The sequence below is a fragment of the Blastococcus sp. TF02A-35 genome, from assembly GCF_004571075.1.
In the GTDB taxonomy this organism is placed as follows: domain Bacteria; phylum Actinomycetota; class Actinomycetes; order Mycobacteriales; family Geodermatophilaceae; genus Blastococcus.
In genome coordinates this window covers 1-47102 of record NZ_SPQP01000029.1, presented here as the reverse complement: position 1 = coordinate 47102, position 47102 = coordinate 1, and the positions used below count along the sequence as shown (strand labels likewise).

Sequence of the window (47102 nt, the reverse complement as noted above, 5' to 3'; positions counted from 1 at the left end):
CGGCGCGGTCGCCGCGGGCCCGGTGGAGGTCGGCGAGCTGGTCGCGGCACTGCGCGCGGCCCGGCGCCCGGTCTTCGTCGCCGGCCGCGGGGCGAGGGCGGCCCGCGCGGAGCTGGTGGCGCTCGCGGACCGCTGCGGCGCGCTGCTGGCCACCTCCGCGGTCGCCAAGGGGCTGTTCCGCGGCAGCCCGTGGGACCTCGACGTCTCCGGCGGGTTCGCCACCCCGCTGGCCGCCGAGCTGATCTCCGGCGCCGACCTGGTCGTGGGCTGGGGCTGCCAGCTCAACATGTGGACGATGAGGCACGGTCGGCTGATCGCCCCCGACGCCGTCGTGGTGCAGGTCGACGACGAGCCGGAGGCGCTGGGCGCCCAGCGCGAGATCGCGCTGGGCGTGGTCGGCGACGTGCGCGCGGTGGCCGGGGCGGCCGCGGCGCTGCTGCCGGGCACCGCGGAGGGCTACCGGGTCCCCGAGGTGCGGGAGGCGATCGCGGCCCGCGGGCGCTGGCGGGACGAGCCCTACGACGACGCGGGTGGCGACGGTGTCATCGACCCCCGCACCCTGACCGCGGCGCTGGACGACCTGCTGCCCGCCGAGCGGGTGGTCGCCGTGGACTCCGGCAACTTCATGGGCTACCCGAGCATGTTCCTCGACGTGCCCGACGAGCACGGGTTCTGCTTCACCCAGGCCTTCCAGTCCGTGGGCCTGGGCCTGTCGACCGCGATCGGCGCGGCCCTGGCGCGGCCCGACCGGCTGCCGGTCGCCGCTCTGGGCGACGGCGGCGCGCTGATGGGGGCCTCCGAGCTGGAGACCGTCGTGCGCCTGGGGCTGCCCATGGTGGTCGTCGTCTACGACGACGCGGCGTACGGCGCCGAGGTGCACCACTTCGGCCCGGACGGGCACGCGCTGGGCACCGTCCGGTTCCCCGAGACCGACTTCGCCGCCATCGGCCGCGGCCACGGGTACGAGGCGGTGACCGTGCGCGGGACCGCCGACCTCGCCGGCGTCGCGGCCTGGCTGGCCGGCCCCCGCTCGGCGCCGCTGCTGGTGGACGCCAAGGTCGCCCGGAACGCCCCCTCCTGGTGGCTGGAGGAGGCGTTCAGGGGGCACTGAGCCCACCTCAGCCGGTCTCCTCCAGCACCTCGTGGACGGCGGCGACAACCGCCTCCGGGTCCTCCGAGGGGATCTGGTGCCCGGCGTCCACCTCGACCGTCCGGGACCGTGCCGAGAGGGCAGCCAGGGCCGCCTGGCCGGCGTCCCACGCCGGCGAGCTGCCCTGCCCGCGGCGCAGCACCACCACCGGCGGGTCGCCCGGCAGCGCGTCGACCGAGGCCGCTGCGCGCTCCAGGTCGCCCAGGTCCAGCCGCTCCCCGGCCATGGGCACGCTGCCGAGGTCCTCCGCGCCCGTGCCCCGGACGACGCCGACGGAGGGGTCCAGCGCGTCGACGAGGACCAGCCCCGCAACCCGCTCGGGGTGGCGGTCGGCGTGGATCCGCGCGAGGTACCCGCCGAAGGAGTGCGCGACGAGGACGACGTCGTCCGCGCCGGCCGCGTGCCGCACCACCGCGTCCAGCTCTGCGTCGAGCTCCTCGGCGCCCCGCCCGGCTCTCCCCGGTGCGGCGCTGTCCCCGGTCCCCGGCCGGTCGTAGCGGCAGACCCGGGCCCGGTCGGCCAGCTCGCGGTGCACGTCAAGCCACTGGCGCGCGGACGCACCGTCCCCGATGCCGTTCACGAGGACGACGGCGGGACCGGAGCCGGCGCACCACACCTGCTGTCCCGGGGAGACGGTGGCGGCCTCCTCGCCGGGCACCGGCTCGGCCGGCGAGCCGCAGGCGGTGGCGGCCACCGCGGTCAGCAGTGCAGCGGCCCCCGTCCGCAGCCGCCCAGGGTTCACGACCGGGTCACCAGGCGGTGGTGGCCTGCAGCACCGCCTCCGACAGCGCGCGGGTGCGCAGCTCGGTGACCTGCTGGTACTCGGGGTCGGCGACCATCCGGCTGAACGCCTCCCGCGAGGGGTAGCGCACGAGCAGCACGGCGTCCCACGCCTGGCCGTCCTCGGCCACGAGCGAGGTCGAGCCGTCGCCGGCGTAGAGCACCTCACCGCCGTAGCGGGCCAGGAACGTGCTGCTCAGGGCGTCGGCGTACTGCGCGTACAGCTCGCGGCCCCCCTCGGCGAACCGCAGCAGGTTCAGCATCACCACCGGCCCTCCCGGGTCCTCCTGCAGGTACCGCTTCAGGTCCGCTCCGCGCGGGTCGACAGCCATGCCCGGCACGCTAGCCGGGTAGGGACCCCGCATGCAGCCGGGAGCGGGCCCGCGGGAGAGCACCATCGAGCTGGGCGACGGCCGGACGATGGCCTACGCCGAGTACGGGGACCCCGACGGGATGCCGGTCCTGGGCTGCCACGGCTCGCCGAGCTCGCGGCTGGAGCGGCACGTCGAGGACGCCGAGGACTACCGCCGGTGGGGTGTGCGCCTCGTCGTCCCCGACCGGCCCGGCTTCGGGCGGTCGGACCCGCAGCCCGGCCGCCGGGTCATGGACTGGCCCGACGACGTGCGGCAGCTGCTCGACCGCCTCGGGGTCGAGCGGTTCGCGACGCTCAGCCTCTCCGGCGGCGCGGCGTACGCGCTGGCCTGCGCGCACGTGTTCGGCGAGCGGATGCGGGCCGTGGGGATCCTCGGCGGGGCGCCGCCGCCCGACGTCCCCTGGCCGTGGCCGCGGTGGGTGCCCTCCCGGGTGCGGGTAGGCCTGCACCGGCCCGCCCAGCTGGCGACGGTGCTGCGGCCGGTCTTCGCGCCGCTGGGGCTGCGCCCCGAGCTGATCCCGCGCTACCTGCAGTTCCGGCTGAACGCGGCCGACCGGCGGGTGATCGGCCGGCCGGCGGTGCGGCGGGTCCTGGCCACCACCTTCGCCGAGGGGCTGCGCAACGGCACCGCCGCGCTCGCCGAGGACCGGGCCCTGCTGCTGCGCCCCTGGGGCTTCCCGCTCTCCGCGGTGCGGCAGCGGGTGCACATCTGGCACGGGACGCAGGACTGGCAGGTGCCGCTCGTCCTCGGCCAGGTGCTCAGCACGATGCTCCCGGACTGCTCGGCGCACTGGCTGGCCGGCGAGGGGCACTTCCTCGTCTTCGACCACGCCCGGGAGGTCTACCGGGCGCTGCTGGACTGAGCGGTCAGGCCAGCTGCGCGGCCACCAGCGGCTCGAGGGTGATCGTGGAGTGCCGCTGCTGCAGCATCCGCAGCGCCCACTTGTCGGTGAACAGCGCCAGCAGCTCGCCGCTGGACCGCTGGACCACCTCGGTGCCGCCGGAGGCGGCGATCAGCGGCACCGACGCCTCGTCGGTGCGCATAGCGATGCTGTAGGGCAGCCGGTCCAGGTGCACCGCCGCGTTGAACTCGTGCTCCATGCGGTGCGTCGCCACCTCGAACTGCATCGGCCCGACGACGGCGAGCACGGGGGAGCCGTCCCCCCGGCGGTCGGAGCGCAGCACCTGCACCACGCCCTCGGAGTCCAGCTGCTCGATGCCCTTGCGGAACTGCTTGTGCTTGGCGGTGTCCTTGCTGCGCACGACGGCGAAGTGCTCGGGCGCGAAGGTGGTCAGCGGCGGGTAGGTGACCGGCTTCTCGCTGTAGAGGCTGTCGCCGACCCCCAGCGCGGAGGCGTTGACCAGGCCCACGACGTCGCCGGGGTAGGCGAGGTCGACGACCTCGCGCTCGCGGCCGAACACCTGCTGGGCGTACTTGGTGGCGAACGGGCGCTTGGTGCGGCCGTGGGTGACCACCATGCCGCGCTCGAAGACGCCGGAGCAGATCCGGATGTAGGCGAGCCGGTCGCGGTGCGCGGCGTCCATGCCGGACTGGACCTTGAAGACGAACGCGCTGAACGGGGCGTCGAGGTCGCGCACCGCGCCCTCGGCGTCGGGCCGGCCCACCGGGGCCGGCGCCAGGTCGACCAGGGTGTCCAGCAGCGCGCCGACGCCGAAGTTCGACACGGCCGAGGCGAACAGGACCGGCGTGCTCACGCCGCCCAGGAAGGACTCCTGGTCGTGGTTCTGGCCGGACTCGGTGAGCAGCTCGGCCTCCTCCTGCGCCTGCAGCCAGACCTCGCCCTCCTGCGCGGTCGCCTCGTCGGCGGACAGCAGCTCCTCGGGGGCGATGGTGGCGCCGCCGGCGGTGCGGGTGAAGCGGCGGAAGTCGCCGGTGCGCCGGTCCAGCACGCCGCGGAAGTCGCCGGCGATACCCACCGGCCAGGTGAGCGGGGTGGGCGTGAGGCCGGTGCGGTCGGCGATCTCGTCCATCAGCTCGAGGGCGTCCTTGCCCGGGCGGTCCCACTTGTTGATGACGGTGACGATCGGGATGCCGCGGTGCTTGCAGACGGCGAACAGCTTCATCGTCTGCGCCTCGAGGCCCTTGGCGGCGTCCACCAGCATCACCGCGGCGTCGACCGCCGTCAGCACCCGGTAGGTGTCCTCGGAGAAGTCTGCGTGCCCGGGGGTGTCGAGCAGGTTGATGACGGCGTCGCGGTAGCCGAACTGCAGCGCCGCGGAGGTGATGGAGATGCCGCGGTCGCGCTCCATCTCCATCCAGTCCGACACGGTGCCCCGGCGGCCGGCCTTGCCGTGCACCGCGCCGGCCTGGCCGATGACGCGGGCGTGCAGCGCGAGCGCCTCGGTGAGCGTGGACTTGCCGGCGTCGGGGTGGCTGATGACGGCGAACGTGCGCCGCCGGGCGGCCTCCGCGACCGCGGTCCCGGTCGCTTCACGGGGCGGGGTCGCTGCGGCGGTCACCCCGGAAACGCTACTAGGCGTCAGCCGGAGTACCCGGCGCGCATGTCCTCGACGACCAGCGGCCGGTCGAGGGTCGAGGGGGTGAGCCGCTGCCGCGGCCGGTCGGCGGGGAAGACGGTCGAGGACTCCAGGACGGCGGCGTCGAGGAACCTCGTGGCCGGTGCCGACGGCGACATAGCCGCGGCCGGCGGCTCGCTCCCGGCCCGGGCCAGCGCGAAGCCCCAGTCGCCGAAGCTCGGCACGTGCACGTGGTACGGCGTCGTCGCCAGGCCCGCCGCGTCGAGCGTGGAGACGGTGCGCCAGAACGCGGCCGGGGTGGAGTACGGGCTGCCGGCCTGGACGGTGACCAGGCCGCCCGGGGCCAGCGCGGCGGAGACCAGGCCGTAGAACTCCTGGGAGTAGAGCCGCCCGAGCACCGGGGTGTCCGGGTCGGGCATGTCGACGACGACCGCGTCGAAGCCGGTGGCCGCGGGGGTCCGCAGCCAGCTGAAGGCGTCGGCGATGACCACCTCGACCCGCGGGTCGTCCAGCGCGCCGCCGTTGAGCGCGGCGAGCCGGGTGCGGGCGAGCTCGACCACGTCGGGGTCGAGCTCGACCTGCACGACCTCGCGCACCGAGGGGTGGCGCAGCACCTCGCGGGCGGCCAGCCCGTCGCCGCCGCCGAGGACCAGCACCCGCGCGGGGTCGCGGGCCAGCGCCGGGTGGACCAGCGACTCGGTGTAGCGGTGCTCGTCGCGGCTGGAGAACTGCAGGTCCCCGTCGAGGTAGAGCCGGACGTCGCCGGAGCGCTCGGTCAGCACGATCTCCTGGTACCGGGACCGCTCCACGGCGACCACCGGGTCGTCGTAGAGGCGCTGGCGGGCGGTGGTCTCGATGTCCTCGGCGCGCAGCAGCAGGACGCCCAGCACGGCGGCGGCCACCAGCAGCGCGCCGGTGGCCGCGCGCCGGGCGCGGATCCCCAGCTGCGACCGCAGCAGCAGCGAGGCGACCACCGCGGCGGCGACCAGGTTCACCACGCCGGTCAGCGCCGCGCCGCGGACCTGCCCGGCCAGCGGGAGCAGGACGAACGGCCAGACCAGCCCGCCGACCAGCGCCCCGGCGTAGTCGGCGGCGTTGAGGTCGGCGAGCAGCTTGCCCGAGCCCTCGGCGTCGATGCCCGCCCGGCCGGTCTGCAGCAGCGTCATGAGCAGCGGGACCTCGGCCCCGACCAGCACGCCGATGACGGCCGTCGCCACCAGCAGCACGGCGCTGCTGGTGCCGTAGAAGGAGAACGACACGTAGAGGGTGACCGCGCTCAGGCCCCCGACGACGCCGAGCAGGATCTCGACGGCGACGAAGGTGGCCGCCGGGCGGTGCAGGAACGGCTTGACCAGCAGCGCGCCGGCGCCGAGCGCGGCCACGAAGCCGGCCACGATCAGCGAGGTCTGGGTGATGCCGCCGCCGACGAGGCTCGCCGACAGCGTGAGCAGCACCAGCTCGTAGATCAGCCCGCAGGCCGCGCAGACCGCGACGGCGGCGAGCAGCAGGGGCCGGGCGCGGACCCCCACGGCCGGCACCTGCGCGGCGGTGGTCATGCCGGTCAGGACAGGGCGGCGGCGTTCACCGCGGCGATCGCCACCAGGCTGGCGGCGATCGCCCACGCGGTGCCGGTCATGTGCGGGGTGTTGACCACGTCGCGCAGGTGGCCGGGGACGAAGGCGTCCAGCAGCCGCAGCGCCACCGCCTGCAGGACCACGCCCAGCACGCCGTAGACCGCGGAGTCGACCAGCCCCTGGCCGAGGCTGTCGTCGCTGGTCATGATCGAGGTGACCACGATGATCGCCAGGGCGAGGTGGTTCGCGCCCAAGAGGACCGCCGCGTTCGGGTTGTGGTCGGTGTAGACCTGGGTCCGCAGGTTGCCCGGGGTGAGCAGGTCGAGGGCGAGGAAGCCCAGCGCCAGCACGGCGAAGCCGATGGCGAAGTAGAGCAGCGTCGCGAGGACGCCGTCGCCGAGCGCCCCGCCGTCCACGCTGCCGAACTCCAGCGCCTGCCATGTCGTGGTCACGTCGGGGTCTCTCCTGGCATCTGGGGGGAGGGGGTCGGGTGGGTCACTTGCCGTCGCCCGGGCCGCCGTCGCCGCCGGCACCGGCCGGCGAGCCGGGGCGGAAGCCCGGGCCGAGGAAGGCGAAGAAGCCGCCGCGGTACCGGCCGTCGAGGTCCTCCACCCGCACGGTGCTGCCGTCGGTGGCCGGGCTGACGATGACGATGTCGTCGTCGTAGCGGAGGTACTCGTTGCCGCCGTCGGCCTGCCGCTCGGCGGGGCGCACGGCGTCGGCGATGGCGGCCGTGGTGGTGCCGACCGGGTCGGGCGAGGAGTAGGTGGCGGTGTCGCCGTCCGAGGAGGTCTGCCGGTAGGTGTCCTCGAGGAAGTCCCGGACCTGGGTGCCGCTGCCGCACCCGGTGAGCAGGACGACGGCGGCCACGGCGAGGGCGGCGACGCGGCGGGCGGCGCTCACGGGGCCCACCTGCTGCTGGTCGTGACGACCTCGCCGGTGTCGCCGTCGGGGTAGAGGTGCCAGGTGTCCCACGTCCAGCCGCCCGCGGCCAGGGGCCGGGCGGTGAGCGCGGTCAGCGCGCCCACGCCGCCGGGGAAGGCGCCGAGCAGCCAGCCCGGCTCCGTCGCGGCCCGGGCCCGGAGCCGGTCGGCGGTGGCGTCCAGCTCGGCGCGGGTGGTGCGGGTGACGGCGGAGCTGAGCTCGTAGCCGGCGGACCGCCGGTGGCGGGGGAGCGGCTCGCCGCCGGCTCCCACGGCGTCGCAGGAGATCTCCTCGGTGAGCCGCCGCCCGCCGGCGACGGCGGTGACGACGTGGGAGGCGCCGAGGACGCCGAGGACGATCTCGCCGCCGGCGTCGTGGCTGAGCCGCAGCTCGGCCAGGGCCGCCGGCGCCGGCCGGTCGAGGAGCAGCCCGAGGGCGGCGGCGGCGACGTCGCGGGGTTCCACGGTCAGCAGGTGCAGGGTCACGGCGTCTCGGCGGTGCGGTGGTAGACGGTGAGCTCGCCGCGGCTGACGGCGCGGCCGGTGGAGACCTCCCACGACTGGGTCGGCGCCCAGCGCTCGAAGGCCAGCAGCCCGGTCTTGTCCGCCGTCGCGTAGTCGGCGTAGTCGACGGTGCCGGTGGGCGGCGTGCCGGTGGTGCCCTCGGCGGTGTAGCTCGCGCGGCCGCGCTCGATCTGCCGGTGCACGCGGTCGTCGAGGACCACGTCGCCGCCGGGCTCGAGGTTGGTGCCCTCGCGGCGCATCCAGAGGGTCATCTCCAGGTCGCCCTCGTCGTCCTCGACGGTGAGCCAGCGGCGGCCGGTGGACCCGTCGAGCAGGTGCTCCTTCCAGGTCATGCCGCCCTCCTCCAGGACGATCGTGCCGCGGACGACGTGGTCGATCCCGGCGTAGGTGATCACGTCGCCGACGCCGATCTTGTGCGGGTCGTAGACGTCCGGCTCGTCGGCGAGCGGGTCGACGCGGCGGCGGGGCCCGGCGGCCGCGGCGAGGTTGCGCCGGCGGAGGACGAGGATGACCGCGGCGAGGACAGCCAGGGCCACCAGGACCACGATCAGCAGGACGAGGAGCACGTCGGACATCGAGCGGCCTCCGGCGGTCGGGGACGGGCCGGGTCGAACCTATCGTGCGACCGGGCCGCTGCGGAGGCGGCCGGAAATGGTTCGCCGCACTCAGGATCCTGGGGCACCATGCCCGGCGGACGACCGCACCACCCGAGGAGCACGAGCACCGTGGAACCCCTGACCGAGCAGCAGCTGCGCCGGTCCTTCGTGAACTGCTCCCGCGGGGAGGCCTCCGGGCTCGCCCTGCCCCGCGACTTCGCCGACACGCCGTGGGCCGAGCTGGAGCTGCTGGGCTGGCGCGACCCCAAGGCGCCGCTGCGCGGCTACCTCGTCCTCGAGCGGGACGGCGGCCCCGTAGGGGTCGCGCTGCGCGCGGCCGAGTCGCGGATGTCCAGCCGGACACCGGCGATGTGCCTGCTGTGCCACACCGCGCAGTCCGGGGACGCGATCTCGCTGTTCACCGCCCGGCGCACCGGCGCCGCGGGGCGCAACGGCAACACCGTGGGCACCTACATGTGCGCCGACCTGGCCTGCGCGGTGCGGGCCGGGACGGAGATCCCGCCGTGGCTGCGCGAGCGGGACCCCGACGAGGTCGCGCAGGAGCGCCGGGCGGAGCTCCGCGAGCGCGTGCACGCGTTCGCGGACGCGGTGGAGCGGCCCTGAGCCGGGTCAGGCGGCGAGCGCGCCGGCGTCCTCCGGCTCGGCGACCGGGCGCGCGCGGCGGCGGAGGCGCACGCCGGCCACCGCGGTGAGGGCGAGCACGACCAGCACGGCCGCGTAGATCTCGGCGACGGTCTCCAGGCCGACCGCGCCCGTGACGGCGCCCGCGACGATCGCCGGGAGGCTGAAGCTCAGGTAGCCGACGACGAAGACGCTGGACATCAGGCCGGCCCGGTCCGCCGGGGCGACGCCCGCGCTGGCGGTCGCGACCGCGCCGAGGAAGGCCAGCCCGAAGCCGAGCCCGGAGACGACGGCGGAGCCGAACATGACCACGGTCTGCACGGTGAGCAGCGCGGCGATGGTGCCGGTGACGCCGACGGCGAAGACCGAGGCGCCGGCGACCATCGCCCGCTCGTGCGGGAGGTTGCGGCCGAGCACGGCGCCCACCGCGGCCGAGCCCTGCATGGCGAGCACGAGGAGGCTGCCGACGAGGTGGTCCTCGATGCCGAAGACCGACGCGGCCAGCGACGGGCCGAGGGAGAGGTAGAGCCCGCCGAGCGCCCAGGCGGCGACGATCACGGGCAGCACGGCGAGGAAGGCCGGGCGCTGGGAGCGGGGCACGCGGACGGTGGGGCGCAGCGAGGTCAGCGCGCCGGGTGCCCGCGGCGAGGTCTCCGGGAGCAGTCGCACCGTGGCGGCGGCGAGCACCAGGGCCACGGCGAGGACGGCGAAGACCCAGCGGGTGGGGGTGGCGACGAACTCGACGACCATGCCGGCGCCGACCACGCCGAGGGAGAGGCCGAACCCGGGGGCGGCGCTGTTGACCAGCGGGCCGAGCGGCTTGTCGGGGCGCTGGGTGTCGAGCAGGGCGGCACCGAGCGTGCCGGTGAGGGCGACCATCGCGACCGCCTGCAGGAGCAGCCCTCCGGCGAGCACGGGCCGGCGGCCTACGTGGTCGGACAGCCCGCCGACGACCAGGAGGGCGGCGAGCAGTGCCATGGCGTAGATGCCGAAGACCGTCGTGAGCATCCCGGGGCCGAAGCCGAACTGCTCCTGGTAGACGCGGTACAGCGGGGTCGGGACGCCGGAGGCGGCGAGGACGAGCAGCAGCAGGCCGGCCGCCGTCCAGAAGGCTGGGGTCCTGGAGAGGGTCGGCACGGGCACGACTCCTCGCAAGGGTCGCCGGCGACCGGGCATTCCCGGGTCGGGCGTGTCAGCCCGCGCGGGTGGTCACCTGTTCGTCGGTGGGGCGGGGGAGGACGAGGACTTCGGTGCCGTCGGGCCGGTAGGTGCGCCATCGGCCGTCGGGTTGTCGTGCCACCCGGAAGCCGTGGTGGACCTTGGTGTGGTGGCGTTCGCAGAGCAGTCCTGAGTTCTCCAGCGAGGTGTCTCCGCCGTCGGCCCAGTGGAGGAGGTGGTGGACGTCGCACCAGTGGCTGGGGGCGTCGCAGCCGGCGAAGACGCAGCCGCCGTCCCGGGCCTCGACGGCGCGGCGCAGGTGGTGGGGGACGACGCGGTGGGAGCGGCCGAGGTCGAGGGGCTGGCCCTCGGGGCCGATCACGATGCGGGTGACGGTGCTGTCGCAGGCCAGCCAGCGGGCGCGGGCGGCGGAGATGGTGGCCCCGAACCCGAGGGTCGCGGCGCCCTGCCCGGTGCCGGGGTCGACCAGGTCTCCGATGGGGATGGTGACCACGGCGTGCGGCTTGGAGGTGCGCAGGACCGGCAGATGGCCGGCGGCGAGGGCGTTGTCGCACAGCTGCACGAGCGCGTCGGCCTGCTGCTGGGCGCGGGTTCTCGTGTCCCCGGCGGGGCGGGAGGCCTGCAGGATCGACTCGATCGCGGCTTGGAGCTTCTCCCCACCCACGGCGTCGAGCTCGCCCCGGAAGGACAGGGTGCCGTCGGAGTGCTTCGACAGGGTCAGCGTCCGCTGGTCGGTGGGGTCGGGCTCGGCACCGTCGGGGTCCAGGCGGGCGAGGTAGTGCGCGACCGCCCGGCGTAGGTGCGGGTGGAACTGGGTGCGCGCGACGTCGGTGAGCAGCTCGTCGATGTCGGCCATGTCCACGCCCTGCTCGTGGGCGGCGGTCACGTTCCTCGCGTCGGCCACCGGTGCGATGGCGCCGACCGCCTCCGTGCTCACCTCCCCGGCGGCGGCCGCTCCGGCGAGGACCGGCAGCTGCTCCAGGGCCCGCCCGGTGCGGACCAGCGCGTTCGCAGCAGAGGCGGAGAACCGGGCGTGCCCACGCAGCCAGGACTGCATCGAGGCATTGCCGTCGACCTCCGCGGCATCGGCCAGCTCGCACTGCCGCACCGTGCGCGCCACCTCGGCGTCCAGCCGGTTCTTCAGCACCAGCAGACCACCGAGCCGCTCCAGCAGGGCCGGCCCGAACGCCCCGTCCAGCCGCTCGGCGGACAGCTCGTCGAGAGCCGCCCCCAGAGCCGCTGAACCAGTCGAACGCATGTACGAATCCTACCGGCCACGAGTGCCGGATGCATCATGAATCCCCAGCTCAGGACGCTGTCCACAGGTCGCGGCTTGTCTCGCTCCTGGTGGAGATCCGGTGCCAGCGGCCGCGCGGGCGGGCACGTGTGACTCGGGATGCCTCAACGTCGAACGAGGCCCCCGGATGGGGACCTCGTTCAGCGGCGTACGTGGTGGGTCAGTAGTCGTCAGGGTCCCTGATCTCGTCGCGGCGGAGGTCCTCCCAGGTGACGCGGCCGTCCGGCCACAGAAGAAGCGTGACCTTCTTATGGTCGCCGTCGGCCCCGTTGCGGACGGTGAAGTGGGCGGGCTCGTCCGGAGATGCGACCGGCGTCGCGTTCTCCGAGGAAGCGGTGCTGCTGTCGGCCATCGTCGAGTTCCGGCCGTCGACACCGGCCCCGTCAGGCGTGCGCGGCGGTCAGCCGCTCGAGCGCCGCACGGGGCAGGAAGGCCAGCTGGGCGCGCTTCTCCGGCAGGTCGATCTCCGGTCCCAGCTCGCAGCCGAGCCGCGCCAGCAGACCCAGCGCCCGCTCGTTGCCCGCGTCCGGCTCGACGACGATCCGCTGCACGTCCGGGTTGCCGAGCAGCACCGGCCCGAGAGCGCCGATCAGCCGCGGGGTGAACCCCGGCTCGTGGCTCGACGCGGGAGCCAGGAGCAGGTGGATGCCCAGGTCGCCGGGCTGCGCGGGGTAGGCCTCCGCGACCGGGTCCTCGGCCGGCTCGTAGGTCTGCAGCAGCGCCACCGGCACGCCGTCCAGCGAGAGCAGGTAGGCGTGGTGGGTGGAGAGGGAGTCGACGAACCCGTAGATCTCCCGCACCTGCTCCTCGGTGTGGTCGGTCATGCCCCAGAACCGCGCCCGCTCCTCGCGCACCCACGAATGCACCAGCGGGGCGTCGCGGTCAAGGTCCAGCAGGCGCACGCCGAGCGTGCGGCCGTCCCCGAACGGGCGGGTGCCCTCGACGAGGCGGGCATCGGTCACGGGAGCTCCTCCGGGGTTGCGGGGACGGGGACGAGGCCGCCACGGGCCCACAGCGGTGCCTGGTCCTCGGCGTGCGGGCCCGGCACCCCGTCGGCGCCCAGCGGCACCACCCAGCGGCTGGCGTCGCGGTCGGCGAGGTCCCAGACGTAGCGGGCGACCGGGCCGCGGAAGGACAGGTCGGTGAGGCCGGGCAGGCTCGCGGTCGCGAGCACGCAGTCGGTGTCACCGCTCAGCGGCGTCCCGTCGGCGGGCCGGGCGACGGTGCCCTCCCAGGGCGTGCCGTCGAGGGAGTGGACGGTCCGCAGCCGGTGCGTGGCGCCCCACTCCGGGGTCGGCGCCGACGCGGCGTCGGCGAGCGCCTCCCGGGCCACCTGCACCACGTCGACGCCGTGGCCCGGCAGCACGCGCAGCAGGCGCTCGAGCGCCGTCCCGATCCGCTCGACCGGCGACAACCACGGCGCCAGGACCTCCGGCGCCCGGGCGGGCAGGTGCAGCGGGGCGAGCAGCGGCAGGCCGGCCAGCCGGTGGACCAGCGCCGAGCGCCAGGCGGCGTAGGCCCCGGCTCCCGGGCTGTCGGCGGCCATCCGCCCGTCCCAGGCCTCGACCAGGTCGAACAGCCGGGCGGCGGGCGACCCGTCCTCGGGCCGGCCGCACGTGGCGAGCAGGTCGCGGGCGCCGGTCGGCGGCGCCGCCGTGTCGACCAGCACCGCCGCGAGGTCGTCGACGGTCAGCCCGGTGCGGTCGCCGAGCAGGGCGCGCAGCCGGGCCGCGCGGTGCGGCGGGGCGAAGACGGTGCCGAACGGCGCGACGTCGGGCCGCCGGTCGTTGGCGGTCACCGCCACGCCGTCCCAGGGGGCGTCGTCGGTGACCTGCTGCCCGGCCGGACCCGGGTGGGTGCCCCGCCACGCCGACTCCGCCTCCCAGGCCGGGACCGGGTGCCAGCCGTTCGCGGCCGCCCGGGAGGGGACGCGGCCGGCCACCAGCTGGCGGACGTCTCCGGCGGTGTCGGCGACCAGAACCGCGTTCACCGGCTCGACCCAGGAGGCCAGCGCCTCCTCGACGTCGCCGGCGGTGCGCGCCCGAAGGAGCCGCGGCAGCGCCTCGAACCCGAGGGCGGCGTCGACCCGGCTCGGTGCCCGCAGCGACAGCGCCTCGTCCGCCGACCACGTGGGCACGACGACCGGGCCCCGTGCGGTCTCGACCAGCTCCACCGTCACCGGCTCGCCGTCGCGCACCTCCAGCCGCACCGAGGAGACCGCCGCCGGCTCCCAGCCGTCGGGCCCCTGGGCCAGGACGGCGTCGCCGTCGCGGCGGAGCCGCTCCCGGTAGAGGTCCTGGTAGTCGGCCATGGCGTTGGTGACCGCCCAGGCGACCGTGCCGGTGTGCCCGAAGTGCGCGACGCCGGGGACCCCGGGGAAGGCGAGGCCGACGACGTCGACGCCGTCGGCGACCAGGTGCACCTGCTGGTAGACGCCCGGCCGCTCGATCACCCGGTGCGGGTCACCGGCGACCAGCGGGAGGCCCGACGCCGTCCGGGACCCGGTCACGGCGACGGCGTTGCTGCCCTCCGGCGGCCCGAGGCCGAGCGCGACGGCGAGCTCCGCCCCGAGGCCCGGCCCGAAGGAGCGCAGCAGGTGGCCGCGCCACACCTTGCTGCCCACCGTTCCGAAGAGCACGTGGTTGGCCAGGAAGACGCCCAGCGGGGTCCACGGCTGCCACTCGCCGGAGGTGCCGCCGAGCGCCTGCAGCTCCGGCGACCGCGCGACGCCCTCGGCCATGCCCTCCCGCACGCCCTCGACGTAGGAGCCGACCCACCGCCGCGTCGCCGGGTCCAGTGCCGCGTAGCAGCGGCGCGCGGTGTCGTCGAGGCGGGCGCGGGCGGCGAAGGTGTCCCACGCGAGGCCCGCGGCGCCGACGTGCGCCGCCAGCGTCGCCTCGCTGCGCCACCGCTCGGCCTCCAGCTGCCAGGCGCGGTCGACCGCGGTGACCCGGCCCTGGGCGCGGGCCAGCTCGTCGAGCGACCCGGCCCGGACCGTGGGCACCCCCCAGGCGTCGCGGTGCACGGTCACCGGCCGCTCGCCGGCCCGAACGGCGCCACCGGGTTGGCCAGCGTCCCGGCGTACTGCAGCGACGACGCCTGGTCGGTCAGGTCGACCATCTGCAGCGTGTTGCGCAGCTGCAGCCGGTTCAGGCACGAGTGCGCGAACTCCGGCGTGAAGAGGTCGAACCGCTCGTGCAGCTCCGGGTGCGCCTCGCGGTGCGCGAGCAGGCAGTCGGCCACGCAGCGCCAGAACTCGTCGGCGGGCAGCAGCCCGTCGGTGTCCAGCACGCCGGCCAGGTAGCGCAGGAACCCGTCGAAGACGTCGGTGAAGACCGACAGCAGCCGCACGTCGTCGGGCTCGTGGACCCGGATCCGCTCGATCTCCGGGGGCAGCGGGCGGTCCCCGAACACGGCCACCTCCTCGCCGACGTCCTTCATGAGCACCCGCGCCGGCGCCGAGCCCCGCAGCACGACGATCAGGTTCTCCCCGTGCGGCATGAAGGCGAGGTCGTGGGCGAGCAGGCAGTGGACCACGGGGCGGAGGTAGGCGTCGAGGTACCGGCGCAGCCACTCCCGCGGGGGCAGCCCCGCGTCGGCGACCAGCCCGCCGACCAGCGAGCGCCCCTCGGCGTCGCGGTGCACCAGCGCCGCCATCGTCATGGCCCGCTCGTCCGGTCCCAGCCGCGGCACCGGGCTCTCCCGCCAGAGGGCGGCGACCATCCGCTGGTACGGCGAGCGGATCCCGCGGGCGGCCATCCGGTGGTAGGCGTCGCCGGTGTAGCCGACCGACGCCAGCTCCCGCAGCACGTCGAAGCCGGCGGCGCCGAGCTCGGGGTCGGTGCGGACCACGGAGGCGACCCAGTCGTTGATCGCCGGGGTCGGCCGCATGTAGGCCGGTGAGAGCCCGCGCAGGAACCCCATGTTCTGGATCGCCAGCGCCGTCTTCACGTAGTACCGGTCGGGCCGGTCCAGGTCGAAGAAGGTCCGGATCGACTGCTGCGCCTGGTACCGGTCCTCGCTCAGGCCGACCGGGACCAGGTCGCGCCGGCCGACGTCGGCGGCGAAGGTGACCGCCAGCCGGTGCTCCCACTGCCACGGGTGGACGGGCAGGTAGAGGTAGTCGGCCGGGTCCAGGCCGAGCCAGCGCAGCCGGCCGGCGAACCGGTCGAGGAGGTCCTCGCCCAGCTGGCCGGCGTAGAGCCGCTGCTCGTCCACGCCCTCCCCGCAGGCGAGGTGGGTGTGCTCCCGCCGGGCCGCGACCCACACCAGCCGGACCGGGGCGCCGGCCTCGGGGGCGTAGGCGGCGGTGTCGCCCAGCCCGAAGCCGATCCGCCCGTTGTTGGCGACGAAGGCGGGGTGCCCCTCGGTCATCGAGCGCTCGACGGTCTGCAGGTCGGCGCGGGCCAGCTCCCGGGCGTCGGTGCGGCGGTGGTGCAGCTTCCACGCCACGCCGGCCAGCGTCGCGCTGACCTCCTCGAGGTAGGTGGCGAGCAGGGCGTCGGGGATGCCCAGCTCGGCCTGCAGCTCGTCCACGAGGGCCAGCGCGTCCAGCGGCGCGTCGGCGCCGTCGACGCTCCGGGTCACCGAGGCGGGGTCGACGTCCCAGTGCTCCAGCGGCAGCACCCGGGCGGCGAACCCGTAGCGCACGCCCCCCGCGGTGGACAGCCGCCACCGGGTGCGGCCGAGGGCGTCGGCCGGCCCGTCGGCCGGCTCCGGGGAGACCAGCCGCTCGTGGGCGAACTCCGCCAGCGCCTTGGTGACGACGTGCCGGTGCGCCCGGGCCATCGCCGCCGGCTCCAGGTGCGCCGCGGCGGGGAAGCCGTCCAGCTCGGGCAGGGTCGCGGTCATGCGAGCACCCCGCCCAGCTCGCTGGCGGCGAACGCCTCGGGCGTGCAGGTGCTGAGCACCGCCGTCTTGTGGCCGAGGTCCAGCGGCCCGTGCTCCACGAACCCCGCGGCCCGGTTCTTGGCCCGGATGGCGTCGTTGCGCGCGTCGGGCTCGACGACGACCCGCCGGGCGCCGGGGCGGTCCAGGCAGAAGCGGACGACCGCGGCCATCACCGCCGAGGTGAGGCCGGCGACCGGGGCGGCACCCTCCGCCGGCGGCGCGACCAGCAGGTGCATGCCGACGTCGCCGGGGGCCGCCTCCCACACGCCGGCGAGCTCCCGGTGCCGCGGGTCGTAGGTCTCGGCGAGGAAGGTCGGGACGCCGTCGACCCGGCCGAGCCAGGCGTCGTGGTGCGGGTCCGCGTCGATGGCTGCGTAGGCGTCGCGGACGCCGGCGGGCGAGGCGCCCTGCATGAGCCAGTAGGCCGAGCGGGGGTGGGTCACCCAGGCGTGCAGCAGGTCGAGGTCGCGGCCGACGTCGAGCGGCTCGAGGGTCAGCAGCCCGACCGGGGTGCGGGCCGCCCAGGGCGGGGCGACGGCGCTCACCGGGCGGCTCCGGTGGCCACGAGCGGGCCGGCCGCGAGGTCGGTGCCCTCGGCCACGCCGAACGACTGGTAGGCGATGCGCTCCTCGACCGGGTAGACCTCCCGGCCGGCCATCGAGTTGATGATGACCGAATTCCGGTAGGCCCCCATGCCGAGGTCCGGCGCGATGAGGCTGTGGGTGTGCTCCTCGGCGTTCTGCACGTAGACCTCCCGGCCGGCGACGTCGACGGAGTGGTCGAAGGCGACGTCGTACCGGCCGCGCGCGTCCCACCGGATGCGGTCGCGCACCGGGTCGAGGAACGCCGGCACCTCCGCGCGGTAGCCGGTGGCCAGCACCAGGCCCCGCGTGGTGCGCGCGACCGTGCGGCCCTGCTCCTCGTGGTGCAGCTCCAGGGCGTACTCGCGCCGCCCGGCGTCCCAGCGGGCACCGGTCACCTCGACGCCGGTGAGCAGCGACGTCGGGACCTCGCCTCGCCGTCCCTTCCGGTAGAGGGTGTCGTAGATGGCGTCGACGAGGTCGGCGCTGATGCCCTTGAACAGGTGCCGCTGCTCGCGGGCGAGGACGTCGCGGCGCTCCATGGGCAGGGCGTGGTGGTAGCGGGCGTACTCCGGCGAGGTCATCTCCAGGGTCAGCTTGGTGACCTCCATGGGGAAGAACCGGGGGGCCCGGGTCACCCAGTCGACCCGGTAGCCGAACCGGTCGGCGTCCTCCAGCAGGTCGAGGTAGACCTCCGCCGCGCTCTGGCCGCTGCCGACGACGGTGACGTGCCCGAGGGTCTGCAGCTCCTCCTTGTGCTGGAGGTACTGCGCGGTGTGCCACGCCGGGCCCGGCAGGTCGCGCAGCGGGGCGGGGACCGACGGCACCGTCCCGACGCCGAGCACCAGCCGCCGGCCGAGGTGGACCTCCTCCGCACCGGTCGCGACGACGCGGGCGGTCACCCGGTAGACGCCGTCGGCGTGCTCGACGCGCTCGACGTGGCGGCCCCACCGCAGCGCCGGCAGCTGCGCGGCCACCCACCGGCAGTAGGCGTCGTACTCCGCCCGCAGCGGGTGGAAGTCCTCGCGGATGTAGAAGGGGTACAGCCGGCCGGTCGCCTTGAGGTACGCGAGGTAGGAGTACGGCGACGTCGGGTCGGCCATGGTCACCAGGTCGGCGAGGAACGGGACCTGCAGCGTCGTCCCCTCGATGAGCATCCCGGGGTGCCAGGAGAACTCCTCGGCGCCGTCGAGGAAGACGCCGGACAGCCCGTCCACCGGGGCGCTGAGCGCGGCGAGCCCGAGGTTGAACGGCCCGATCCCGACGGCGACGAAGTCGTGCACCTCGCTCATGCCAGCACCTCCTCGCGGGCGCGGGCGCCGGCGAGCAGGTCGTCCCCGGCCTCGCGGACCAGGTCCAGCACCGCCCGGACGTGCTCGCGCGTGGTGGCCGGGTTCAGCAGGGTGAACTTCAGCCAGGGCCGGCCGTCGACGACGGTGCGGGCGACGACGGCCTCGCCCTCGTCGAACAGCCGCTCGCGGATGCCGGCCACGAGGCGGTCGGCGTCGGCCGGGCCGAGCGGGCCGGCGGGGCCTCCCGGCCGGTAGCGGAAGAGGACGGTGCTCAGCACCGGCGCGCTGTGCACCTCGAAGTCCGGGTCCGCGGCGAGCTCGGCGTGCACCTGGCCGGCGAGGTCGAGGCAGGCGTCGAAGGCCTCGCCGACGGCGTCGGCGCCCATCGCGCGCAGGGTCACCCACAGCTTGAGCGCGTCGAAGCGCCGGGTCGTCTGCAGGCTACGGTCGACCTGGTTGGGCGCGCGCTCGCCGCGCGGGTTCAGGTAGTCGGCGTGGTGGGTGCCGTGGCGCAGCGTGGCGCCGTCGCGGACCAGCAGCGCCGAGGAGGCGACGGGCTGGAAGAAGGTCTTGTGGAAGTCCACGGTCACCGAGTCGGCGCGCTCGATCCCGTCGAGCAGGTGGCGGTGCCGGCGGGAGACCAGCAGGCCGCCGCCGTACGCGGCGTCGACGTGCAGCCAGGTGCCGGTCGCGGCGCAGACGTCGGCGACGGCGGCGAGCGGGTCGATGCGGCCGAGGTCGGTCGTGCCCGCCGTCGTGGAGACCGCCATGACGACGTCGCCGGCCGCGCGGACCGCGGCCACCGTCCGGCGCAGCGCCGCCGGGTCCATCCGGTGCCGGCCGTCGGTCGGCACCGTCACGACCGCGTCGCCGCCCAGGCCGAGCAGGCGGGCGGCCTTCAGGACGCTGAAGTGCGCCTGGTCGGTGGCCAGGACGCGCAGCCGGGCACCCTCGGGCAGGGCGCCGCCGGGCAGCGCGGCGAGCGCCTCGTCGCGGGCGAGCAGCAGCGCGTGCAGGTTGGACTGGGTGCCGCCGCTGGTGAAGACCCCGTCCGCGCGGGGGCCGAGCCCGGCCCGGCCGGCGGCCCAGGCGACGAGCCGGCGCTCCATCAGCGTCGCCGTCGTCGACTGGTCGTAGGTGTCCACGGAGGTGTTGACGGCCGAGGCGAGCAGGTCGGCGGCCAGGGCCGGGATGGCCACCGGGCAGTTGAGGTGGGCGACGTAGCCGGGCTCGTGGAACCAGACCGCGTGCTCCAGGTAGAGCCGCGAGGTCTCCTTCAGCGCGGAGAACGTGTCGCCGAGCGGGGCGTCGAGGTCGACGCCGTCGACGAGGTCCGCCAGGTCCTCCTGCGGGGCGCCGGACCGCGGCCGGCGGACGACGCGGACGCGGTCGGTGAGTGCGCCCAGGGCGGCGGTGACGACCGCGGCGTAGTGGTCGACCGTCGCGCCCGAGAACAGGTGTGCGGTCGGCGGGTGCTCTGTCACGGATGGCCCTTCTCGTAGGTTAGCCTCACCTAACAGCGGCGGACACTACACAGCTCCTGCGACCGCCGCTCGGGGGTCCTGGCGGCGAGGTCGAGAGGGGCACGGCGGTGCAGCACGGCTGGGAGGGCGTGGTGCTGAGGGCGCTGCGCGGCAAGGACTTCGTCCTCACCGTGCGGGGCAGCGAGCGCGTCGGCGAGCAGTACCAGCGGGTGCGCGTCGAGGACGGCGGGCTGCTCGCGGCGTGCCCTCCGCACCCGGCGATGTGGGTCCGGCTGTGGTTCGAGCACGACGGCCGGCCGCACCAGCGGGCCTACACGCTCGTGGACCCCGACCCGGCCGGGGGGACCTTCGACCTGGAGTTCGCCCTGCACGACGGCCCGGCCGCGCACTGGTCGCTGGCCGCGCGGCCCGGGGCCACCATCGACGCGACCGTGCAGGGGACCCGGGCCGAGTCCGCGCCCCCCGGCACGCGGGTGGCGCACCTGGTCGGCGACACCGCCTCGCTGCCGGCGGTCAACTCGCTGCTGGACGCCCACCCGGCCGCCCCGGTGCGGGTGTGGCTGGAGGCCGGGCACCCGTCCGACCGCGACCTGCCCGTCCGCGCCCGGGACCGCCACGAGGTCGTGTGGGTGGACCGGGCCGGGCCACCGGGCGAGGCCCTCCGCGCGGCGGTCCTGGCTGCGTGGACGCCGCCGGGGGCGCTCGACCCGGAGCGGGACTGGTTCTGGGTGGCCTGCGAGGCCGCGACCACCCGCGCGCTGGTCCGGCACCTGCGCCGCGACCTCGGGGTGGGCAAGGCGCGCGTGTCCGGCGTCGGGTACTGGTCGGCCACCTGAGGCCGGCTACTCCAGCTCGACCACCACGTCGTCGCTCTCGCGCCCGGGCGCGGCGTCGAGCCAGGCGTGCACGACGCGCAGGGCCACCTCCGGGTCCTCGGCGACGCCCAGCCGACGGCCGCCGTCGGCCTCCGGGTCGTGGTCGTGCGGGTCGTGGTCGTGCGGGTGGTGGTCGTGCGGGTGGTGGTCGTGGTCGTCGACGACGCCGTCGGAGCAGGCCCGGCACAGCACCCCCACCCCGGTGGTCCAGTCCTCGACGGCCAGCCCCGCCCGGTCGAGCGCGTGCTGGAGCTCGTCGACGGCCTCCTCGCTGCCGCGGACGACGACGCTGGAGGTCGGGACCGGCGAGCGCTCCCACAGCTCGATCTCGTCGAAGACCGGGAACTCGACGCCGTCGGACCGCCGCGTGCCCTGCGGCTCGCCGTCGTGCAGGACGACGTCGCCGAACCGGTGCCCGGACCCCGGCGTGGGCACGCTGGCGATGCGGATGCGCGCCGGGTCGATGCGCAGCCCCCACACGACCTCGGGCTCGTGCACCCGGCCGTCGATCTCGAGGTCGCGCTGCCCGACGTAGCGCACCGGCGGGTTGAGCCGGACCGCGCCCGCGCCGAGGTCGTCGTCGACCGGCTCCTCGCCCGAGCCGCCGACCGGGATGCCGTAGGCGGCCCAGGCACGGCGGGCGGTGGCCCAGTCACGCCGCGCGGTGGCGGCGATGCCGAGGTTCCAGGCGGCCGGCTCCTCGCGCCGCTCGTCCTCGGGGACCAGCTCCAGCGAGCGGGCGTTGTGCGCGGAGGCTGCGGGCCAGTCCCGCCGCCACTTGGCGACCAGCCCGCGGTCGAACCACATGCCGCGGTCCGCGGGGTCCCGGCGCAGCACCTCGGCCGCGATCCGGTCGGCCTCCTCGGCGCGGGCGTCGTCGGCGGCCTCGTCGTCGCCCGCGGAGAGGTCCAGCTCGCGGTACCGGTCCAGCAGGTCGTCCAGGGAGAGCTCGGCGAGGGGGCGGTCGGGCAGGGAGGCGGCCACGGCGCAGATGATGCCGCTCACCGCCCGGCCGGGGGCATCGCCCGGACGGGTGCTCGCACCGGGTGGGTCAGCGGCGGCGGCCCTGGAGCACCCCGGCGACGAGCACCGCGACCGTGCCGGCGGCCACGACCGTGAGGAGGCCGGTGCGCAGCCCGGCGGCGTCGGCGATGACGCCGACCAGCGGCGGCGAGGCGAGCAGCCCCACGCGCAGCAGCCAGTTGATCAGCGCGAGGCCGGCGCCCGCGGGCAGGCCCGGCAGCGAGTCCGCGGCGGCGTAGGCCGCCGGCACCATCGTGGCCGCGCCCAGGCCCGCGACGGCGAAGCCGGCCAGTGTCGAGGGCACCGACGGGAACGCCAGCGCGGCGCCCATCCCGGCCGCGATGAGCACCCCGCCCGCGCGGGTGACCGCCCGCTGGCCGAAGCGGTCGACGACGCGGTCGCCGGTGAGCCGGCCCAGCGTCATCGTCGTCTGCAGCGCCACCAGGCCCAGCCCGGCCACCGCCGCGCCGGCCCCGAGGTCCTCGCGGAGGTAGATCGCGCTCCACGAGGCGCCGGCGTCCTCCACGAAGACCCCGGCCGCGGCGAGCAGGCCCAGCGCGCCGAGCAGCAGCGCGGTCCGGGACCACGGGATGCGCGTCCTCCCCGCCGAGGCGTGCTCCTCCGGCGTGCGGTCGTCGTCGTCCGCACCCGGCAGCATCGCCCGGGCCGACACCAGCGCGACCAGCGCGAAGAAGGCCCCGACGCCTGCGAGGTGCCAGCCCAGGGGCACGCCCAGGCCGGCGGCCGCCGAGCCGATCAGGGCGCCGGAGACCGCGCCGATGCTCCAGAGCCCGTGGAAGGCGTTGAAGATCGACCGGTCGTACCGGCGCTGCACCCGCAGGCCGTGCGCGTTCTGGGCGACGTCGACCACCGCGTCGACCCCGCCGGCGACGAACAGCACGCCGGCCAGGGCGAGCCAGGACGGCGCCGCGGCCACCCCCGCCATGCCCGCGGCCAGCGCCACCAGCCCGTAGGCGGCGACGCGCCCCGAGCCCAGCCGGCGGATCAGCGGCGCGGACCAGAGCGCGGCGACGAGGGCGCCCACCGGGCCGCCGGCCAGGGCCGTGCCCAGGGCGGCGTTGCTGAGGTCGAGGGCGTCCTTGATCTCCGGCAGGCGCGGGAGGACGTTGGTGTAGAGGACGGCGTTGACGAAGAACCAGGTGCCGACGGCGGCGCGGGCGGCCCGCGGCGGGGCCGGCACCGGGGGAGCGGACGGCACGCGCCGATCCTGTCAGGCGCACCGGGACCCGGGCGCGGGTGCCCTCCGAGCTGCGGGGGTGAACCGCGGCCGCGCGGGTAGCCGCCCGGCGTGGACGTGCGCCGACTCGTGCTGGGGGACTGGTCACCGATCGTCCGGGACGGCATCGACGTCCTGCGGCTGGTGCTCGTGGGCGGTGCGGTCTGGTACGCGTTCGCCGGTGACGGCGGCTCGGCAGCGGTGCTCGCCGTCATGGCGGCGGTGACGCTGGCCGCGCGGGCGGTGAACCTGCCGCGGGTCTACGACCTCTCGGTCACCCTGGCGATGGCCCTGCAGGGCTTCGGCGAGGTCTGGGGGCTGTACGACCAGTTCGTCCGCTTCGACGACCTGGTGCACCTCACCCTGCCGATGCTCACCGCGCCGGTCGTCTACATCGCCCTCGCCCGGCTCGACGTCGTCCCGGACCCGCGCCAGGAGACGCACCTGCGGCACTACGTGGGGATCGCCGTCGTCACCGCGGCGCTGGGCATCACGGTGGGCGCGATCTGGGAGATCTACGAGTGGCGGTCCGACGCGTGGCTGGGCACGGACCTCTCCGAGGGCAACGACGACACGAACGGGGACCTCGTGCGCGACAGCCTGGGCGCGGCCACGGGCGCCGCGCTGCTGGTGGTCTGGGCCCGCTTCGGCTGGGGCTCGGTGCGGCGCATCCCGGGCGTCAACACCCACGAGGCGGTCAGCGCCTGACCCACCGATGAGTTCCCCGCCCGGGGGCGGTCCCCATCCCCGGACGCCACCGACCGAAGGAGCCGACATGTCGTTCCAGGCCTACCTCGACGCGATCGAGACCACGACCGGCAGGACCCCGCTGGAGCTGCTCGACCTGGCCGCCGCCCGCGGCTTCGGGCCGACCAGCAAGGCCGGCGACGTCGCCGGCTGGCTGGCCGACGACTACGGCATCGGGCGGGGGCACGCGATGGCCTTCTTCCACGTCCTGAAGAACGGGCCGGCCATCAGCGACAAGCACGTGGGCAGCACCGGCTCGCACCGCGACGAGTCCACGGTGCTGCACCTGGACGGGAAGGCGAACCGCCCCGGCTGAGCCGGCTCAGTCCTCCGCGATCCAGACCGCGGTGTTCGGGGGCAGCGCCAGCGTCCGGCGGGCGGTGTGCGCCACCTGCGGGGCGCTGGAGAGCAGCAGCGTCCCGGCGGTCCGGACCAGCACCGTGTGCTCGCCCATGTTGACCACGCAGCGCACCGAGCGGCCCTCCGCCGTGCTGCGGACGGTCAGCAGCTCCCCGCGGCGGCTCACCGACGCCTCGCCGGCCCCCAGGGCCGGGTGCTCGGCCCGGACGGCGAGCGCGCGCCGGTACAGGTGCAGCATCGAGCTGTCGTCGCGGGCCTGGCGGGAGACGGCGTACCGGCGCCACTCCGCGGGGATCGGCAGCCAGGGCTGGGCCGACCCGCGGGGGGAGAAGCCGACGCCCGGCGTGGCGTTCCACGGCATCGGCACGCGGCAGCCGTCGCGGCCGCTGCGCTCGCCACCGCTGCGGAAGAAGATCGGGTCGCGCTTGGCCTCGTCGGGGACCACGGCCTGCGGGAGGCCGAGCTCGTCACCGGCGTAGACGTAGGCCGAGCCCGGCAGGCTCAGCATGAGCAGCGCGGCCGCGCGGGCACGCGCGTCACCGACCTCGCCGCCGCCGAAGCGGGTCACCTGGCGGTCCTTGTCGTGGTTGCCCAGCACCCACGACACCGGGGCGCCGACCTTGCCGAAGGCGTCCAGCGCGCTGCGCACACCGTCGGCGAAGGACTCGGCCGACCAGCCGGACTTCAGCAGCCGGAAGGAGAAGGCCTGGTGCATCTCGTCGGGCCGCGAATAGAGGGCGATCTCCTCCGGGTCGGCCAGGCACACCTCGCCGACGAGCATCGTGTCCGGGTACTCGTCGACGATCGAGCGCCAGCGGCGCCACACGTCGTGCACCTCGGGCTGGTTCCAGGTCATCGCCTGCTCCGGCCCGTGGCCGAACAGGGTGGGGGAGTACTCGCCCGGGTTGTCGCGCAGCCCCGGGTCCTTGAACAGCCCGTAGGCGACGTCGATCCGGAAGCCGCTGACGCCGCGGTCGAGCCAGAAGCGCAGCGTCCGCTCGAAGTCCTCGGCGACGGCGGGGTCGCGCCAGTTGAGGTCGGGCTGCTCCGGGGCGAACAGGTGCAGGTACCAGCGGCCGTCGGGGGTGCGCGACCAGGCCGGCCCGCCGAAGAGCGAGCGCCAGTTGTTCGGCGGCTCCTCCGACGGCGGGGCGAAGTGGTAGCGGGAGGCCTCGGGGCAGTCCGGGTCGGCCAGCGCCGCCTGGAACCAGGGGTGCTGGTCGGAGGTGTGGTTCGGGACGACGTCCAGCAGCACCTTGAGGCCGAGCGCGCGGGCGTCCTCCACGAGGGCCTCGAGGTCGGCGACGTCGCCGTAGTCGGGGTCCACCGCGCGGTAGTCGCTGATGTCGTAGCCGCCGTCCGCGCCACCCGAGGGGTAGTGCGGGTTGATCCACAGGGCGTCGACGCCCAGCCAGTTCAGGTAGGGGAGCCGGGCGCGCAGGCCGGCCAGGTCGCCGATCCCGTCGCCGTTCGCGTCGGCGAACGAGCGGAGGTAGACCTGGTAGACGACCGCGTCACGCCACCAGGGCGACGCCGCCTGCTCGGGGGCGAACTGTCGCCGCGCCGAGGACCGCACCGTTGCGAGCCGAGCTGCCATGCGCCCTCAATCGGCAGGGTGGGCCGCGGACTTGTGCACCCGTGGGTGCCGAGTGACCCGCGTGGCGGACCGTGACCCGCCCGTGACCCGCCCGTGGCAGGGGTCCGCCGGCAGCCGGCAGGCGTCGGACGCGACAGGATGGCCGCATGGCAGCTGACGGTGCACGGACCCATGACCTCGTCCTCTACGGAGCCACCGGCTTCGTCGGGAGGCTGCTCGCCCGCTACCTGGCCGGCTCCGCGCCGGCGGGGCTGCGGATCGCCCTGGCCGGCCGCTCCCGCGACCGGCTGGAGGCGGTGCGCGCGGAGCTGCCCCCGGCCGGCCGCGACTGGGCGCTCGTCGAGGCCGACTCCGGTGACGCGGCGTCGCTCCGGGCCCTCGCGGAGAGCACCCGGGTGCTGGTGACGACCGTGGGGCCGTACGCGAGGTACGGGCTGCCCGTGGTGGAGGCGTGCGCGCGGGCCGGCACCCACTACGCCGACCTGACCGGTGAGGTGCTCTTCGTCCGGGACGCGATCGACCGCTGCGACGCCGTCGCGGCGGGGACCGGTGCGCGCATCGTGCACGCCTGCGGCTACGACTCCATCCCCTCGGACCTGAGCACGTTCCTCCTGGCCGGCCGGGCGGCCGCCGACGGCGCGGGTGGCCTGCGGGACGTGCGGCTGGTCGCCACGGCGCGCGGCGGGTTCAGCGGCGGCACGATCGACTCGATGCGGGCGCAGGTGGAGGCCCTGCAGGCCGACCCCGCGCTGCGCCGCGTGGTGGGCGACCCCTTCGCGCTGAGCCCGGACCGGGCGGCGGAGCCGGGCACGCCGCAGCCGCGGGACGCCGGCCTGCCCGCGCGGACCCCGGACGGGCGGTGGACGGCGCCGTTCGTCATGGCCCCGTTCAACAGCCGCATCGTGCGGCGGAGCAACGCCCTGCAGGGCTGGGCCTACGGGCGTGGCCTGGCCTACGGCGAGGTCATGGGGGCCGGCCGCGGCCCCCTGGGTGCGGTGACCGCCGGCGCCATCACCGCGGGCCTGGTCGCCACGGTGTCCGCCATGAGCCTGGCCCCGACCCGCGCGCTGCTGGACCGGGTGCTGCCGGCGCCCGGCACCGGGCCGGGCGAGGCGGCCCGGGAGAAGGGGTGGTTCCGGATGGTGGTCGACGCGACCGCCGAGGACGGCCGTCGCTACCGGGCGACCGCTGCCGGCCCGGGCGACCCCGGCTACGCCGCGACCGCGGTCATGCTGGGCGAGACCGCGCTGGCCCTCGCCGTGGACGGCGACCGGCTCCCCGACCGGGCCGGGTCGCTGACGCCGGCGACGGCGCTGGGGGAGGTGCTGGTCGAGCGGCTGCGAGCCGCCGGGCACACCTACGAGGTGTCGGCGGTCTGAGCCGTACCGAGCCGGTGGGCCGGCTCGGTGGTTGAATGTTGAACGACCCGTGCGGTCGCCGGCCGGCGACCCGCACCGGACCTCGGGAGGGACCCCATGCACCTCGGCGTCGACAGCTTCGTCTCGGCCGTGACCGACCCGGCGTCGGGCCGGGTGGTCGGCCCCGAGGAGCGGATGGCCCACCTGCTCGAGGAGATCGAGCTCGCCGACCGGGTGGGCCTCTACTCCTTCGGCATCGGCGAGCACCACCGCAGCGAGTACTACGACTCCGCGCCGCCGGTCATCCTCGCCGCCGCGGCCGCCCGCACCTCGCGGATCCGCCTCGGCAGCGCCGTCGCCGTCCTCAGCGCCGCGGACCCGGTCCGGGTCTTCCAGCAGTTCGCCACCCTCGACCTGATCTCCAAGGGGCGCATCGACCTGGTGGTCGGCCGTGGCTCCTTCACCGAGGCGTTCCCGCTGTTCGGGCTGAGCCTGGCCGACTACGACGAGCTGTTCGCCGAGAAGCTGGACCTGCTGCTGCGGATCCAGGAGTCCGAGCACGTCACCTGGTCGGGGAAGCACCGCCCGCCGCTCACCGGCCAGGGCGTCTACCCCCGGCCCCTGCAGGACCCGCTGCCGATCTGGGTCGGCGTCGGCGGGACGCCGGAGTCGTTCGTGCGGGCGGGCCTGCTGGGGCTGCCGCTGATGGTGGCGATCATCGGCGGCGAGCCCCGGCAGTTCGCGCCGCTGGTCGACCTCTACCGCCGGGCCGGCGCGCACGCCGGCCACCCGCCGGAGCGGCTGCAGGTGGGCCTGCACGTGTTCGGCTTCGTCGCCGAGAGCACCCAGGCGGCCTCGGACACGATCTACCCCGGCTGGCACGAGATGTTCACCAAGGTCTCCCGCGAGCGCGGCTTCGCCGCACCGAGCCGGGCGCAGTTCGACGCGACCAGCGGCCCCGACGGCGCCTTCTTCATGGGCGACCCGGAGACGGTGGCCGAGAAGCTGGTGCGAATCGGCGAGCAGCTCGGCGGGGTGGACCGGGTGGCCCTGCAGATGACCAACCCGCGCCTGGCGCACGCCGACCTGCTGCGCGGCATCGAGCTGCTGGGCACCGAGGTCGCGCCGCGGGTGGCGGCCGCGACGGCCTAGGGCGTGCCGGCCAGCAGCGCCCGCACCGCGTCGAGCGTGTCGGCCTCGGCCGGCGTCTTGTCCGGCCGGTAGCGGAGCACGCGCGCGAACCGCAGCGCCACGCCGCCGGGGTAGCGCGGGCTGCGCTGCGCGCCGTCCACGGCGATCTCGACGACCAGCCCCGGCTCCAGGAGCACGCCCCACGGCGTCTCCTCCCGCGCGTGCGCCGGGAAGGTGGCGGTCTGCCAGTCCAGCAGCTCGTCGGTCATGCCCTTGAACGTCTTGCCGACCATCACCGGCTCGCCGCCGTCGGGGTCGCGGGCGCCGAGGTGGATGTTGGAGAGCTTCCCGGTGCGGCGGCCGTAGCCCCACTCCGCGCCCAGGACGACGAGGTCGAGGGTGTGCACCGGCTTGACCTTCTGCCAGGCCTTGCCCCGCCGGCCGGCGGCGTAGGGCGCGGCGAGGTCCTTGACGACGACGCCCTCGTGCCCGCCGTCGAGTGCGTCCTCGAGCACCCGGGCGGCCTGGTCGGCGTCCGGCCGCTGGGCACCGGGCATGCGCAGCGGGGCGGAGGCGTCGTCGGCGAGCAGGCCGGCGAGGGCGTCGAGGCGGACGTGCAGCGGCTCGTCGAGCAGGTCGCGGCCGTCGAGGTGCAGCAGGTCGAAGAAGAACGGGCTCAGCAGCACGCCGGCGTCGTCGTCCCCGCTGCTGCCGAACCGGCTCATCGTGTCCTGGAACGCCCGCGGCCGGCCGTCGTCGTCCAGGGCGAGCGTCTCGCCGTCGAGGACGGCGGTGCGGCACGGCAGCGCCCGCACCCGCTCGACCAGCTCGGGCACCCCGCCGGTCACCTCGCGCAGCGTCCGGGTCCAGACACGCACGTCGTCGCCGTCCCGGTGCACCTGGATGCGTGCCCCGTCGAGCTTGAACTCCACGGTCACGTCGGGGCCGAGGTCGGCGAGCGCGGCGTCGAGCGAGGAGCCGGGGCCGGCCAGCATCGGGCGCACGGGCCGCCCCACCTCCAGCCGGACGGCGGCCAGCGCGGCCGCGCCGCCGGCGAGCGCGGTCGCGGCGGTGGTGGCCAGGCTCCCCGACAGCATGAAGGCCCGCCGGACGTCGGCGGCGGGGACACCGGACGCCGCAGCCACGGCCTCGAGCACGACGCCCTCGAGCGCGCCCTGGCGGAGCTCGCCGGTGACGAGCCGGACCAGGAACCGCTGCTCCTCGGTGGTGGCGGCCGCGAGGAGGCCGCGCAGCAGCTCCTCCCGCCGGGCCGCGGACCCCGGCCCGGCCGTGGCGGCGAGGTCGGCGAACGCGGCGTCGACGGCGGCCACGGGAAGGGACGCCGCCGCTGCGGCACCGCCGGTCAGCGCGGCGAGCGAGCGCCAGCCCACCCCGAGCCGCCGTTGCAGGGGCTCGCCGGAGAGCCAGGCGGTGACCGCCGGCACCTCGGCCGCGTCCGCGCGGCGGAGCGCGTCGGCGATGAGCGCGGCCTTCGCCGTCCGTCCACGGGCGGCCGCGACCTCGGTGGACGCGGCGACGACCTCGGCGAGCAGCACCCGGCCATCGTGGCAGCCGGCACCGACCGTCGCGTGTCGTCAGCCCGCCCGTGGGCTCGCCGTCCCGACGACGACACGGGGGAGGAGCAGGATCTCGGTGCCGTCGGGGCGCCAGGTGCGCCATCGGCCGTCGGGTTGTCGTTCGACCCGGAAGCCGTGGTGGACCTTGGTGTGGTGCCGTTCGCAGAGCAGGCCTGAGTTCTCCAGCGAGGTGTCTCCGCCGTCGGCCCAGTGGACGAGGTGGTGCACGTCGCACCAGTGCGACGGAGCGTCGCAGCCGGCGAAGACGCAGCCTCCGTCGCGGGCCTCGACCGCCCGGCGCAGGTGGTGGGGCACGACGCGGTGGGAGCGCCCGAGGTCGAGCGGCTGTCCCTCGGGGCCGAGAACGATGCGGGTGACGGTGCCGTCGCAGGCCAGCCAGCGGGCCCGCGCGGCGGAGATCGTGGCGCCGAACCCGAGGTCTGCAGCCCCCTGACCGGTCACCGGGTCCACGAGGTCGTCGATCGGGATGGTGACCACGACGTGCGGCTTGGAGGTGCGCAGGACCGGCAGCCGGCCGGCGGCGAGGGCGTTGTCGCACAGCTGCACGAAGGCGTCGGCCTGCTGCTGGGCGCGGGTCCTCGTGTCACCGGCGGGACGGCATGCCTGCACGAGCGACTCGATCACCGCCTGAGCCTTCTCCCCGCCGACGGCGTCGAGGTCGAAGCGACCGCTGACCGTGCCGTCCGGGTGCTTGGAGAAGGTGAGGGAGCGCTGTTCGGTGGGGTCGGGCTCGGGCCCGTCGGGGTCCAGGCGGTCCAGGTAGTGCGCGACCGCTCGGCGGAGGGCGGGGTGGAACTGGTTCCGTGCGACGTCGGTGAGCAGCAGGTCGATCTCCGCGAGGTCCACGCCCAGCGCGGCCGCTGCCTCCAGCTTCCCGGGCGCTGCCACCGGTGCGATCGCCGCAACCGCTCCGGCGCTCACCTCACCGTCGGCGGCCGCGGTGGCCAGGGCCGGCATCTGCTGCAGCGCGCGCCCGGAGGAGACCAGAGCGTTCGCCGCTGACGCGGAGAACCGGGCGTGCCCACGGAGCCACGCCTTCATCGAGGCCTTGCCGTCGACCTCCGCGGCATCGGCCAGCTCGCACTGCCGCACCGTGCGCGCCACCTCCGCGGCCAGCCGGTTCTGCGCCGTCAGCAGTTCCCCGAGCCGCTCCAGCAGCTGCGGTCCGAACATGCCGTCCAGCCGCTGGGCGGACAGCTCGTCGAGAGCCGCCTCCACGACCTCCGCGGCGTTCGAACGCATGTACGCATCCTAGTCGTCGCCAGTGTCATCCGCAGCACGAATCCGCAGCTCAGCGACCTGTCCGCAGGAGTCGAGGAACCCTTGACGAGGCGGCGGACGCATCGCTCGCCCGGGCGGTCCGTCGAGGCGTAGCGACCGGCGCGAGGGGGAACCGGGCAGGCGGCGCCGCACGACGGGGGAGGGGACGTGGACTGGCTGTCGGACCCCGGGTACTGGGCGAGCCGGCTGGTGTTCACCCGCGGCCTCGCGCTGGTCTACCTGGTCGCCTTCGTCGCCGCCCTGCGGCAGTTCCGGCCGCTGATCGGGACCGCCGGCATGCTCCCCGTCCCGCGGTACCTGGCCCGGACGCCGTTCCGCCGCTCGCCGAGCCTGTTCCACCTGCACTGGTCCGACCGGTTCTTCGCCGCCGTCTGCTGGGTGGGCATCGCGGTCTCCGCCGCGGCCGTCGTCGGCCTGGTGGACCGGCTGCCGCTCTGGGGCTGGATGCTCGCCTGGGGGCTGCTCTGGGCGCTCTACCTGTCGATCGTCACCGTCGGGCAGACCTGGTACGGCTTCGGGTGGGAGTCGCTGCTGGTGGAGGCAGGCTTCCTGGCCATCCTCCTCGGCCCGGCCGACGTCGCCCCGCCCGTGCTGGTCCTCTGGCTGCTGCGCTGGCTGCTCTTCCGGCTGGAGTTCGGCGCCGGCCTGATCAAGCTGCGCGGCGACCCGTGCTGGCGCGACCTGACCTGCCTGGAGTACCACCACGAGACCCAGCCGATGCCCAACCCGGCGAGCCGCTGGTTCCACCACCTGGGCCCGCGGCTGCACCGGGTCGAGGCGCTGGCCAACCACGCCACCCAGCTCGTGGTGGTCTGGGGCCTCTTCCTCCCGCAGCCGGTGGCGACCGCCGCCGCCCTGGTGGTCGTCGTGACCCAAGGCTACCTCGTCATCAGCGGCAACTTCGCCTGGCTAAACTGGCTCACCCTCGTCCTGGCCACCTCCGTCGTCGACGGCCGCGTGTGGGAGGCGGTGCTGCCGGTGGAGCGGCCGGCGGAGCTCGCCGCCCCGCTCTGGCACCAGGTGCTGGTCGTCGTCGTCACCGCGGGGCTCCTCGCGCTCAGCTGGCGGCCGGCCCGCAACCTGTTCTCCCGTCGCCAGGTGATGAACGCCAGCTTCGACCCGCTGCGGCTGGTCAACACCTACGGCGCGTTCGGCTCGGTGACCCGCACCCGGCACGAGGTGGTGGTCGAGGGGACCGACGACCCGCACGCCGGCCCGGACGCGACCTGGCAGGAGTACGAGTTCCGCGGCAAGCCGGGTGACGTCCGCCGGCGGCCACCCCAGTTCGCGCCCTACCACCTGCGGCTGGACTGGATGATGTGGTTCGTCGGCATCGACCCCCGGTACGGCGGGCGCTGGCTGACCGAGCTCCTGCGGCTGCTGCTGGAGGGGGACCGGCCGACGCTGCGGCTGCTGCGGTCCTCGCCCTTCCCGCCGGAGGCTCCGCCGCGGTGGGTGCGGGTGCGGCTCTACCGCTACCGGTTCAGCACCCGGGAGGAGCGGCGGGCGACCGGCGCCTGGTGGGTGCGGACCCCGGTCGGGGTGCTGGTGGGCCCGGTGTCCCTGGAGCAGCTGGCCCGGCGCTCCCGCTGACCGGAAGGCCTGCGCCGGTCGGCGCGGGGCCTGCGGGCGCCGGGCGCCGATCGGGGCGAGGATGGGCGCGTGTCGAGAAGGAGAACGGTCGGGCCCGACGACGCCCGGTCCTGGTTGCTGGTCAACGGTGCGCGCACCGAGCTGTTCGACGTCGCGCACGAGTCGCGCGCCGACCAGGTCGTGCTCGACATCGAGGACGCCGTCGACCCGGCGCACAAGGACGAGGCCCGCGAGGGCGTCCTGCGCTGGCTGTCCGACGGCGAGAAGACGGCGTGGGTGCGGATCAACGACCACGCCAGCCCGTTCTGGGCCGACGACGTCGCCGGCCTGGCCGGATCGCCCGGCCTGCTCGGCGTCATGCTGGCCAAGACCGAGGCCGCCGAGCACGTCACCGAGACCTTCGACCGGCTCGGCGGCGCCACCCCCGTGCTGGCGCTGGTGGAGTCCGCGCTGGGCATCGAGGAGTCGGTCAACATCGCCCGGGCGCGCGGTGCCTTCCGGCTCGCGTTCGGCAGCGGCGACTACCGGCGGGACACCGGCACCAGCGCCGACGACCTGGCCATGGCCTACCCCCGCTCCCGCCTGGTCGTGGCCAGCCGGATCGGTGGGCTGCCCGGCCCGATCGACGGCCCGACGGTGAGCAGCAGCCACCCGGTGCTCCGCGAGCAGACCGCCGTGACCGTGTCGCTGGGCCTCACCGGCAAGCTGTGCCTGGACATGGACCAGCTGCCGGTCATCAACGAGGTGATCAGCCCGACGCCGTCGGACGTGGCGTGGGCGCGGGACTTCCTCGCCGACTTCGACGCGCGCGGCCAGGTCATCCGCGACGGCAGCGACCTGCCGCGGCTGGGGCGCGCCCGCAAGATCGAGCGCCTGGCCACCGTCTTCGGCGTCCAGCCGGCCTGACGTCCCCTCGGGGCCGCGTCCGGGGTGCTCAGCCGGTCTCGCTGACCACCCGGTCGCGGCCCTGGCGCTTGGCGGTGTAGAGGCGGGCGTCGGCGCGGGCGAGCATGTCCGACGGCGTCGGGGTGAGCAGGCCGTCGGTGCTGGCCGCCCCGATGCTGATGGTCACCGGCAGCCCGCCGGTGACCGGCGCCCACGGGTGGTCGCCGACCGCGCGGCGGAGGTCGTCGAGGTGCTGCGCGGCCGCGGCGGGAGCGAGGCCGACCAGCACCAGCAGGAACTCCTCGCCGCCGAGCCGCGCGACGAAGGACCCGGTGCAGCGGGCGTCCCCGGGACGCGGCCCGAGCTCCTGCAGCAGGTCGGCGACGCCGCGCAGCACGCGGTCGCCGGTGTCGTGCGAGCACTCGTCGTTGATCCGCTTGAAGTGGTCGAGGTCCAGCAGCGCGACGGTCACCTGGCCGTCGGCGGCGGCCGGCTCGGCCAGCACGCGGGGCAGCTCGTCGTCGACGAAGCGCCGGTTGTACAGGCCGGTCAGCGGGTCGCGCAGCGACAGCTCCCGGTACCGCAGGCTCTGCTGGCGCGCCTCGGCGGTCTCGTACATCGCCTGCAGGGCGCGGGCCCGGGCGTCGCGGTCGGCCGACTGGAGCTCCATCAGCTCGTCGGCGTAGAGCTTGTGCTCCTCGAAGGCCGCGCGGTAGCGGCCGCCCGCCGCGTGCTGCTCCGCCTGCTCGCGCCGGGCACGCACGCGGATGGACGTCAGACCGTGCCGGTCGCAGCGGCGGACGCACTCGTCGAGGACCTCCTGGGCGCCGGCCAGGTGGCCGCGACGGCGGCGCAGCTCGGCCAGCGTCAGCAGGAAGTCCGCGCCGGCGTCGCCGTCGCGGGAGGCGTCGAGCACCTCCGGGTGCAGACCGGGCAGCATCGCCGCCTCGGCCTCGTCGTGCCGGCCGAGCTCCATCAGCACGCGGCCGAAGGTGTCGAGCTCCCCGACGCGCAGCGGGACGTCGTGCCGCGCGGAGACGGCCTGCAGCCGGGTGATCCAGACGAGGGCCTCGTCGTAGTGGCCGCAGATCGTCTCGCAGTAGGCGCGGTTGTTGAGCACCAGGACCTGGCGGTCGACGTCACCGAGGTCCTCGGCGAGCGCGAGGACGTGGTCGTACCGGGACCGCGCGGCGACGTCCCCGTTGAGCCCCAGGCAGTCGGCCAGCCGGGCGTGGTGGTCGATCCGCAGCTCCGGGCGGGCGTCCTCGCCGAGCAGCTCGGCCGAGCGGACGGCGTGCTCGAGCGCGCGGGACAGGTCGCCGAGCTCCTGGAACACGCCGGCGAGCAGGAAGTGGGCGCGGGCCTGCAGGTGCGCGGCGTCGTTCTCGACCGCCCACCGGAGCACCTCCTGGGCGCGACGGCCTGCCTCGGCGACGTCCCCGCGCTTGCGCTCGATGTCGGCCTGCACCAGCGTGGCGCGCAGCTCGAGCTCGACGAGTCCCAGCTCGCGGGCGCAGGTGACGGCTCGTTCGCTGGGCGGCCCGACGTCCTCCCGCTCGAACCGGGAGACGACCTCGAGGTCGGTGACCGCGGCCGACAGGTCGGCGACGGCGGCCCACAGGTCTCCGGGCGCGAGGCTCCCGGACGCGGGCACGGGGGAGCCGTACTCCTCGTCCGGCCGCTCGGCCACGGTGGTCACAGCACCTCATCGGGCGTCCGGGACCTTTGCTTGAGCGTTTTCCTCGGGTGACCTGCGCCGCACCGGCGCGCCGGTGACCTGCGCATCCGCTCTCCGGCCCCTACACGACGGGGCCTCCGGGAGCCTGGTGCGACGCGCGCCACGCCGACGAATCCACCGCTTCGGATTGTCACGACTGCATAACGACGGCTACCGTGGCGCTGTCCGTTCGGTCGCCACGTCCCCAGCCGGGGAGTCCGTGCGGACGCCGCCGAGTCGCGCGCCGTTCTCGAACTGCGGGCGAGCCGGGGACCCATCGCAGTACTGGGGTGAATCACGCCGCGGGCACCATCCGCGGCGGGTAGGGCACTTCTGAGCCCGAATCCGTCAGCTAACTCGGTAGGCGGCATCGGAAGAAACGGAGAGCCGCCGGATGGCGTGCCCTTGCACGGATGCTCGACCCCGCCTGACCCGGGTGTGCGCCCGGATCTGATCCCGCGCGGCCGTCCCTGACGCCGCGCCGCCGCGGGCGCACCGCCCCGAGCACCTCCGCTCGACCGGCTCCCTGCCGCTTCCCAGGTGCCCCCGCTCCGGCCCGGCCCGGCCGCCGATGCCCGCACACCCGCCGCCGCCTGCGTCCCCCGAAGGACCCGGCGCGCCCGCACTCCACGGAGCACTCGCACCCATGAACCCCCGCACCACCACGTCCGGCCGCTCGACCCGATCGCGTCTGACCCCGCCCACCGCCGTCCGCCGTCCCGGCCTCTACCTCGGCGTCGCCGCCGCCGGCGCGGTGCTGGTCAACGTGCTCGTCGGCGTGGAGCCCCCGGCCCAGGCCGAGGCCGGCACCTCGCAGTCGGTCAGCGTGGCCCAGGAGCTCGGCCTCAGCGCCCAGACCGCGCCGGCCGACATCACGCAGGACCTGCAGTCGCTGGAGCAGCTGACCGCCAGCCGGAGCAGCCGCCAGGCCGAGGAGACCCAGGCCCAGCAGGCCCAGGCGGCCGCGGACCAGGCCGAGCTGGACCGGGTCAAGGCCGAGGAGGAGGCCAAGGCGCGCGCCGAGGCCGAGGCCAAGGCTCGCGCCGAGGCCGAGGCGGCCGCGCAGGCCGCGAAGCAGCAGTCCGGTGCCCGGCAGCAGTCGGCACCGGGCGCCGCGGCGGCCTCCGCCTCCACCGCCGTCGACGTCATCGCCAAGATCAGCAACTCCGCCGGGCCGGTCTCGCCGCGGGTGCAGGCCGCCGCCAACGCCGTGGTGAGCAACGTGCCGGGCGCCGACCGGATCACCCTGGGCGGCACGCGGCCCAGCGCCGCCGACCCGCACGGCCACCCGTCGGGCAACGCGCTGGACTACATGGTCCTGTCCAACTCCGCCCTCGGTGACGCGATCGTCGAGTACCACCGCGCGCACTGGGACGAGCTGGGCGTGGAGTACATCATCTGGGAGCAGCGGATGCTGTCGTCGGCCAACGGCTCCTGGAAGATGATGGAGGACCGTGGCGGCGCCACGGCCAACCACATGGACCACCCGCACGTGAACTACCGCTGACGCCCCCGGGGCAGGGCCGGCCGGCGGGTCAGAGCAGCCGGTCGAGGTCGTCCGGCCCGGGGCCGGTCCCGCCCGAGTCGGGCAGGGGCGAGGTCTCGGGCAGGTCGTCGTCCGGGGGCTCGGCGGCGACCGGCCCCTCGGCGTAGAGGGTGTCCGGGTCTCGGGGGTCGATCTCGCGGGGCACGACCCGGCCCTACCCCGGTCGGCCCCGGGCGACGCCCGTGCCTCAGCCCCGGGCCGCGGCGAGGACCTCGGCCAGCGTCCCGCCGTCCCGGGCGACCCAGGCCCGCCCGTCGCCGGAGAGCACGATCGGACGCTGGATGAGCCGGGGGTGCTCCACCAGCACCCGGACCCAGGCGTCGGCGTCCCGCGGCAGGTCCCGCAGGCCGAGCTCCCGGGCCAGCGGCTCCGACATCCGGGTGACGTCCCAGGGCTGCAGGCGCAGCGCGGCCAGGACGTCCCGGAGCTCGGCCTCGGTCGGCGGCTCGTCGAGGTAGCGCCGCAGGGTGACCTCGACGCCGGCCCCGGTCAGCTCGTCACGGGCGGTGCGGGACTTTGAGCACGACGGGTTGAACCAGACCTCCACCCGCCCAGCCTAGGGCGGGGGGAGGGCCGGCTCAGTGGGCGACGGCGGTGACGACGCCGTCCTGCGGCTCGGCCAGCCGCCACGGCCGGACGGCGAGGAGCACGAGCACGGCGAGGGCCAGCGAGCCCAGGATCGCGACGCCCATGGCCACGGCGTCGTTGCCCAGCACGCCCACGAGCGGCGAGACGGCGGCGCCGACCCCGAACTGGACCGCCCCGAGCAGCGCGGCGGCGGAGCCGGCCGACTCCCCGTAGCCCGCCAGCGCGAGCGCCGGACCGTTGGGCAGCGCGAGGCCGGTGGCGAAGAGCACCGCCCAGAGCGGGATGGCCACGCCGAAGAGGCCGCCGGTGCCGGTCGCGGCGATCGCGAGCATCACAGCGCCCGCGACCGTGCCGCCCACGGTGGCGGTGATCAGGATCTGCGCCGGCGACCAGCGCCGCAGCAGCACCGGGTTGAGCTGCGTGGCCGCGATCAGCCAGACCGCACCGGCACCGAAGAGGAGGCCGAACTGCTGCTCGTCGAGGCCGAACTGCCGCTGGTAGACGAACGACGAGCCGGAGACGTACGCGAACAGGGCCGCCATCGTGAGGCCCGCGGAGAGGATGAGACCGACGTAGACGCGGTCGCGGAGCAGCATCCGGTAGGTGCGCAGGGTGCTGCGGACGCCGAAGCTGCGACGGCGCTCGGCGGGCAGGGTCTCGCGCAGCGCGAGGGACCCGACGACGAGGACGACCACGCCGTACAGGGCGAGCACGGCGAACACCCCGCGCCACGAGGTGAAGCGCAGGACCTCCCCGCCCAGCGTCGGCGCGAGCACGGGCGCGACGCCCATGACGAGGAACAGCCGGGACAGCATCGTGGCCGCGGCGCGCCCCTCGAAGAGGTCGCGCACGATGGCCAGCGCCACCACGCTCGCGGCCGCCGTGCCGACGCCCTGCAGCACCCGCAGCACCCCCAGGGCGGCGATGCCGGGGGCGACCAGCACGAGCAGGGAGGCGACCACGTGCAGGGCCGCGCCCGCCAGCAGCGGGCGCTTCCGGCCGAACGCGTCCGACAGCGGCCCGATGACCAGCTGCCCCAGGGCCAGGCCGACGAGCGTCCCGGTCAGGGTCAGCTGGACCGTGGCCGACGTCGTCTCCAGCTGGCGGCGGATCTCCGGCAGCGCCGGCAGGTACATGTCGATGGTCAGCGGGCCCAGCGCCACGAAGGCGCCCAGCATCAGCGCCAGGGCGGCGGTGCGGGGCGGGCGTGGGGGCGCGTCCGCGGTCGAGGGCGCGGGTGCGGTGACGGTCACGGGGGGCCTTTCGGGGGAACAGCGGTTCGAGCGACCGCCGTTGGCCCTCTCACCGGTTGCAAATACCACCGAGGTGCCGGTTCATTTCGGACACCGGCGTGCCGTTCCGTCAGACCCGCGGGTCCCACGGGTCCTCGGCGCGCCATGCCGTGGGCAGGTGCAGCCCGACCCCCTGCTCCGCGGCCAGCTCCCCGAGCACCCGGAGGGTGACGTCGAGGTCGTCGCCGGCGTAGGGGAGGGCACGCAGCGGGCGGTCGAGCGGGCGGAAGAAGTCGTCCCAGTGGGTCAGCACCACGGTGCGGGCGCCGACGGCCTCCACGGTCTCGGCCCAGTAGTCCCGGATGTAGCCCTCGTCCTGCACGCCGAGCTGCCCGACGCCGAGGTAGGCGACGTCGGCCCGCATCCCGGCCAGGGCGCCGGGCACGAAGCCGGCGCTGCCCTGGACGAGCGCGGTGCGCCCGCCGGCGTGGGCGACGTGGATCGACCACGCCTCGCCGCAGCGGTAGGCGCCGGCGCGCGCCGGCGGGACGACCGGTGCGGTGATCCGGCCGGGGTACCGGTCGGGCGGGCAGTGGTCGGACTCGACGAAGGTCAGGGTGAACGTGCCGAGCCGCACCGGCACCCCTGGTGCGACGACGGTGATCCGCTCGTCGGGCAGGCCGGCGCCGCGCCCGACGTGGGCCGCGGACTCCCCGCCGAGGAGGTCGGCGCCGGTCCGCCGCGCCACGACCGCGGAGTCCAGCGCGTGGTCGAAGTGCGTGTGCACCGGGACGACGGCGCGGAGCCGCGAGGCCTCGTCGTCCAGGCCCAGCCGTCCCAGTGCGGCGCCGATGCGGCCGGCGTCGGGGGCGATCCGGCCCAGCCCGACGCGCAGCAGCGAGGGGCGGGAGAAGAAGCCGTCGGTGAGCACGGCGTGCTCGCCGTCGTCGAACAGCAGGCTGGACACCCCGAGGAAGGTGACGCCCAGGTCGTCGGCAGCCGGCGGGACGTCGAAGAGCGAGGCCCGCGGGCCGAGGTCCGGGCGGCCGGGCTTCATGCGCACGCGCGCACGCTAGCGGTCGGTGCCGGCCAGCAGCCGTTCCACGGCGGGGGAGCGGCGCACCCGGACGCGTCGGCCGGCGCGCTCGGCGGCGTCGAGGTGGTCGAGCACCAGGTCGACCGCGGGCATCGACAGCCCGGTCACCGAGCCCGCGTCGACCCCCTCGACCGGCATCGGCTCGCGGCCGTAGCGCCGGAGGAAGGCGTCGACGGTGGCCGCGTCGACGTCCCCGGCGAGGCAGAGCACCCGTCCACCGGCGGTGTTGAGCAGGCGGACCACTCCGCGCGGTGCCGGGGTCATGCCCGCCAGTCTGCGCTTCCGGGCGGGCAGCGCGGGTGTCGGAGGCGTCGGCGAGACTGCGGCGGTGGAACGGATCGTCCTCGTGCGCCGCGGGGACGTGGTGGAGGCGCACGGGGCGTCGGCGGTCCACCGCCTGCCCGCCGAGCGCCTCCCCGGCTTCGTCCGGGAGCGCGAGCCCGCCGGCGTGCGCTGGGTGTGGGACGACACGACCCGCTGGTACCCCGCCCTGCTCGCCGAGGGAGTGCGGGTCGCCCGGTGCACCGACCTGCGGCTCGCCCACGCCGTCCTGCGGCGGTCGCCCTTCGTCGACCAGCGGCTCCTCGCCGCCGCGTCGACGCCCGGCTGGGACTCCCTCCAGCCGGTGACCGAGACCGAGGCCGCCCTCTTCCCGCTCGAGGACCCCGCCGACCGGCTGGACCCGCCCACCGAGCTCGAGCGCCAGCAGGCGGCGGTCGCCGCGTCGCCGGAGCGCCGGCGGCTGGAGCTGCTGCTGGCCGCCGAGTCCTCGGGCGGGCTGGTCGCGGCGGAGATGACGCACGCCGGGCTGCCCTGGCGGGTGGACGTGCACGAACGGCTGCTCACCGGCCTGCTCGGCCCGCGCCCGCCGGCCGGGCACCGGCCGGCCATCCTGGAGCGGCTGGCGGGCGAGGTCCGCGCGGCCCTGGCGGCGCCGGCCCTCAACCCGGACTCCCCGGCCGACGTGCTCCGGGCGCTGCAGGCCGCCGGGCTGCCCGTCGAGGACACCCGCTCGTGGACCCTGGCGCAGCTCGAGCACCCCGTCGTCCCCCCGCTGCTGGAGTACAAGAAGCTGGCCCGGCTGCTCACGGCCAACGGCTGGTCCTGGCTGGACAGCTGGGTGCGCGAGGGCCGGTTCCGGTCCTGGTTCCTGCCCGGCGGCGTCGTCACCGGCCGGTGGGCGTCCACCGGGGGCGGGGCGCTGTCGGTGCCGGTCCAGGTGCGCCCGGCGGCTGTCGCCGACGAGGGCTGGCGGTTCGTCGTCGCCGACGTCGCCCAGCTGGAGCCGCGGGTCCTCGCGGCGATGAGCGGCGACCTCGCGATGGCCGAGGCGGCCCGGGCCGCCGACCTCTACCAGGGCATGGTGAGCGCCGGCACGGTCGCGACCCGGGCCGAGGCCAAGCTCGGCATCCTCGGGGCGATGTACGGGGGGACGCGCGGCGAGAGCGGGCGCATGATGCCGCGGCTGGCGCGGCGGTACCCACAGGCCATCGCCCTGGTCGAGGAGGCGGCCCGCGCGGGGGAGCGGGGCGAGGTGGTGCGCACGCTGCTCGGCCGGGGGTCGCCGGTGCCCGGTGGCGCCTGGGCGGAGCGGCCGGCCGACCTCGGTGACCCGCCCGAGCCCACCGGGTCGCGGCAGGAGCAGGACCGCCGGCGGCGCGCGTGGGGCCGGTTCACCCGCAACTTCGTCGTCCAGGGGACCGCCGCCGAGTGGGCCCTGTGCTGGCTGGCCGACCTGCGCAACCGGCTGTGGGCGCTCGGCGAGGGCCGGCTGGAGGACCGGCCGCACCTGGTGTTCTTCCTGCACGACGAGGTCCTCGTGCACACCCCCGAGCACCTGGCCGAGCAGGTGGCCGAGGAGGTGCGCCGGGCCGCTGCCGAGGCGGGCCGGCTGCTGTTCGGCGGCTTCCCGGTCGACTTCCCGCTCGACGTCGCCGTCGTCCGGTCCTGGGCGGAGGCCGGCTGAGCGCGTGGGGGAGGATCGCCGTCGTGCGTGCCGCCCTTCCCCGTGCCCGCGGATGACCGACCTGCTGCCCGAAGGGCTGACGGCGGCGACCCTGCTGCTGGTCCTGCTCGCCGCGCTGACCGCGGGGTTCGTCGACGCCGTCGTGGGGGGTGGTGGCCTGATCCAGCTGCCGGCCCTGCTGCTCGTGCCGGGGATGACCCCGGTGCAGGCGCTGGCGACGAACAAGCTCGGCTCGGTGTTCGGCACCAGCACCAGCGCCCTCACCTACTACCGCCGCGTGCGACCGGACCTGCGCACCGCCCTGCCGATGGCGCTGGTCGCGCTGGTCAGCAGCTTCGCCGGCGCCTCCGTGGCCGCCCTGCTCCCCGCGAGCGTCTTCAAGCCGGTCATCGTGGTGGCGCTGGTGGGCATCGGCGCCTTCACGCTGCTGCGGCCGTCGCTGGGTGAGGTGACGGCGCTGCGGCACACCGGCCGCAGGCACCACGGGATCGCCGCCGGCCTCGGCCTGGTGATCGGCTTCTACGACGGCATCCTGGGCCCCGGCACCGGGTCGTTCCTGGTCTTCGCCATGGTCTCGCTGCTGGGCTACGACTTCCTCAACGCCAGCGCCAAGGCCAAGATCGTCAACTGCGCCACCAACCTCGGTGCGCTGCTGTTCTTCGTGCCGCACGGCTCGGTGTTCTGGGGGCTGGGGCTGATGCTCGGCGCGGCCAACATGCTCGGCGGCTACCTGGGCGCCCGGACCGCGACCAGCCGGGGCAGCCGGTTCATCCGGATCGCCTTCCTCGTCGTGGTCACCGCGCTGGTCGTGCGCCTCGGCGTCGACGTCTGGACCGAGAGCGTGGCCCCGGCGCTGGCCGGCTGACGGCGAGGGCGCGCGCGGCGCCCCCGCCGTGCCGGGTCAGAAGGTGAACCGGCTGACGCCCGTGCGCAGCTCGGCGGCCATCCGGGCCAGCTCCTCGACGGCGACCCGGGTCTGCCCCAGGGCCTCGGTCGTCGACTGGGCCGCGGTCGAGACGCCGGTGATGTTGCCGGCGATCTCGCTCGAGCCGCCGGCGGCCTGCAGCACCGACCGGGACATCTCGTCGGTGGTCGCGGTCTGCTCCTCCACGGCGCTGGCGATCGTCAGCTGCGAGTCGTTGATCGTCCCGATCACCTCGCTGATCCGGCCGATGGCGTCGACGGCGCTAGTCGTCTCCTCCTGGATGCCCTGCACCTGCCGGGCGATCTGCTCGGTCGCCAGCGCGGTCTGCTGGGCCAGCTCCTTGACCTCGCTGGCCACCACGGCGAAGCCCTTGCCGGCCTCGCCCGCGCGCGCCGCCTCGATGGTGGCGTTGAGGGCCAGCAGGTTGGTCTGCTTGGCGATGGAGGTGATCAGCTCCACGACCACGCCGATCTCCTGGCTGGACACGCCGAGCTTCTCGACCATCGCCGTCGTGGTGCGGGCCTCGTCGACGGCCGAGGCCGCCACCTGCGCGGCGCGCGCCGCGCTGGTGCTGATCTCCTGGATGGAGGCGCCCATCTGCTCGGCCCCCGCGGCGACCGTCGCCACGTGCCGGCTGACCTCCTCGGCGGCGCCGGAGACGACGCCCGACTGCGCGGCGGTCTCCTCGGCGGCGGCCGCGATCTGCGCCGAGGAGGCGCTGAGCTCCTCCGAGGAGGCGGCGACGGCGTCGGCCGAGCCGGCCACCGCGCCCATGACGGAGCGGAGCTCGCCGAGCGCGCCGTCCAGGGCCGCGGCCGTCCGGCCCAGCTCGTCGCGGCTCTCCAGGCCGGCGGTGCGGGTCAGGTCGCCCTCGGCGAGGGCCTCCGCGGTCGCCTGGACCCGGCGCAGCCCGCCGGTGATGCCGCGGGCGACGAGCACGCCGAGCCCCAGGGCGGCGGCCGCACCGAGCGCGATCACGACGACCAGGACCAGGCGGGTGCGCTCGTACTCGGCCATCGCGGCCTCGGCGCTGGCGGTGGCGTTCGCGCGCCGCTGGGTGGCCAGCTGGTCGATGTCGGCCATCACGCGGGTGGCGACCGGGGTGATGGTGGCCTCGCGCGCGTCGGACCACCCGTCCAGGTCGCGGGCGTCGGCCAGCGCGTCGAGCGCCCCCATGCCCTGGCGGTACTCGGCGATGCCCTCGCGCACCGAGGCGACCAGCGCCCGGCCGGCGGGAGAGGGGTTGGTGGCCAGGTACCGGTCGGCGGCGGCGTCGAGCTCGGCGTAGGCGGTCTCGCGGGCGGCCAGGTAGCGCTCCCGGTCGGCGGCGTCGGTGGCCACCGCGTAGTTGGTGGCGGCCTGGCGCAGGGCGTAGAACTCCGTGCGGACCGACTCGACCTCGGCGGTCCCGACCAGCTGCTTGTCGTACATGGTCTGCGTCGCCTCGGCGGTGTGCGAGAGGCTGCGCACTCCCAGGACGCCGACGGCGACGGCGACGGCCACGGCGACGGCGACGGCCGCCACGATCTTGGTCCTGATGCTGGCGTCGCGGAACGCTGAGCGGACGGGTGTTGCGCGCACGGTGTGCCCTCCGGGGCTCGATCGGTGAGACCGCGGTCGGTCTCGTACACGCTGTATTCGCAGCGCCACGCTGAGTTACGCGCAATCCAATCGGGGCCTCCCTCCAAGGGGGTGGCCGGGGAGGGGCCGGGCGGCCCTCGTCCGGGGACGGCGCGGAAGCCGCCCCGTACGTACGCTCGGAGGCGTGACCGTCGCACCCGGCCCGACCCTGGCCCTCGGGGACCGCTTCGCCACCGAGCTGCCCGAGCTGGCCGTGCGCTGGCAGGCCGAGGAGGCGCCGCAGCCCCGGCTGCTCGTGCTCAACGACGCCCTGGCGACCGAGCTGGGGCTCGACCCGGCCGAGCTGCGCAGCGTCGACGGCGTCCGGCTGCTGGTGGGGGCGGCCGTGCCCGCGGGCGCCACGCCCGTCGCGCAGGTCTACGCCGGCCACCAGTTCGGCGGCTACAGCCCGCGCCTCGGTGACGGGCGGGCGCTGCTCCTGGGCGAGCTCACCGACGCCGAGGGCCGGCTGCGCGACCTGCATCTCAAGGGCTCCGGCCGCACCCCCCTTGCCCGCGGAGGTGACGGGCTGGCCGCCGTCGGGCCGATGCTGCGCGAGTACGTCGTCAGCGAGGCGATGCACGCCCTCGGCATCCCGACCACCCGCTCCCTCGCGGTGGTCGCCACCGGCCGGGGCGTCCGCCGCGAGACCGTCCTGCCCGGCGCCGTCCTCGCCCGGGTCGCGAGCAGCCACCTGCGGGTGGGCAGCTTCCAGTACGCCGCCTCCACCGGCGACGTCGACCTGCTGCGCCGGCTCGCCGACCACGCGATCGCCCGCCACCACCCGGCCGCCGCCGGTGCCGAGCAGCCCTACCTGGCGCTGTACGAGCAGGTGCTCCAGGTGCAGGCCGAGCTCGTCGCCCGATGGATGCTCGTCGGCTTCGTGCACGGCGTCATGAACACCGACAACGTGACGATCTCCGGCGAGACCATCGACTACGGGCCCTGCGCCTTCCTCGACGTCTTCGACCCGGCGACCGTCTACAGCTCCATCGACCACGCCGGCCGCTACGCCTACGGCAACCAGCCGGTCGTCGCCGAGTGGAACCTGGCCCGGCTCGCCGAGGCGATGCTGCCGCTGTTCGCCGACGACTCCGAGGCCGCCGTCGCGATGGCGACCGAGGCCCTGGGCACCTTCCGCGGCCGCTACAACGCGGCCTGGACGGCCGGCATGCGGGCCAAGCTGGGGCTGCCCGAGGGGCTGGACGACACCGTCGCCACGGGGCTGGTCGACGACCTGCAGGCCCTCATGCGGGAGAACAAGGTGGACCACACCACGTTCTTCCGCCGGCTGGGCGACGCCGCGCGCGGCGACGCCGAGCCGGCCCGACTGCTGGTGCTCGACCTGGCCGGGCTCGACGCCTGGCTGGAGCGGTGGCGGGGGGTGGGGCCGGACGCCGCGGTCATGGACCGCACCAACCCCGTCTACATCCCGCGCAACCACCTGGTCGAGCAGGCGCTCACCGCGGCCACCGCCGACGACCTCGACCCGCTCCGGCAGCTGCTCGAGGTGCTGGCCCGGCCGTTCGACGAGCGCCCCGGCCTGGAGCGGTACGCCGAGGCCGCGCCGGAGGCCTTCGGCTCCTACGTCACCTTCTGCGGGACCTGAGTCAGCCCAGCTCGGCGCTGTGGCTGACCGGGTCCTGGTGCTCGGCTCCGGTACGGGAACCGGGTTGACCCGCTTCGCCGACCGGTAGGCCGCGCCAGGGCACGGCTCAACGGTCGGCCGGGCGGCTCGACCCACACTCCACCCAGGACTCCTCGGGGTCAGCCCAGCTCGGCGCGGAGCACGGCTGCGGCCTGCGCGAGCGAGCGCATCTTGCCCGCGGCGGCGGCGCGCGGCAGGTACTTGAGGCCGCAGTCGCTGGAGAGCACCAGCTTGTCGACGTCGACGTCGTCCAGGGCCCGGCGGACCCGGTCGGCGACGACCTCGGGCGACTCCACCTCGGGCGTGGAGAGGTCGAGGACGCCGAGCGCGATGCCCTTGCCGCGCAGCGGCCGCAGCGACGCCGGGTCCAGGTGCGACTGCGCGGTCTCCACGGAGACCGTGTGCGCGGGGGTGTCGGCGAGCTCGGGCAGGAACGAGTAGCCCTCGGGGCGCTCGGCGACCATCGCGGCGTAGCCGAAGCAGAGGTGGACGTGCACCGGCCCGGCGGCGCCCTCGATCGCCCGGGTCAGCGCCTCGGCACCGTACTTCCGGGCGACCTCCGGACGGGCCTGCAGCCACGGCTCGTCCACCTGCACGATGTCGGCGCCCGCGGCGAAGAGGTCGGCGATCTCCTCCCGGACGACGTCGGCGTAGGCCAGCGCGAGGGCGCGGTCGTCGGGGTAGTGGTCGTTCTGGGCCTGCTGCGCCATGGTGAACGGGCCCGGCACGGTGATCTTGACGGCGCGGTCGGTGTGCGCGCGGAGGAACCGGACGTCCTCGACCTGGACCGGCCGCGGCCGCCGGATCTCGCCGACGACCCGGGGCACCGGGATGTCCAGGCCCGACCGGTTGCGCACGCTGCCCGGGTTGTCGAGGTCCAGCCCCTCGAGCGCGGTGGCGAAGTGGTTGGAGTAGGACTCGCGGCGGATCTCGCCGTCGGTGAGGACGTCGAGCCCGGCCTCCTCCTGCGCGCGGATGGCCACCAGCGTGGCGTCGTCCTGCGCCTCGGCGAGGAGCTCCGCCGGCACCCGCCACAGCTCCGCCGCCCGGACCCGGGGCGGGAACTGGTGGCTCAGCCGGTCGCGGTCGATCAGCCAGTCCGGCTGCGGCAGGCTTCCGACGACCATGGTGGGCAGCGGTGGGAGCTGAGCGGTCATCGGTGCCTCCGGGCGGTCGGTGCTGCGGTCGGCTGCGATCCTTCCGCAGCCCCGCTGCCGCCGCTCCCGCGGCTCAGCCGCGGCGGGAGCGCCCGCGCGGACCACCCTGCCGGCCACCCAGCGCGCGGCCCGCGGCC

Annotated in this window: 44 protein-coding genes and 1 riboswitch; of the genes, 14 read left to right on the top strand and 30 right to left on the bottom strand. The window is 75.7% G+C overall.

Annotation, left to right across the window (positions count from 1 at the left end):
- Positions 1 to 1111: thiamine pyrophosphate-dependent enzyme (locus E4P43_RS14115; protein ID WP_135146097.1), on the top strand; the 1111-nt coding region annotated here is incomplete at its 5' end.
- A 7-nt stretch (positions 1112 to 1118) separates the two neighbouring features.
- Here E4P43_RS14115 and E4P43_RS14110 read toward each other — a convergent pair.
- Positions 1119 to 1892, bottom strand: a complete 774-nt coding sequence (locus tag E4P43_RS14110) for an alpha/beta fold hydrolase (protein ID WP_135146096.1) — start codon at positions 1890 to 1892, stop codon at positions 1119 to 1121.
- Positions 1893 to 1899: 7 nt separating this feature from the next.
- Complete coding sequence (locus E4P43_RS14105) at positions 1900 to 2262, bottom strand: DUF1330 domain-containing protein (RefSeq protein ID WP_135146095.1); 363 nt, start codon at positions 2260 to 2262, stop codon at positions 1900 to 1902.
- A gap of 31 nt (positions 2263 to 2293) precedes the next feature.
- Here E4P43_RS14105 and E4P43_RS14100 point away from each other — a divergent pair, with 31 nt between their 5' ends.
- Complete coding sequence (locus tag E4P43_RS14100) at positions 2294 to 3166, top strand: alpha/beta hydrolase (RefSeq protein WP_135146094.1); 873 nt, start codon at positions 2294 to 2296, stop codon at positions 3164 to 3166.
- Between the two features lie 4 nt (positions 3167 to 3170).
- Here E4P43_RS14100 and E4P43_RS14095 read toward each other — a convergent pair whose 3' ends face one another.
- The 6 genes from E4P43_RS14095 to E4P43_RS14070 are packed head-to-tail and all read right to left on the bottom strand — an operon-like array spanning position 3171 to position 8399.
- The gene (locus E4P43_RS14095; RefSeq protein WP_209313888.1) at positions 3171 to 4784 is read right to left on the bottom strand and encodes a peptide chain release factor 3; all 1614 of its coding nucleotides are present in this window, start codon (positions 4782 to 4784) and stop codon (positions 3171 to 3173) included.
- 20 nt (positions 4785 to 4804) lie between these two features.
- Positions 4805 to 6358 (bottom strand): polyamine aminopropyltransferase, encoded by a 1554-nt coding sequence (locus E4P43_RS14090; protein WP_135146092.1) that lies wholly within the window; start codon positions 6356 to 6358, stop codon positions 4805 to 4807.
- 5 nt (positions 6359 to 6363) lie between these two features.
- On the bottom strand, positions 6364 to 6828 hold the full coding sequence (locus E4P43_RS14085) for a DUF350 domain-containing protein (RefSeq protein ID WP_209313887.1): 465 nt from the start codon (positions 6826 to 6828) through the stop codon (positions 6364 to 6366).
- Positions 6829 to 6871: 43 nt separating this feature from the next.
- The gene (locus E4P43_RS14080) at positions 6872 to 7279 is read right to left on the bottom strand and encodes a DUF4247 domain-containing protein (protein ID WP_135146091.1); all 408 of its coding nucleotides are present in this window, start codon (positions 7277 to 7279) and stop codon (positions 6872 to 6874) included.
- Positions 7276 to 7785 carry a DUF2617 family protein gene (locus tag E4P43_RS14075; RefSeq protein WP_135146090.1) on the bottom strand — a complete coding sequence of 170 codons (510 nt, stop codon included), beginning with the start codon at positions 7783 to 7785 and terminating at the stop codon, positions 7276 to 7278. Before E4P43_RS14075 ends, E4P43_RS14080 begins: the two co-directional genes overlap by 4 nt.
- Entirely contained in the window at positions 7782 to 8399 is a 618-nt protein-coding gene (locus tag E4P43_RS14070) for a DUF4178 domain-containing protein (RefSeq protein WP_135146089.1), read from the bottom strand. Before E4P43_RS14070 ends, E4P43_RS14075 begins: the two co-directional genes overlap by 4 nt.
- A 150-nt stretch (positions 8400 to 8549) precedes the next feature.
- On the opposite strand from E4P43_RS14070, the gene E4P43_RS14065 reads away from it, so the two are divergent.
- On the top strand, positions 8550 to 9044 hold the full coding sequence (locus tag E4P43_RS14065) for an FBP domain-containing protein (protein WP_135146088.1): 495 nt from the start codon (positions 8550 to 8552) through the stop codon (positions 9042 to 9044).
- Positions 9045 to 9050: 6 nt separating this feature from the next.
- On the opposite strand, the gene E4P43_RS14060 is transcribed toward E4P43_RS14065, so the two are convergent.
- The 9 genes from E4P43_RS14060 to E4P43_RS14020 form a co-directional block, all read right to left on the bottom strand.
- Positions 9051 to 10205, bottom strand: coding sequence for an MFS transporter (locus E4P43_RS14060; RefSeq protein WP_245159134.1), 1155 nt, complete (start codon positions 10203 to 10205; stop codon positions 9051 to 9053).
- A 49-nt stretch (positions 10206 to 10254) separates the two neighbouring features.
- Entirely contained in the window at positions 10255 to 11499 is a 1245-nt protein-coding gene (locus E4P43_RS14055) for an HNH endonuclease signature motif containing protein (protein ID WP_135146086.1), read from the bottom strand.
- Between the two features lie 199 nt (positions 11500 to 11698).
- Positions 11699 to 11890, bottom strand: coding sequence for a hypothetical protein (locus E4P43_RS14050; RefSeq protein ID WP_135146085.1), 192 nt, complete (start codon positions 11888 to 11890; stop codon positions 11699 to 11701).
- A gap of 31 nt (positions 11891 to 11921) precedes the next feature.
- Positions 11922 to 12500: a GNAT family N-acetyltransferase gene (locus tag E4P43_RS14045; RefSeq protein ID WP_135146084.1), complete on the bottom strand. Its 579-nt coding sequence runs from the start codon at positions 12498 to 12500 to the stop codon at positions 11922 to 11924.
- Positions 12497 to 14569: a penicillin acylase family protein gene (locus E4P43_RS14040; RefSeq protein ID WP_135146083.1), complete on the bottom strand. Its 2073-nt coding sequence runs from the start codon at positions 14567 to 14569 to the stop codon at positions 12497 to 12499. The genes E4P43_RS14045 and E4P43_RS14040 overlap by 4 nt, the downstream gene beginning before the upstream one ends.
- On the bottom strand, positions 14566 to 16389 hold the full coding sequence (locus E4P43_RS14035) for an IucA/IucC family protein (protein ID WP_245159133.1): 1824 nt from the start codon (positions 16387 to 16389) through the stop codon (positions 14566 to 14568). Before E4P43_RS14035 ends, E4P43_RS14040 begins: the two co-directional genes overlap by 4 nt.
- On the bottom strand, positions 16386 to 16973 hold the full coding sequence (locus E4P43_RS14030) for a GNAT family N-acetyltransferase (RefSeq protein ID WP_135146082.1): 588 nt from the start codon (positions 16971 to 16973) through the stop codon (positions 16386 to 16388). Before E4P43_RS14030 ends, E4P43_RS14035 begins: the two co-directional genes overlap by 4 nt.
- On the bottom strand, positions 16970 to 18301 hold the full coding sequence (locus tag E4P43_RS14025) for a SidA/IucD/PvdA family monooxygenase (RefSeq protein WP_135146081.1): 1332 nt from the start codon (positions 18299 to 18301) through the stop codon (positions 16970 to 16972). Before E4P43_RS14025 ends, E4P43_RS14030 begins: the two co-directional genes overlap by 4 nt.
- Positions 18298 to 19785, bottom strand: a complete 1488-nt coding sequence (locus E4P43_RS14020) for an aspartate aminotransferase family protein (RefSeq protein ID WP_209313886.1) — start codon at positions 19783 to 19785, stop codon at positions 18298 to 18300. The genes E4P43_RS14025 and E4P43_RS14020 overlap by 4 nt, the downstream gene beginning before the upstream one ends.
- A 107-nt stretch (positions 19786 to 19892) precedes the next feature.
- Between E4P43_RS14020 and E4P43_RS14015 the strand changes: the two genes are divergently transcribed.
- Entirely contained in the window at positions 19893 to 20621 is a 729-nt protein-coding gene (locus tag E4P43_RS14015) for a siderophore-interacting protein (protein ID WP_135146080.1), read from the top strand.
- A 6-nt stretch (positions 20622 to 20627) separates the two neighbouring features.
- Here the strand turns inward: E4P43_RS14015 and E4P43_RS14010 are convergent, their stop codons facing one another.
- Entirely contained in the window at positions 20628 to 21644 is a 1017-nt protein-coding gene (locus E4P43_RS14010; protein WP_135146079.1) for a tetratricopeptide repeat protein, read from the bottom strand.
- Between the two features lie 67 nt (positions 21645 to 21711).
- Positions 21712 to 22902, bottom strand: coding sequence for an MFS transporter (locus E4P43_RS14005; RefSeq protein ID WP_135146078.1), 1191 nt, complete (start codon positions 22900 to 22902; stop codon positions 21712 to 21714).
- A 90-nt stretch (positions 22903 to 22992) separates the two neighbouring features.
- Here E4P43_RS14005 and E4P43_RS14000 point away from each other — a divergent pair, with 90 nt between their 5' ends.
- A complete protein-coding gene (locus E4P43_RS14000) occupies positions 22993 to 23628 on the top strand; it encodes a hypothetical protein (protein ID WP_135146077.1) in 636 nt (211 codons plus the stop codon).
- Between the two features lie 67 nt (positions 23629 to 23695).
- A complete protein-coding gene (locus tag E4P43_RS13995; protein WP_135146076.1) occupies positions 23696 to 23983 on the top strand; it encodes a DUF4287 domain-containing protein in 288 nt (95 codons plus the stop codon).
- Between the two features lie 6 nt (positions 23984 to 23989).
- Here the strand turns inward: E4P43_RS13995 and E4P43_RS13990 are convergent, their stop codons facing one another.
- On the bottom strand, positions 23990 to 25624 hold the full coding sequence (locus E4P43_RS13990; RefSeq protein WP_135146075.1) for a glycoside hydrolase family 13 protein: 1635 nt from the start codon (positions 25622 to 25624) through the stop codon (positions 23990 to 23992).
- A gap of 146 nt (positions 25625 to 25770) precedes the next feature.
- Here E4P43_RS13990 and E4P43_RS13985 point away from each other — a divergent pair, with 146 nt between their 5' ends.
- The gene (locus E4P43_RS13985; RefSeq protein ID WP_135146074.1) at positions 25771 to 27003 is read left to right on the top strand and encodes a saccharopine dehydrogenase NADP-binding domain-containing protein; all 1233 of its coding nucleotides are present in this window, start codon (positions 25771 to 25773) and stop codon (positions 27001 to 27003) included.
- A gap of 96 nt (positions 27004 to 27099) precedes the next feature.
- Positions 27100 to 28134 carry an LLM class flavin-dependent oxidoreductase gene (locus tag E4P43_RS13980; RefSeq protein ID WP_135146073.1) on the top strand — a complete coding sequence of 345 codons (1035 nt, stop codon included), beginning with the start codon at positions 27100 to 27102 and terminating at the stop codon, positions 28132 to 28134.
- Here the strand turns inward: E4P43_RS13980 and E4P43_RS13975 are convergent.
- Both E4P43_RS13975 and E4P43_RS13970 read right to left on the bottom strand, forming a co-directional pair.
- Positions 28131 to 29669: an ATP-dependent DNA ligase gene (locus tag E4P43_RS13975; protein WP_135146072.1), complete on the bottom strand. Its 1539-nt coding sequence runs from the start codon at positions 29667 to 29669 to the stop codon at positions 28131 to 28133. The two genes, E4P43_RS13980 and E4P43_RS13975, sit on opposite strands and share 4 nt — an antisense overlap.
- A gap of 39 nt (positions 29670 to 29708) precedes the next feature.
- Complete coding sequence (locus E4P43_RS13970) at positions 29709 to 30953, bottom strand: HNH endonuclease signature motif containing protein (protein WP_135146071.1); 1245 nt, start codon at positions 30951 to 30953, stop codon at positions 29709 to 29711.
- A gap of 186 nt (positions 30954 to 31139) precedes the next feature.
- Here E4P43_RS13970 and E4P43_RS13965 point away from each other — a divergent pair, with 186 nt between their 5' ends.
- Both E4P43_RS13965 and E4P43_RS13960 read left to right on the top strand, forming a co-directional pair.
- Entirely contained in the window at positions 31140 to 32585 is a 1446-nt protein-coding gene (locus tag E4P43_RS13965) for a lipase maturation factor family protein (protein ID WP_135146070.1), read from the top strand.
- Between the two features lie 69 nt (positions 32586 to 32654).
- Positions 32655 to 33491, top strand: a complete 837-nt coding sequence (locus tag E4P43_RS13960) for a CoA ester lyase (RefSeq protein ID WP_135146069.1) — start codon at positions 32655 to 32657, stop codon at positions 33489 to 33491.
- A gap of 28 nt (positions 33492 to 33519) precedes the next feature.
- Here E4P43_RS13960 and E4P43_RS13955 read toward each other — a convergent pair whose 3' ends face one another.
- Positions 33520 to 35169: a GGDEF domain-containing protein gene (locus E4P43_RS13955; RefSeq protein WP_245159132.1), complete on the bottom strand. Its 1650-nt coding sequence runs from the start codon at positions 35167 to 35169 to the stop codon at positions 33520 to 33522.
- A 238-nt stretch (positions 35170 to 35407) separates the two neighbouring features.
- A riboswitch (cyclic di-AMP (ydaO/yuaA leader) is annotated at positions 35408 to 35569 on the top strand.
- A 264-nt stretch (positions 35570 to 35833) separates the two neighbouring features.
- On the opposite strand from E4P43_RS13955, the gene E4P43_RS13950 reads away from it, so the two are divergent.
- Complete coding sequence (locus E4P43_RS13950; RefSeq protein ID WP_135146068.1) at positions 35834 to 36694, top strand: hypothetical protein; 861 nt, start codon at positions 35834 to 35836, stop codon at positions 36692 to 36694.
- Between the two features lie 28 nt (positions 36695 to 36722).
- Here E4P43_RS13950 and E4P43_RS19965 read toward each other — a convergent pair whose 3' ends face one another.
- The 5 genes from E4P43_RS19965 to E4P43_RS13930 form a co-directional block, all read right to left on the bottom strand.
- Positions 36723 to 36878: a hypothetical protein gene (locus E4P43_RS19965; RefSeq protein ID WP_167759183.1), complete on the bottom strand. Its 156-nt coding sequence runs from the start codon at positions 36876 to 36878 to the stop codon at positions 36723 to 36725.
- Between the two features lie 42 nt (positions 36879 to 36920).
- Positions 36921 to 37280 (bottom strand): ArsC/Spx/MgsR family protein, encoded by a 360-nt coding sequence (locus E4P43_RS13945; protein ID WP_135146067.1) that lies wholly within the window; start codon positions 37278 to 37280, stop codon positions 36921 to 36923.
- A gap of 31 nt (positions 37281 to 37311) precedes the next feature.
- Positions 37312 to 38574, bottom strand: a complete 1263-nt coding sequence (locus E4P43_RS13940) for a multidrug effflux MFS transporter (RefSeq protein WP_245159131.1) — start codon at positions 38572 to 38574, stop codon at positions 37312 to 37314.
- Between the two features lie 109 nt (positions 38575 to 38683).
- Entirely contained in the window at positions 38684 to 39616 is a 933-nt protein-coding gene (locus E4P43_RS13935) for an MBL fold metallo-hydrolase (protein ID WP_135146066.1), read from the bottom strand.
- A gap of 9 nt (positions 39617 to 39625) precedes the next feature.
- On the bottom strand, positions 39626 to 39913 hold the full coding sequence (locus E4P43_RS13930) for a hypothetical protein (RefSeq protein ID WP_135146065.1): 288 nt from the start codon (positions 39911 to 39913) through the stop codon (positions 39626 to 39628).
- Between the two features lie 64 nt (positions 39914 to 39977).
- Here E4P43_RS13930 and E4P43_RS13925 point away from each other — a divergent pair, with 64 nt between their 5' ends.
- Together E4P43_RS13925 and E4P43_RS13920 are read left to right on the top strand one after the other, a co-directional pair.
- Positions 39978 to 41615, top strand: coding sequence for a bifunctional 3'-5' exonuclease/DNA polymerase (locus tag E4P43_RS13925; RefSeq protein ID WP_209313885.1), 1638 nt, complete (start codon positions 39978 to 39980; stop codon positions 41613 to 41615).
- A 52-nt stretch (positions 41616 to 41667) separates the two neighbouring features.
- A complete protein-coding gene (locus E4P43_RS13920) occupies positions 41668 to 42480 on the top strand; it encodes a TSUP family transporter (RefSeq protein ID WP_135146063.1) in 813 nt (270 codons plus the stop codon).
- A gap of 36 nt (positions 42481 to 42516) precedes the next feature.
- On the opposite strand, the gene E4P43_RS13915 is transcribed toward E4P43_RS13920, so the two are convergent.
- Positions 42517 to 44121: a methyl-accepting chemotaxis protein gene (locus E4P43_RS13915; protein WP_135146062.1), complete on the bottom strand. Its 1605-nt coding sequence runs from the start codon at positions 44119 to 44121 to the stop codon at positions 42517 to 42519.
- A gap of 184 nt (positions 44122 to 44305) precedes the next feature.
- Here E4P43_RS13915 and E4P43_RS13910 point away from each other — a divergent pair, with 184 nt between their 5' ends.
- On the top strand, positions 44306 to 45769 hold the full coding sequence (locus E4P43_RS13910) for a protein adenylyltransferase SelO (RefSeq protein WP_135146061.1): 1464 nt from the start codon (positions 44306 to 44308) through the stop codon (positions 45767 to 45769).
- Between the two features lie 158 nt (positions 45770 to 45927).
- On the opposite strand, the gene E4P43_RS13905 is transcribed toward E4P43_RS13910, so the two are convergent.
- A complete protein-coding gene (locus tag E4P43_RS13905) occupies positions 45928 to 46965 on the bottom strand; it encodes a uroporphyrinogen decarboxylase family protein (RefSeq protein ID WP_135146060.1) in 1038 nt (345 codons plus the stop codon).
- Positions 46966 to 47102 lie beyond the last annotated feature (137 nt).

Bases quoted from the DNA above. Each gene is read 5' to 3' on its own strand.
- E4P43_RS14105 (WP_135146095.1), bottom strand. From the start codon at position 2,262: ATGGCTGTCGACCCGCGCGGAGCGGACCTGAAGCGGTACCTGCAGGAG.
- E4P43_RS14100 (WP_135146094.1), top strand. From the start codon at position 2,294: ATGCAGCCGGGAGCGGGCCCGCGGGAGAGCACCATCGAGCTGGGCGAC.
- E4P43_RS14090 (WP_135146092.1), bottom strand. From the start codon at position 6,358: ATGACCACCGCCGCGCAGGTGCCGGCCGTGGGGGTCCGCGCCCGGCCC.
- E4P43_RS14070 (WP_135146089.1), bottom strand. From the start codon at position 8,399: ATGTCCGACGTGCTCCTCGTCCTGCTGATCGTGGTCCTGGTGGCCCTG.
- E4P43_RS14055 (WP_135146086.1), bottom strand. From the start codon at position 11,499: ATGCGTTCGACTGGTTCAGCGGCTCTGGGGGCGGCTCTCGACGAGCTG.
- E4P43_RS14050 (WP_135146085.1), bottom strand. From the start codon at position 11,890: ATGGCCGACAGCAGCACCGCTTCCTCGGAGAACGCGACGCCGGTCGCA.
- E4P43_RS14035 (WP_245159133.1), bottom strand. From the start codon at position 16,389: ATGACCGCGACCCTGCCCGAGCTGGACGGCTTCCCCGCCGCGGCGCAC.
- E4P43_RS14025 (WP_135146081.1), bottom strand. From the start codon at position 18,301: ATGAGCGAGGTGCACGACTTCGTCGCCGTCGGGATCGGGCCGTTCAAC.
- E4P43_RS13995 (WP_135146076.1), top strand. From the start codon at position 23,696: ATGTCGTTCCAGGCCTACCTCGACGCGATCGAGACCACGACCGGCAGG.
- E4P43_RS13990 (WP_135146075.1), bottom strand. From the start codon at position 25,624: ATGGCAGCTCGGCTCGCAACGGTGCGGTCCTCGGCGCGGCGACAGTTC.
- E4P43_RS13985 (WP_135146074.1), top strand. From the start codon at position 25,771: ATGGCAGCTGACGGTGCACGGACCCATGACCTCGTCCTCTACGGAGCC.
- E4P43_RS13980 (WP_135146073.1), top strand. From the start codon at position 27,100: ATGCACCTCGGCGTCGACAGCTTCGTCTCGGCCGTGACCGACCCGGCG.
- E4P43_RS13970 (WP_135146071.1), bottom strand. From the start codon at position 30,953: ATGCGTTCGAACGCCGCGGAGGTCGTGGAGGCGGCTCTCGACGAGCTG.
- E4P43_RS13950 (WP_135146068.1), top strand. From the start codon at position 35,834: ATGAACCCCCGCACCACCACGTCCGGCCGCTCGACCCGATCGCGTCTG.
- E4P43_RS13930 (WP_135146065.1), bottom strand. From the start codon at position 39,913: ATGACCCCGGCACCGCGCGGAGTGGTCCGCCTGCTCAACACCGCCGGT.
- E4P43_RS13920 (WP_135146063.1), top strand. From the start codon at position 41,668: ATGACCGACCTGCTGCCCGAAGGGCTGACGGCGGCGACCCTGCTGCTG.
- E4P43_RS13905 (WP_135146060.1), bottom strand. From the start codon at position 46,965: ATGACCGCTCAGCTCCCACCGCTGCCCACCATGGTCGTCGGAAGCCTG.